Annotated in this window: 49 protein-coding genes, 5 tRNA genes, 2 pseudogenes and 1 riboswitch; of the genes and pseudogenes, 19 read left to right on the top strand and 37 right to left on the bottom strand. The window is 61.8% G+C overall.

Translation table 11 applies throughout. From position 1 onward, the window contains the following. The 6 genes and pseudogenes from HMPREF3044_RS08125 to HMPREF3044_RS08100 all read right to left on the bottom strand — a co-directional run. A pseudogene (locus HMPREF3044_RS08125) lies at positions 1-2,602 on the bottom strand (hypothetical protein); the annotation flags it as partial. 373 nt (positions 2,603-2,975) lie between these two features. Further along, positions 2,976-4,211 carry a tRNA guanosine(34) transglycosylase Tgt gene (gene tgt / locus HMPREF3044_RS08120; protein WP_070740692.1) on the bottom strand — a complete coding sequence of 412 codons (1,236 nt, stop codon included), beginning with the start codon at positions 4,209-4,211 and terminating at the stop codon, positions 2,976-2,978. Beyond that, positions 4,195-6,543: an MMPL family transporter gene (locus HMPREF3044_RS08115; protein WP_210400538.1), complete on the bottom strand. Its 2,349-nt coding sequence runs from the start codon at positions 6,541-6,543 to the stop codon at positions 4,195-4,197. Before HMPREF3044_RS08115 ends, tgt begins: the two co-directional genes overlap by 17 nt. A 73-nt stretch (positions 6,544-6,616) precedes the next feature. Continuing rightward, positions 6,617-6,707 (bottom strand) — tRNA-Ser (locus HMPREF3044_RS08110). A 59-nt stretch (positions 6,708-6,766) separates the two neighbouring features. Further along, entirely contained in the window at positions 6,767-6,985 is a 219-nt protein-coding gene (locus tag HMPREF3044_RS08105; RefSeq protein ID WP_005390972.1) for a CsbD family protein, read from the bottom strand. 121 nt (positions 6,986-7,106) lie between these two features. Next, a complete protein-coding gene (locus HMPREF3044_RS08100) occupies positions 7,107-7,592 on the bottom strand; it encodes a nucleoside deaminase (RefSeq protein ID WP_005390974.1) in 486 nt (161 codons plus the stop codon). A 28-nt stretch (positions 7,593-7,620) separates the two neighbouring features. On the opposite strand from HMPREF3044_RS08100, the gene HMPREF3044_RS08095 reads away from it, so the two are divergent. After that, entirely contained in the window at positions 7,621-8,598 is a 978-nt protein-coding gene (locus HMPREF3044_RS08095) for a prephenate dehydrogenase (protein ID WP_005392737.1), read from the top strand. Here the strand turns inward: HMPREF3044_RS08095 and HMPREF3044_RS08090 are convergent. The 6 genes from HMPREF3044_RS08090 to HMPREF3044_RS08065 form a co-directional block, all read right to left on the bottom strand. After that, positions 8,595-9,323, bottom strand: a complete 729-nt coding sequence (locus HMPREF3044_RS08090) for a hypothetical protein (RefSeq protein WP_070740690.1) — start codon at positions 9,321-9,323, stop codon at positions 8,595-8,597. The genes HMPREF3044_RS08095 and HMPREF3044_RS08090 overlap by 4 nt on opposite strands. A 96-nt stretch (positions 9,324-9,419) precedes the next feature. Continuing rightward, positions 9,420-9,492, bottom strand: a tRNA-Arg gene (locus tag HMPREF3044_RS08085). Between the two features lie 75 nt (positions 9,493-9,567). Continuing rightward, positions 9,568-10,770, bottom strand: coding sequence for an amidohydrolase (locus HMPREF3044_RS08080; RefSeq protein WP_070740687.1), 1,203 nt, complete (start codon positions 10,768-10,770; stop codon positions 9,568-9,570). A 178-nt stretch (positions 10,771-10,948) separates the two neighbouring features. Beyond that, complete coding sequence (locus HMPREF3044_RS08075; protein WP_005390982.1) at positions 10,949-11,293, bottom strand: hypothetical protein; 345 nt, start codon at positions 11,291-11,293, stop codon at positions 10,949-10,951. A 165-nt stretch (positions 11,294-11,458) separates the two neighbouring features. Next, positions 11,459-11,531: transfer RNA gene (locus HMPREF3044_RS08070), tRNA-Arg, on the bottom strand. Between the two features lie 32 nt (positions 11,532-11,563). After that, positions 11,564-11,652, bottom strand: a tRNA-Ser gene (locus HMPREF3044_RS08065). 66 nt (positions 11,653-11,718) lie between these two features. Here HMPREF3044_RS08065 and hisC point away from each other — a divergent pair. Beyond that, the gene (gene hisC, locus HMPREF3044_RS08060) at positions 11,719-12,687 is read left to right on the top strand and encodes a histidinol-phosphate transaminase (protein ID WP_005390984.1); all 969 of its coding nucleotides are present in this window, start codon (positions 11,719-11,721) and stop codon (positions 12,685-12,687) included. A 246-nt stretch (positions 12,688-12,933) separates the two neighbouring features. Here hisC and HMPREF3044_RS08055 read toward each other — a convergent pair. Then, a tRNA-Ser gene (locus HMPREF3044_RS08055) sits at positions 12,934-13,018 on the bottom strand. Between the two features lie 29 nt (positions 13,019-13,047). Between HMPREF3044_RS08055 and HMPREF3044_RS08050 the strand changes: the two genes are divergently transcribed. After that, the gene (locus HMPREF3044_RS08050) at positions 13,048-13,956 is read left to right on the top strand and encodes an NAD(P)H-quinone oxidoreductase (RefSeq protein ID WP_070740683.1); all 909 of its coding nucleotides are present in this window, start codon (positions 13,048-13,050) and stop codon (positions 13,954-13,956) included. Between the two features lie 380 nt (positions 13,957-14,336). Further along, a complete protein-coding gene (locus tag HMPREF3044_RS08045; RefSeq protein WP_246820964.1) occupies positions 14,337-16,118 on the top strand; it encodes an ATP-binding cassette domain-containing protein in 1,782 nt (593 codons plus the stop codon). Positions 16,119-16,303: 185 nt separating this feature from the next. Here the strand turns inward: HMPREF3044_RS08045 and HMPREF3044_RS08040 are convergent, their stop codons facing one another. The 3 genes from HMPREF3044_RS08040 to thiM all read right to left on the bottom strand — a co-directional run bounded on the left by HMPREF3044_RS08040 (position 16,304) and on the right by thiM (position 19,301). Next, a complete protein-coding gene (locus HMPREF3044_RS08040) occupies positions 16,304-17,836 on the bottom strand; it encodes a bifunctional hydroxymethylpyrimidine kinase/phosphomethylpyrimidine kinase (RefSeq protein WP_070740678.1) in 1,533 nt (510 codons plus the stop codon). Next, entirely contained in the window at positions 17,836-18,489 is a 654-nt protein-coding gene (thiE, locus tag HMPREF3044_RS08035; protein WP_070740675.1) for a thiamine phosphate synthase, read from the bottom strand. Before thiE ends, HMPREF3044_RS08040 begins: the two co-directional genes overlap by 1 nt. After that, entirely contained in the window at positions 18,489-19,301 is an 813-nt protein-coding gene (gene thiM / locus HMPREF3044_RS08030; RefSeq protein ID WP_070740672.1) for a hydroxyethylthiazole kinase, read from the bottom strand. Before thiM ends, thiE begins: the two co-directional genes overlap by 1 nt. Continuing rightward, a riboswitch (TPP riboswitch) is annotated at positions 19,290-19,391 on the bottom strand. Its footprint overlaps the gene before it by 12 nt. A gap of 158 nt (positions 19,392-19,549) precedes the next feature. On the opposite strand from thiM, the gene HMPREF3044_RS08025 reads away from it, so the two are divergent. Beyond that, positions 19,550-20,797 carry an ATP-binding protein gene (locus tag HMPREF3044_RS08025; RefSeq protein ID WP_070740669.1) on the top strand — a complete coding sequence of 416 codons (1,248 nt, stop codon included), beginning with the start codon at positions 19,550-19,552 and terminating at the stop codon, positions 20,795-20,797. A gap of 188 nt (positions 20,798-20,985) precedes the next feature. Here the strand turns inward: HMPREF3044_RS08025 and HMPREF3044_RS08020 are convergent, their stop codons facing one another. Together HMPREF3044_RS08020 and HMPREF3044_RS08015 are read right to left on the bottom strand one after the other, a co-directional pair. Further along, on the bottom strand, positions 20,986-21,309 hold the full coding sequence (locus tag HMPREF3044_RS08020) for a hypothetical protein (protein WP_070740666.1): 324 nt from the start codon (positions 21,307-21,309) through the stop codon (positions 20,986-20,988). A gap of 564 nt (positions 21,310-21,873) precedes the next feature. Beyond that, positions 21,874-23,055, bottom strand: a complete 1,182-nt coding sequence (locus tag HMPREF3044_RS08015) for an aminotransferase class V-fold PLP-dependent enzyme (RefSeq protein WP_070740665.1) — start codon at positions 23,053-23,055, stop codon at positions 21,874-21,876. A 67-nt stretch (positions 23,056-23,122) separates the two neighbouring features. Between HMPREF3044_RS08015 and HMPREF3044_RS08010 the strand changes: the two genes are divergently transcribed. The 3 genes from HMPREF3044_RS08010 (at position 23,123) to HMPREF3044_RS08000 (ending at position 25,987) form a co-directional block, all read left to right on the top strand. Further along, positions 23,123-24,007, top strand: a complete 885-nt coding sequence (locus tag HMPREF3044_RS08010) for a galactan export ABC transporter permease subunit Wzm/RfbD (protein WP_005391009.1) — start codon at positions 23,123-23,125, stop codon at positions 24,005-24,007. Between the two features lie 9 nt (positions 24,008-24,016). Beyond that, complete coding sequence (locus HMPREF3044_RS08005; RefSeq protein WP_005391011.1) at positions 24,017-24,802, top strand: galactan export ABC transporter ATP-binding subunit Wzt/RfbE; 786 nt, start codon at positions 24,017-24,019, stop codon at positions 24,800-24,802. A gap of 294 nt (positions 24,803-25,096) precedes the next feature. Further along, entirely contained in the window at positions 25,097-25,987 is an 891-nt protein-coding gene (locus HMPREF3044_RS08000; protein ID WP_141759659.1) for a galactofuranosyltransferase GlfT1, read from the top strand. 3 nt (positions 25,988-25,990) lie between these two features. On the opposite strand, the gene HMPREF3044_RS07995 is transcribed toward HMPREF3044_RS08000, so the two are convergent. Genes HMPREF3044_RS07995 through HMPREF3044_RS07985 form a run of 3 tightly spaced genes read right to left on the bottom strand, consistent with a single transcriptional unit; the run spans position 25,991 to position 27,122 of the window. After that, positions 25,991-26,404, bottom strand: a complete 414-nt coding sequence (locus tag HMPREF3044_RS07995) for a GtrA family protein (protein ID WP_005391016.1) — start codon at positions 26,402-26,404, stop codon at positions 25,991-25,993. Positions 26,405-26,424: 20 nt separating this feature from the next. After that, positions 26,425-26,787, bottom strand: coding sequence for a hypothetical protein (locus HMPREF3044_RS07990; RefSeq protein ID WP_005391018.1), 363 nt, complete (start codon positions 26,785-26,787; stop codon positions 26,425-26,427). Then, on the bottom strand, positions 26,784-27,122 hold the full coding sequence (locus tag HMPREF3044_RS07985; RefSeq protein ID WP_005391020.1) for a hypothetical protein: 339 nt from the start codon (positions 27,120-27,122) through the stop codon (positions 26,784-26,786). The genes HMPREF3044_RS07990 and HMPREF3044_RS07985 overlap by 4 nt, the downstream gene beginning before the upstream one ends. Positions 27,123-27,148: 26 nt before the next feature. Here HMPREF3044_RS07985 and HMPREF3044_RS07980 point away from each other — a divergent pair, with 26 nt between their 5' ends. The 5 genes from HMPREF3044_RS07980 to HMPREF3044_RS07960 are packed head-to-tail and all read left to right on the top strand — an operon-like array spanning position 27,149 to position 34,729. Continuing rightward, on the top strand, positions 27,149-27,394 hold the full coding sequence (locus HMPREF3044_RS07980; protein ID WP_005391021.1) for a hypothetical protein: 246 nt from the start codon (positions 27,149-27,151) through the stop codon (positions 27,392-27,394). A gap of 21 nt (positions 27,395-27,415) precedes the next feature. Beyond that, the gene (locus tag HMPREF3044_RS07975; protein WP_005391023.1) at positions 27,416-28,849 is read left to right on the top strand and encodes a decaprenylphosphoryl-beta-D-ribose oxidase; all 1,434 of its coding nucleotides are present in this window, start codon (positions 27,416-27,418) and stop codon (positions 28,847-28,849) included. A gap of 13 nt (positions 28,850-28,862) precedes the next feature. Next, positions 28,863-29,615, top strand: a complete 753-nt coding sequence (locus HMPREF3044_RS07970; protein ID WP_005391025.1) for a decaprenylphospho-beta-D-erythro-pentofuranosid-2-ulose 2-reductase — start codon at positions 28,863-28,865, stop codon at positions 29,613-29,615. Between the two features lie 2 nt (positions 29,616-29,617). Continuing rightward, on the top strand, positions 29,618-31,495 hold the full coding sequence (locus HMPREF3044_RS07965) for a galactan 5-O-arabinofuranosyltransferase (RefSeq protein WP_070740659.1): 1,878 nt from the start codon (positions 29,618-29,620) through the stop codon (positions 31,493-31,495). A 6-nt stretch (positions 31,496-31,501) separates the two neighbouring features. Then, a complete protein-coding gene (locus HMPREF3044_RS07960; protein WP_070740656.1) occupies positions 31,502-34,729 on the top strand; it encodes an arabinosyltransferase domain-containing protein in 3,228 nt (1,075 codons plus the stop codon). On the opposite strand, the gene HMPREF3044_RS07955 is transcribed toward HMPREF3044_RS07960, so the two are convergent. The 4 genes from HMPREF3044_RS07955 to HMPREF3044_RS07940 are packed head-to-tail and all read right to left on the bottom strand — an operon-like array spanning position 34,680 to position 38,180. Next, on the bottom strand, positions 34,680-35,837 hold the full coding sequence (locus HMPREF3044_RS07955; RefSeq protein WP_141759658.1) for a hypothetical protein: 1,158 nt from the start codon (positions 35,835-35,837) through the stop codon (positions 34,680-34,682). The genes HMPREF3044_RS07960 and HMPREF3044_RS07955 overlap by 50 nt on opposite strands. 35 nt (positions 35,838-35,872) lie before the next feature. Then, on the bottom strand, positions 35,873-36,871 hold the full coding sequence (locus tag HMPREF3044_RS07950; RefSeq protein WP_070740652.1) for a glycoside hydrolase family 25 protein: 999 nt from the start codon (positions 36,869-36,871) through the stop codon (positions 35,873-35,875). 31 nt (positions 36,872-36,902) lie between these two features. Then, the gene (locus HMPREF3044_RS07945) at positions 36,903-37,718 is read right to left on the bottom strand and encodes a PrsW family intramembrane metalloprotease (protein WP_070740649.1); all 816 of its coding nucleotides are present in this window, start codon (positions 37,716-37,718) and stop codon (positions 36,903-36,905) included. Next, positions 37,719-38,180 (bottom strand): hypothetical protein, encoded by a 462-nt coding sequence (locus HMPREF3044_RS07940; RefSeq protein WP_070740646.1) that lies wholly within the window; start codon positions 38,178-38,180, stop codon positions 37,719-37,721. 26 nt (positions 38,181-38,206) lie between these two features. Between HMPREF3044_RS07940 and HMPREF3044_RS07935 the strand changes: the two genes are divergently transcribed. After that, the gene (locus HMPREF3044_RS07935; protein WP_070740644.1) at positions 38,207-39,994 is read left to right on the top strand and encodes a M13 family metallopeptidase; all 1,788 of its coding nucleotides are present in this window, start codon (positions 38,207-38,209) and stop codon (positions 39,992-39,994) included. A gap of 4 nt (positions 39,995-39,998) precedes the next feature. Here the strand turns inward: HMPREF3044_RS07935 and HMPREF3044_RS07930 are convergent, their stop codons facing one another. The 3 genes from HMPREF3044_RS07930 to HMPREF3044_RS07920 form a co-directional block, all read right to left on the bottom strand. After that, positions 39,999-41,414 carry a purple acid phosphatase family protein gene (locus HMPREF3044_RS07930; RefSeq protein ID WP_070740641.1) on the bottom strand — a complete coding sequence of 472 codons (1,416 nt, stop codon included), beginning with the start codon at positions 41,412-41,414 and terminating at the stop codon, positions 39,999-40,001. A gap of 74 nt (positions 41,415-41,488) precedes the next feature. Continuing rightward, a complete protein-coding gene (locus HMPREF3044_RS07925; protein ID WP_070740639.1) occupies positions 41,489-43,021 on the bottom strand; it encodes a metallophosphoesterase in 1,533 nt (510 codons plus the stop codon). A gap of 6 nt (positions 43,022-43,027) precedes the next feature. After that, positions 43,028-44,578: a purple acid phosphatase family protein gene (locus tag HMPREF3044_RS07920; RefSeq protein WP_236589168.1), complete on the bottom strand. Its 1,551-nt coding sequence runs from the start codon at positions 44,576-44,578 to the stop codon at positions 43,028-43,030. A gap of 256 nt (positions 44,579-44,834) precedes the next feature. Between HMPREF3044_RS07920 and HMPREF3044_RS07915 the strand changes: the two genes are divergently transcribed. Continuing rightward, positions 44,835-46,493 carry an alkaline phosphatase D family protein gene (locus HMPREF3044_RS07915; protein ID WP_070740695.1) on the top strand — a complete coding sequence of 553 codons (1,659 nt, stop codon included), beginning with the start codon at positions 44,835-44,837 and terminating at the stop codon, positions 46,491-46,493. On the opposite strand, the gene HMPREF3044_RS07910 is transcribed toward HMPREF3044_RS07915, so the two are convergent. The 7 genes from HMPREF3044_RS07910 to HMPREF3044_RS07885 are packed head-to-tail and all read right to left on the bottom strand — an operon-like array spanning position 46,490 to position 50,256. Next, complete coding sequence (locus HMPREF3044_RS07910) at positions 46,490-47,218, bottom strand: VOC family protein (RefSeq protein WP_070740636.1); 729 nt, start codon at positions 47,216-47,218, stop codon at positions 46,490-46,492. The genes HMPREF3044_RS07915 and HMPREF3044_RS07910 overlap by 4 nt on opposite strands. Next, a complete protein-coding gene (locus HMPREF3044_RS07905; RefSeq protein WP_005392794.1) occupies positions 47,218-47,484 on the bottom strand; it encodes an RNA-binding S4 domain-containing protein in 267 nt (88 codons plus the stop codon). The genes HMPREF3044_RS07910 and HMPREF3044_RS07905 overlap by 1 nt, the downstream gene beginning before the upstream one ends. A 57-nt stretch (positions 47,485-47,541) precedes the next feature. After that, positions 47,542-47,679 (bottom strand): beta-class phenol-soluble modulin, encoded by a 138-nt coding sequence (locus tag HMPREF3044_RS12940; protein ID WP_005392796.1) that lies wholly within the window; start codon positions 47,677-47,679, stop codon positions 47,542-47,544. 55 nt (positions 47,680-47,734) lie between these two features. Beyond that, entirely contained in the window at positions 47,735-48,367 is a 633-nt protein-coding gene (locus tag HMPREF3044_RS07900) for a LysE family translocator (protein WP_070740633.1), read from the bottom strand. Positions 48,368-48,370: 3 nt separating this feature from the next. Then, positions 48,371-49,066 (bottom strand): SDR family NAD(P)-dependent oxidoreductase, encoded by a 696-nt coding sequence (locus HMPREF3044_RS07895; protein WP_070740630.1) that lies wholly within the window; start codon positions 49,064-49,066, stop codon positions 48,371-48,373. A gap of 4 nt (positions 49,067-49,070) precedes the next feature. After that, positions 49,071-49,763: an alpha/beta hydrolase family protein gene (locus HMPREF3044_RS07890; protein WP_070740626.1), complete on the bottom strand. Its 693-nt coding sequence runs from the start codon at positions 49,761-49,763 to the stop codon at positions 49,071-49,073. Then, positions 49,756-50,256: a DNA-3-methyladenine glycosylase I gene (locus tag HMPREF3044_RS07885; protein WP_070740622.1), complete on the bottom strand. Its 501-nt coding sequence runs from the start codon at positions 50,254-50,256 to the stop codon at positions 49,756-49,758. Before HMPREF3044_RS07885 ends, HMPREF3044_RS07890 begins: the two co-directional genes overlap by 8 nt. Before the next feature lie 87 nt (positions 50,257-50,343). Between HMPREF3044_RS07885 and HMPREF3044_RS07880 the strand changes: the two genes are divergently transcribed. Genes HMPREF3044_RS07880 through HMPREF3044_RS07865 form a run of 4 tightly spaced genes read left to right on the top strand, consistent with a single transcriptional unit; the run spans position 50,344 to position 55,745 of the window. Then, positions 50,344-50,841, top strand: a complete 498-nt coding sequence (locus HMPREF3044_RS07880; RefSeq protein WP_070740619.1) for a PadR family transcriptional regulator — start codon at positions 50,344-50,346, stop codon at positions 50,839-50,841. Further along, positions 50,834-51,493, top strand: a complete 660-nt coding sequence (locus HMPREF3044_RS07875; RefSeq protein WP_005392804.1) for an ABC transporter ATP-binding protein — start codon at positions 50,834-50,836, stop codon at positions 51,491-51,493. The genes HMPREF3044_RS07880 and HMPREF3044_RS07875 overlap by 8 nt, the downstream gene beginning before the upstream one ends. Next, positions 51,486-53,645: an FtsX-like permease family protein gene (locus HMPREF3044_RS07870; RefSeq protein ID WP_070740616.1), complete on the top strand. Its 2,160-nt coding sequence runs from the start codon at positions 51,486-51,488 to the stop codon at positions 53,643-53,645. The genes HMPREF3044_RS07875 and HMPREF3044_RS07870 overlap by 8 nt, the downstream gene beginning before the upstream one ends. A gap of 6 nt (positions 53,646-53,651) precedes the next feature. Then, entirely contained in the window at positions 53,652-55,745 is a 2,094-nt protein-coding gene (locus tag HMPREF3044_RS07865; RefSeq protein ID WP_070740613.1) for an ATP-dependent helicase C-terminal domain-containing protein, read from the top strand. On the opposite strand, the gene HMPREF3044_RS07860 is transcribed toward HMPREF3044_RS07865, so the two are convergent. Next, on the bottom strand, positions 55,742-56,080 hold the full coding sequence (locus HMPREF3044_RS07860) for a hypothetical protein (RefSeq protein WP_005391078.1): 339 nt from the start codon (positions 56,078-56,080) through the stop codon (positions 55,742-55,744). The two genes, HMPREF3044_RS07865 and HMPREF3044_RS07860, sit on opposite strands and share 4 nt — an antisense overlap. A gap of 168 nt (positions 56,081-56,248) precedes the next feature. Next, positions 56,249-56,500 (bottom strand): annotated as a pseudogene (locus HMPREF3044_RS07855) (HNH endonuclease); the annotation flags it as partial.

The raw sequence follows: 56,500 nt of genomic DNA, 5'->3' as shown, positions 1-56,500 counted from the left end.
CGGCGATCTCGTCGTTGTTGTTCACACCGTCGCCATCAGCATCCGGATCTTCGGAGTTCGGGATCTTGTCATCGTCGAGGTCACCATCGATGAGATCAGCGATCTTGTTGTTGTTCTTATCGGTGATCGGAACCTTGGCAGTGCCATCGGGGTTCACGCCATCGGGCTGAACATCGGTGTCGGACTCGTCAGAGTTCTTCTTCTTGTCCTTATCAAGGTCAAGGTCACCATCATTGACCGGGTTACCGTTCTCATCGGCGGTGGAGGTCGGGTTCAGCGGGTTCAGGCCAGCGGCGATCTCGTCGTTGTTGTTCACACCGTCGTTATCGGCATCCGGATCGAGGTAATCCGGAACCTTGTCGCCGTCGGTGTCCAAAGCCTCGATGAGGTCAGCAACACCGTTCGGGCCCTGCTTGCCGTCAACCAGCTTGCCGGTCTTATCGGTGATACCCGGGTTAGCCAGGCCGTCGCCATCCGTATCCGGAACGGCGCCGTTAGGAACGTCGGACTCCTCGGCGTTGGTCAGGCCATCCTTGTCGATGTCGCCTTCGCCATCCTTGATTTTCTTGCCGTTCTTGTCGGTGTACCCACCGGAGTAGGGATCCAGCGGGTCAAGGCCAGCGGCGATCTCGTCGTCGTTGTTGATTCCGTCGTTATCAGCGTCCGGATCAATGGAATCCGGAATCTTGTCATTGTCGGAGTCCTTGCCCTCGATGAGGTCAGCGACATCGTTCTTGTTCTTGTCCGTGATTCCGGGGTTGCCGAGGCCGTCGCCGTCGGTGTCCTTGACGGGCTTATCCTTGCCGTTTTCCTGCGGAACGTCAGACTCTTCCTTGTTGGTGGCCTTGTCACCGTCGGAGTCGAAGTCGCCGTCGGAAACCGGCTTGCCATCCTTGTCCTTGGTTCCGTTAGAGAACGGATCCAGCGGATCAAGACCAGCTGCGATCTCGTCATCGTTGTTCACGCCGTCGCCATCAGCATCCGGGTCAAAGCGGTTCGGGATACCGTCTTTGTCCTTGTCCGGAAGCTCGGAGGTCACGAGCGCGGAGTCAGCAGCAATGATGTTCGGGCCGGAAATCAGGGTTGCGGTGTAGAGGTCCTTGCCCTTGAAGTCCTTCGGGATCTCCAGGGAGCACTTATCTGCGTCCTTGAGTTCCTTGATCTCACAGGTCTTCAAAACCGTGCCTTTACTGTCGGTCCACACAATCTTGTTGGGGAAGATCGGCAGCGTGCCGTCCAGCTTCACCTCAAGGGTGTCACCGCCGGTGGCCGGGTTATCCGTCACGTTGTAGTAGGGAATATCAAGGGTGATCGCCTTGTAATCCGAGATGGCAAAGTGAACGTTGAACCAGCCAGGCCCATCCGGAGAAGCGATAGCCGCCGGTACGACAGAGCCGAGGCGGTTCGGGCGGTCGAACACCGGGGTGGTGTAGGAGCTGTATGTCTGAACGATCTCACCGGCGGGGTTCTTCACCGCGCCGTAGATAGCGTACTTGTCGGTACCAGCCGGAAGACGCAGCTCATACCAGCCGTCAGCACCCGTCTTGGTGGTCGAGGTGCCGGTGACGTACTCCGGGTGAGCCTTGATGATCTCCTCAGTCTTGGTGACGTACTCGTCACGGCTGAGCCCCTTGGTGGCAGCCTCAATGGCCTTAGAGCCTGCCTCGTTCAGGCCGGTGAAGACGACCTCATAACCGTCTGCCGGAACATCCTTTTCCTTACCTGCATTGAAAATCGGGCCGGTGGAAAGGTTAGCGTCACCGACTTCGTGCCACACGCGACCCTTAATCCGGGGGCCAGAGGTATCGACGTTGACCTTCTTGGAGAACATGTGCTCGCCGGGGAACTCGTACATGAAGATGCCGACGTTCTGGAGATTGTTCTTGTCCATGTTGAACGTAGAGCCAGCCACACGCTTATTGGCCGGACTGAAGCTCGGGTACCAGCCCGGAGCGGTGCGCATCATTTCCAGCTTGTTGCCACGCTCGTTGGTGAACGGTTCAATCCAGAACTTAATCTGGTCGCCCTTGCCGGGGTTGAACTCGTGGTGTTCCCCGAGGGCATCCTCGTACGGCGGAAGGGAGACGGCGAAGGTACCCTTGCCACCCTGGGTGCCATTGCCCCAGGTGAGGTCATGAGTTTCCGTGTAGTAAATAGGCGATACGGCGCCACCCTTGCCGTCGATCCACTGTGCGTAGACCTTCGTGCCCTCAGGCACGCGGGTGTTCGCTGTGACATCGTTCACGCCACCAAAGGAGGCCGTGGTGGAGTCGAGTGTATAAGCGTGACCGGAAGCAACAAACGTTCCCAATTGCATGTCGTAGACGCTGCTGATCTGGCCGTTAGCAATCGCATCGGACTTGATAGCCGTTTCCATGGAGGTGCCCGGAGCGGGCTTCTTCGTATTGGCGGGCTTGGCCGGGGCGGAAACTGCGGTTTCCTGTGCGCTCGCTGCCGGAGCGTTGTCGACGGCGTAGACACCCGAGACGGTGAGCGCGGTGGCTACACCGAGAGCGGTAATGGTCCGGAACATACTCGATGCTCCCAGACCGGACATGGCAGAGCCGGACACGCTCCACCGAGAATTCTTGCGTATTTTCATCGCCTGGTCCTTCTTTATCGAATTTCTTGATGTTTGCGTCAGGGCCCGACCGTCATGAGGTGAACGAAACCCTTTGCTCAGACTTTACTCAGTTTCTTTTAAGGAGCAACGGAACCAACCCCCACCTTTGCTCGCCTTCAGAGCTTTTACCTGCTACTTTCGAGCATTTGGGCGCACACCTCCCCGCAATCTTCCCCTATAAAAAGGCAGGCTTTCACCGAATTCCTGCAGCTCATTCCCTACTTTTAAGCTGCTAACTGTGTGAAACTCAAAGGCTTCTTTCTTAAATTATATTTTTTTCTCAGGCTAGCCCTTTTGGGGGGTAAACCAAAAGGCTAGATGTCTTATTTGCAAGACATCTAGCCTGGTTCCCTTACTTCTTGTACCTTCCCGTGGCGTAGTAGCGCGACATGAACTCGTCGCGATACTCCTCGAACGTGCCGTTTTCCAGGTGATACCGGATGTTATCCACGAGTTTCACCACGAATAGCAGGTTGTGCATGGTGCACAGGGTGCCCGCTAAGAATTCCTTAGCTTTCAGGAGATGGTGAATATAGGCGCGCGTGTAGTTCTCGCTCACGTACCCGCCGAGCTCCGCATCGATGGGAGTGAAATCCCGCTTGAAACGGGCAGCCTTGAGGTTGAGGCGCCCGTCGAGAGTGTAGACGCCACCTCGCCTGCCCAGGCGGGTCGGTGCCACGCAGTCAAAGGTGTCCGCACCTGCCGCAACAGCGGCGAAGATGTCGTCCGGCTCGCTGATCCCCAGCAGGTGCCGGGGCTTATCCTCCGGCAGCTCCTCGGTCACCCAGCCGACGATGGTGCCCAGCTGGTTCTTCTCCAGGGCACCGCCGATGCCGAAGCCATCGAAGCCACGGCGCCCCTCGTCGCGGGCCTCGCGGTCGAGCTCCATGAGGCCCCGGGTGGCCTGGCGGCGCAGGTCCTCGTACTGCGCGCCCTGCACCACGCCCCACAGCTGCTGCTCCGGGCGGTGAGAGCGCTCGTTGGACAGTTTTTCGTGTGCCTCCAGGCAGCGCTTTGCCCAGCGATGTGTGCGGGCGACGGAGGCCTCCTGGTACTGGCGGGTATCCACGAGCGTGGTCAGCTCGTCGAAAGCAAAGATGATGTCCGCGCCGAGCTGGTGCTGGATCTCCATCGACTTTTCCGGGGTGAAGCGGTGCTTGGAGCCGTCGATAACTGAGCGGAAGTCCACGCCGTCCTCGTCGACGCGGGCCATGCGGTCCTTCTTGGCGGCGCGGATGTCCTGCTCCGTCAGGTTTGCAGTATCCATGGCGAGAACCTTCTTGAAGCCCACGCCGAGACTCATCACCTGGAAGCCGCCGGAATCCGTGTAGGTGGGGCCGTGCCAGTTTTCGAAGGCAGCCACTCCCCCAGCCTCGTCCACGATGTCCGGGCCGGGCTGCAGGTAGAGGTGGTAGGCGTTGGACAAGATCGCCTGCGCACCCGTCGTGCGGATCTGCTCCGGCGTCAGTGTCTTCACCGTTGCCTTCGTGGCCACGGGAATGAACGCCGGGGTCTGGATCTCGCCGTGTGGCGTGGAGATCACGCCCGTGCGGGCGGCACCGTCACTGTGGTTAATGTGAAAGCTCATATTCCTTTTCCAGTTCCTCACCCTCGATATCGATGGTGGGAAGAATTTTATCCAGCCACTTCGGCATGTACCATGTTGCCCTCCCCAGCAGGAACATAGCCGCAGGGACTAAAGCCATGCGCACGAAAAAGGCGTCGAAAAGCACTCCGAAGGCAAGGGCGAACCCGAAGACCTGAACGAACGGGAGGGGCTGGTCGATGGCGGCAATGAAGACCGCGATCATGATGAGCGCAGCGGCGGTGACCACGCGCGCGCCGAGTGTGAAGCCCTCGACCACGGAGGCCTCCGTCGGCGTGTAGGCGCCGTGACTTTCGTCGCGGTGCTTGACAAAGTGCTCACGCATGCGGGTGACGAGGAACACCTGGTAGTCCATTGCCAGACCGAAGCAGATGCCGATGAGGAAGATCGGCATGAAGCTGATGAGCGGGCCGGGTGTGCCCACCAGACCCCACAGGCCCTCCTGCCAGACGAGGATGGTGACGCCGAACGCCGCGCCAACCGAGAGCAGGAAGCCGAGGCCGGCGATGACCGGCACCGCGATGGAGCGGAAGACGATGAGCAACAAGACGATCGCCAGCCCCACGACGACCAGCAGATAGATCGGCATTGCCTTCTCCAGCTGGGTGGTGATGTCCTGCATGATCGGGGTGAGTCCCGTGACACCCATCTTCAGGCCGGTGGTCTCCTCGATCCCCTGCTGCTGGCTGCGGATCGACTCCAACAACCGCGTCGTCGCCTCGTCTGCGGGGCCGGTGCGCGGGCTGAGGAGGAGCTGGGCACCCGTGCCGTCCTCGTTCATGCCGGCGATCTGCACGTGCTTGACCTCCGGGTGCGTCTTCAGCTGCTGCACGACGTACATGTATGCGGCCTCGCGCGGAACCTCACCGTCGACGTTGAACGGCTGCAGGGCGGGGGCGGAGGTGTCCACGTCGTGCGCGTCGACGACGACGAGGAACGGCGCATCGATGCCCGGGCCGAAGGCCTCTTGCATGAGGTCGGAGGCCTGGCGCTGCGTGGTCTCCTGGTTCGCCACAGCGTCGACAGGCAAAGAGAGCTGGAGGTTGAGCACCGGCGTGGTGAGAAGCCCCAGGATGACGACGACCCCGGCGAGGATGAGACCCGGCGCGCGGTGCACCGTCTCCACCCAGCGGCGGCCGACGGTGCGTGCCTCCGGATCCTGCAGGTGCTCCTGGCGGCGACGAAGGAACGCTGGCTGCCAGCCGAACACCTTGGAGCCGAACAGCCCCATGATGGCGGGCAGCAGAGTGAGCGCCACGAGGACGGCGACGAGCACCGTGAACGCGGCGGAGATACCCATCCAGCTGAGGAACGGGATGCCGACGAGCGTCAGGGCGATCAGCGCGACGAACACGGTCGTGCCGGCGAAGACAATGGAACTGCCGGCGGTGCCCACGGCCATGCCGGCGGCCTCATCCCACGGCATTCGTCGCTTCTCGGCGCGGAAGCGGGCGAGGATGAACAGCGCGTAATCGATGCCGACGGCGAGCCCGATCATCATGGCCAGCACGGGGGTGGTGTTGTTGAGGCTGACGAAGCGGGTGGCCAGGAGGATGGCGCCCATGCCCAGACCGACACCCGGCAGCGCCGTGAGGATCGGGATGCCGGCGGCGATGAAGGAGCCGAAGGTGACGATGAGGACGAGGAGGGCGACGACGACGCCGATGGCCTCAGAGGTAGTCTTAATCTTGATCGGGTCGGCGAAACCGGGGCCGTTGGCCTCCACCCGGATGCCCGCGTCCTCGCCGAGGCGGATCGCCTCGTTGATCACCGCGCGGTGTTCGTTGGTGACATCACCGGTGGAGGGCACGTCAATGTTGAAGCTGGTGTAGGCGATGGTCTTGTCTACAGAGACGCGCCCGAGGTTCGCCGCATCCTCCTGGGCGGTCTCTTCGGGCAGGCCGGCGGCGACCATGCCATCGACAACGCGCTGCTTCATCAGCGGGTCGAAGGTGATCGGGTTGGCGAACATCTCCGTGCCCGAGATGGGGGTGAGGTTGTCCTTGACGTAGTTAATGGTTTTATCCATCGCCGCCATGTTTTGTGGCTCGTCCAGGGTTTCCCCCTCGGGAGCCTGGAAGACGAGGTTTACCGAGGATGCCGCCACCGGGTTCGGTTGCCCCGGCCACAGGTCTTCGAGCATCATCGCCGCGTTGTACGACGGTGTGCCGGGGATGCTGAACTCGTTGGAGAAGCCCTTTTGGAACACGCCTGCGCTACCCAGCACGGCGGCGAGGATCAGTGTCCAGGCGGCGATCACCCACCACTTCTTGCGGTAGGACCAGCGCCCCACCTTAAACAGGAACTTAGCCAAACCCTTCAGTCTCCCATCGAACAATCGGCGAAAAATAAAAAAGGCCTCGATGCGCGCATCGAGGCCTTTTGACTGGCGGTGGCGAGGGGATTTGAACCCCTGGTTGGGGATTACCCAACACTCGCTTTCGAGGCGAGCACCTTCGGCCGCTCGGACACGCCACCGTTTACTGAGGGTAATTGACGGGTGCCCGATCGACCAAATCGCACGCTAAAAAGGCGAGTTACTTCTTCTCGTCCTGGAAAGCGCCGAGGATCTTGTCGCCGGCTTCCTTAACCTTGTCGCCGAGCTCCTCAATGCCCTGCTTAATGTCGGCCTTGGTCTGATCGGCCTTGCCCTCAGCCTCGAGCTTCTCGTTATCGGTTACGTTGCCGAGGCCTTCCTTAGCCTTGCCGCCGAACTCTTCTGCTTTGTTCTTGATGTCGTCCTGGATGTCACCCATGACAGGTACCTTTCCTTTCTGTTTTAATTCTCGTCTTAATATGTAAAACGAGTCTACGCGAATTCGCCCCCACACGCCGTGGCCGATCCTATGACGTGTCTACGACGTTTCTATGACGTGTCTACGACATGTCTATGACGTGCCGTTTATCGCGGAAGAACGCGCGCAGCGGTGCCGCGCAGTCGTCCGCCAGCACGCCGCCGACAACCTCCACTCGGTTCGGCAGCGCCGGTTCCCGCACGACGTCGATGACGGAACCCACCGCGCCGGTCTTCTCCTCGAAGGCACCGAAGACGAGCGACGGGATGCGCGCGGCTAGGAACGCGCCCGCACACATCGTGCACGGCTCGAGGGTGACCACCAGCTCCGTGTTTTCCAGGATGTAGTCCCTGCGGGCGCGGGCAGCCATGCGGATCGCCTGCACCTCGGCGTGCGCCGTCGGGTCGGAGGTGGCTTTGCGCTCGTTAGTCCCCCAGCCGATCATCGTCCCCTCCGCGTCGAACACGGCGGCGGCAACGGGGACATCCGTAAACGGCGGGGTGAGCAGGTCAAGCACCGCGCGCATCCGTTGCTCGCGGCGCTCGCGGGGGAGATTGACAAGCACCATAACCCCTAACTGTGCCACACTTACCCCCATGAACGTTCACACAGTCTCTCGTCCCATTTGCATCATCGGCCTCGGGCTCATCGGCGGATCACTCCTTAGGGATCTGCACGCCGCCGGGCACCCCGTTTTTGGCTATAACCGCACCACGTCCCGCGCCGAGGAGGCCCGCGAGGAGGGCTTCGATGTCTCCAGCTCGCTCACCGAGACGCTGGCGCGCGCCGAAAAGGAGGGCGCGCTCATCGTCATCGCCGTTCCCGTCCCCGGCTTCCCCACCATCCTCGATCGCATCGCAAACGAGGCCCCCAGCTGTGGCTTCACCGATGTCGCCTCCGTTAAGAGCGCGATCCTCACGGCCGTGAAGGAGCGTGGCCTGGCGGGGCGCTACGTGGGCAGCCACCCGATGGCGGGTACCGCCGATTCCGGCTGGAAGGCCTCAAAGTCCGGCCTGTTTAACGGCGGTGCCTGGGTTATCTGCTACGACCAGCTGGAGGCCGGCGAGGTAGATGACTCGTGGGCCGCGCTGTGGGCCGATGTTGCCCACATGGCCGGGCTCGTCGGCGCGGAGGTCATCCCCACCCTCGCCGATTCCCACGACGCTGCGGTTGCCCGCATTTCGCATCTGCCCCACGTGCTCGCGGAGGCGCTCAGCGTTGTCGGCGACAACGGTGGTGCGCTCGCCCTGTCGCTTGCCGCCGGTAGCTACACGGATGCCACGCGCGTCGCGGGTTCCAAGGCGTCCCTCGTGCGCGCCATGTGCGAGACCAACGCCCCCAAGCTCGTCGAGGCCCTCGACGAGGCCCTCGAGCTCCTCACGCAGGCCCGCAACGATCTTTCCGGTGACCAGCCCTCCATCGAGGAGCTTGTCGACGCCGGGTATCGGTCCCGCATCCGTTTCGACGCACGTTCCGGTCTCCGCCCGGTCCTCCGCCTCCACCCCGGTGCCGACGGTTGGCTCTCCATCTTGCACCAGGCCGAGGCTATCGGCAGCCGCGTCGAGGTGTTCTAGCTCCAGATGGCGTTTGGATTGGGGATCGCCTTGCCCTTCACCTTTTTCACCGGCGGCTCCATGACGATGTAGTAGCACAGCAGCGCCGTCGCCGCCGGTGTGATGACGCTGTGCAGCATCGAGGCAATGTCCGAATTGATGAGGTTCAGCGCGCCGGTGAGGAACATGATGATCTGCGCGGTGATGAGCACGGGGAACTTCCGCGCCACGATGAACACAGTGGCGAGGAACACCGAGGACAGCACCGCGTGGATGATCGGGATCCATTCCATCAGGTCGAAGTGAATCCTGCCCAGCCAGGCGTTCTCCCCCATCGCCGTGGTGAGGGTGCCGAGGATAACCACGATCTTGTACTGCAGGACAACGCTCAGCATCCCGCTTGTGGGTGCGGGCCGCCGCCGCGGTGTGAGGAAAGCACCGGCGAGGCCGACAATAAAGAGCGTGGCCAGGTCGTGAACCACGAGGCAGAGGAGAGACCCCGGGGCATCCATGACCACGAGTGTCAGCATGATGGCCTTCAACAGAGAGAAGACGATCATATGGCGGGCGAGGTTGCGCTCGATCCCCACACTGTGTGCGGCCATGATGCCACTGAGGACGACGCACGCTACGCAGACGACAAGTGTGACCCACAACATGGTGGAGATACCCATGGTTCTCCGCATGCAGTTGGCCAATGCGCTCAACGAAATTAGAGCGATCACCGCGAAGGCGAGCTTCCTCATAGCTATTACTTTAACCGCATGAAGCTAGAATCCGCAGATACTTAAGAAACAAAAAATACCCCCTTGCATATATAAGCAAGGAGGCATTTTCTATCGTGCGCCCGAAGGGATTCGAACCCCCAACCTTCTGATCCGTAGTCAGATGCTCTATCCGTTGAGCCACGGGCGCAACGAAGAAAGAGTTTACTCAAAGTTCAGAATTTGGCAAATCCCCTGCTCCCACCTGCAAAATGCGGGAGCCTGCCTACTGGTTCGCAAGCCACGCGCCGGCTGCGGCGATCGCCGCCTCGGCACCCCGGTCGAGCGTTGGCTGCAGATCCGGGGCGAAGGCCGGGTTGTGGTTGCCCGGCGCGTTTTCCTGATCCGCAAAGCCACCAAAAGCCCAGTACACATAGGGGGTATCTACCGCATCGGGGACGTAGGAGAAGTCCTCGGAGGCCGACTGCGGGGTGATGTCGATGGACTCGTCGCCGAAGACCTCATCGAAAGCGGCGCGCACTTTGGCGGTGAGCTCCTCGTCGTTGATGGTGAGCGGGTAGACGTCGTAGTACTCGATCTCCGGCCCCTTCGGGCTGCCCGCCGCTTCGCACTCCGCCTTGACGATGCGCTCGATGGCGGCGTGAACCTTCTTTTCCACGTCGTTGTCGTAGGCGCGCGTGTTGATGAGGAGGGTGGCCTTATCAGGGATGATGTTGGACTTCGAGCCCGCCTGCAGGGAACCGACGGTGACCACGGCCGTATCACTCGGCCCGATCTCGCGGGACACGATCGTCTGCAGGCGCATGACGATGCTGGAGGCCAAGACCACCGGGTCCACACCCAGCTGCGGCATCGAGCCGTGGGACCCCTTGCCAAACACTGTGATCCGGATGGATGCTGCCGATGTGAGAAACACGCCCGGTTTGGTGCCCACGTGGGCCCCCGGGAGGGAGCTCAACACGTGCTGGCCGAGGAACACGTCCAGCTTAGGAAGTTTTTCTGCAATGCCGTTTTCCACCATATCTTTGGCGCCCTGGGCTGTCTCTTCGCCAGGCTGGAACACGCCGACGTAGGTGCCGGACCAGGCATCCTTGTGGGCATTGAATGCCTGCAATGCCGTCAAAAGGCTCATGATGTGGAAATCGTGCCCGCACGCGTGGCTTTTGCCTTCCTCTTCGGAGGCGTAGTCCTTGCCCGATTCCTCCGGCACGGGCAGCGCGTCGATATCCGCGCGCATGGCCACAGCCGGCCCCTCGCCGTTTTCAATCGTCGCTACGATTCCCGTGTCCCCCACGTACTCGTAGGAAATTCCCGCCTTGTCTAACTCCCCCGCGATTCGCTTGGCTGTCTCCGTCTCTTCCATGGACAGCTCCGGGTGTATGTGGAACTCCTTGTACAGTTCCTCCCGTTCGCCCCTGTTTTCTTGCAGATCCTTGGCTACCGCGCTAACGAAGCCCTTTACTGACATTGCGATCCTTTCTCCAACACGAGATGTGTTACTCACGCAATGGTAATATCGTCACACTCACTACGTTTGGTAGCACGATTGTCACCGCACAGTTGGAAGCTGAGGCTTGAACAGTCCGATTGTCCGGGGACCACATAGGCCATTGCAGGAAAAACGGACTGGTCACGCGTATCGGGATCTAGTTCTCGAACTCGATATCAGTTTCCATCGGCTCCGTTTCCCTCAGCGGAGCCCTCACGTACCTCTCCACTATTATGTCCAGCGCCTGCTGCCCCGCCTGCTGCCCCGCCGCCATTACCTGCTGCGTGTTCATCGGGTGTCCGTTCGCTGCCTGAAAGCTCCGTTGGCGGCTGTTGAGGATCTTCCACCGCAGTTCCCCGAACTCCTCCAGCATTTCCTGTCCCCTCGCTCGGATTGTTTCCTTGTCCGTTGGCAGGCCGAGCGCCTTGTTCACCTCCATGAGGGTGTTGGCCGTTGGTAGAAGTTTCGTTATTGGTTGGATTACCCTGTTCATTTCGGTCATTACTGGCATCCTCTAACTGCTTTTCATCGCCATTCAAACTGCCGATTAGTGGTAGTGATAATTGTCCCATAGCCTGTTGAATTTTCGCTACTTAACCCCGAAATTCTTGTAGGTGCGCGGCGACAAGAAAAACCCCAGCTAGTGTTCCTAGCTGGGGTTTAATTGTGCGCCCGAAGGGATTCGAACCCCCAACCTTCTGATCCGTAGTCAGATGCTCTATCCGTTGAGCCACGGGCGCGGCGCTGCCCCAAAACCACTAAAGGGCAGCTGCGGAGACGAGAGGATTTGAACCTCCGGCCCTCGATAAAGAGGGCAACTCATTAGCAGTGAGCCCCATTCGGCCGCTCTGGCACGTCTCCTTGGTCACCTATCGTACCGGTAACCGCGCTTCCCACCAAAATAGCAGGTGAGAGTAAACTGTCCACATGCTACGAGAAGATCTTACCAATATCCCCAGCTACGTTCCCGGAAAGAAGATCGAGGGGGCGATCAAGCTTTCCTCCAACGAGTTGGCGCACGACGCCCTCCCCAGCGTGAAACAGGCCCTGGACAAGGTCGAGGTGAACCGCTACCCCGATATGTTCGCCGTAGAGCTCCGCGAGACGCTTGCTTCCACCTTCGGCCTCAGCTTTGAGCAGGTCGCCGTCGGCTGTGGCTCCTCCGCCCTGTGCCAGCAGCTCGTGCAGATTACGTGCCTCAACCGCGAGGATGAGGTCATCTACCCCTGGCGCTCGTTTGAGGCGTACCCCATCTTCGTCGACGTGTGCGGCGCGACGAAGGTGCCGATCCCGCTGGACAAGAAAGAGGCCGTTGACCTCGACGGCATCGCCGAGGCCGTGACGGAAAACACGAAGCTTATTTTCCTCTGCAACCCGAACAACCCCTCCGGCACCGCCTTCACCGGCGCAGAGTTCGACGCGTTCATGAAGCGCGTGCCCACGGACGTAGTCGTCGCCCTCGACGAGGCCTACATCGAGTTCGCCGACGTGGAGTCCGGTGTGGGCAAGCTCGCCGACCACCCGAACCTCGTCGTTTTGCGCACGTTCTCGAAGGCCTACGGTCTCGCCGCCCTCCGCATCGGCTATGCCCTCGGTTCTTCCGAGCTTATCGACGCCCTCATCAAGGTCGCCATTCCCTTCGCCGTCTCCGCTCCCGCCCAGGCTGCTGCGCTCGCCAGCCTGGCGGCTGGCGATGAGCTCGCCGCACGAGTCGCCGAGGTGAAAAAGCAGCGCGCCCGCGCCCAGGAAGCTCTCGGCGCCGTCCCTAGCCAGGCAAACTTCATTTGGCTGCCCGGCCAGAAGTTTGAGAAGGAGGGCGTCATCGTCCGCCACTTCCCCGAAGGCACGCGCATCACCGTCACCACGGAGGAAGAAACGGACGCGCTGCTGAAGTAGGTGCCTTAAGGTTTTGCAGCAGATCCCGAACACCGGCTTCCCTCGCATTTCCGCAGGTCGCCCGAATCCAGGCTCGATATCTGCTGCGATAACCGAACTGCCTCTCCGGCCACCCCACCCTTTTTACTTTTCGCAGCAGATTCCGAAAGGCCCCGTGCATTTACGCAGGTCGGCAGAATCCGCCCCCCAAATCTGCGACAAAAAGTAAAAACCCCTGGTCACACGCACCAGGGGTTTTCTTACCTGCGGAGACAGAGGGATTTGAACCCCCGGTCCGGTTAGGGACGCTCGCTTTCAAGGCGAGTGCATTCGGCCGCTCTGCCATGTCTCCAATGGGAAAAATACTATAGCCTGGTGTGCATGAAAGCAATTTCCCAGGAGCTAGAAGTAATTGATGCACCAACCCCCGAACTAGGCGAGGGCGAGAAGCTCATGAAGGTGGCCGCGGCCGGTGTTAACCGTGGCGATATCCTGCAGAACCAGGGCCACTACCCGCCGCCGAAGGGTGTCACCAGCATCCTCGGACTAGAAGCTGCAGGATACGTTGATGACGAGCCCGCCATTGCACTTTTGGCCGGTGGTGGCTACGCCGAGTACGTGGCCGTTCCCGAAGGCCAACTCATGCCCGTGCCAAAGGGGCTGACCATGCCCGAGGCCGCCACCATCGCTGAGGTGACCTGCACCGTCTGGTCCAACGTGTTCATGCTTGCTGGCCTGCAGAAGGGCCAGCGCATCCTCATCCACGGCGGTGCCGGTGGCATCGGTACCTGCGCCATCCAGCTGGCCAAGCACTTTGGTGCGGAGGTCGCTGTGACCGCCGGTTCGCAGCGCAAGCTCGACCACTGCAAGGAGCTCGGCGCGGATATCCTCATCAACTACAAGGAGCAGGACTTCGCCGAGGAGCTGAAGAACTCCTGCGATGTCATCCTCGACATCATCGGTGCCAAGTATTTGGACCAAAACGTCCGGGCGCTGGCTTACGACGGGCACCAGGTGACCATCGGCATGCAGGGTGGCGTCAAGGGTGAACTGAATATCGGCAGGCTGCTGTCCAAGCGTGGCTCCATTTCCGCCACGGCACTGCGCGCCCGCGACACCGAGGACAAGGCGCGGATTGTCGCCTCCACCGTCGAGCACGTCTGGCCGATGATTGAAGCCGGCGAGTTCACCACGCAGGTCTCCACGGTGCTCCCCCTAGAGGAGGCTGCCGAGGCCCACCGCCTGATCAAGGACGGCGAAATTACCGGCAAGATCGCGCTCGAGGTCTAACAAACCCGCATTCTGGGTGAAGAGTCAGGGCTCGGCGCGCTCCCGCGCCGAGCCCTTTTTCACCGCACGTTTTACAGCCCATCTACACGCCCGCCGCCAGTGCAGCCCCTACCGCCACCCCGAATCCACTATTTTCCACGCGGCACAAGATATTCCGCTTCGCAATTCACTCGCATCAAATACACCAGGCCGACTGCGTCGACACGTTTCCCGCTCATATATACGTGTGATCTATAACACGCAGAGTTTCGTAGTAGGGTACATCACCTGCAGATAAAATAAGTGTGAAAAGCACGCGGCACCGGATGCTGAAGTTGGTTTCCACCCGGTAACTTCCACGTTGAATTTTGAAAATGACAGGTTAAGAAATGGATGTAGGCATGAGTAATAACCCGTCCTTTTACGGAAAGGGGACGTATCGAGCGTGTAGATTTGCTTTGCGGTTTGCACGCCGCACGGCATCTAAAACGCTCATCCTGCTCCTCGTCATCCAAATTATCCTCGCAGCGTTTCCTGCTGTGCAGGCGTGGCTCATCTCCCTTCTGGGCACATCGCTGCAGGAAGAGCCTGGCAATAAAACTGTTTTTCTGATTCTTTTGGTCGCTTTACTACTCGCAGGCTTCGTTTCTTTGCAAGATGTGTGTGGACGATTGGGGGATATTCTTCGTCTCACAATTGCGTGGCAAGGCCGACTCGCAGTAGACCAAAAAGTTTCACGGATTGACCCTAAACAGCTTCGGCAGCCAGAGGTAAACAAAAGGACACGGCAAGCCTTGGAGGTGGTCTCCAACGGGAATCTTTCAGTACAAGCCACCGCGGTGACAAGCGTTATATTCGCCGTATTTGTATGTATTTTTCTTTTCCTCTCCCTTTTCAGGTTCAGCACTTTAGGTGCCGTGCTTCTTTTGCTTTCGCTCATACCGAGCCTCCTCACTAATTTTTACTGCTCAAAGAAGCTGGCCGAACAATGGGAACGGAATAACGACTACCACCGCCATGCCAACTATTTCTTCGAACAGATGATGTACCAGTCACCGGGAACAGAGCTGGCACTGTTGGACGGCAGAGAATGGTTTCGCAGTCAAGCCGGACGCTATCGCAATAAGGCTGCAGCACTAGATCGAAGCGTCCACGCGATGTACATCAAGGCGGAAATTATCAATGGCCTTGTCACGGTGGTAATTTTTGCCTTCTGTTTACTTGCGTTCCTATTGCACGGCAATGCCAGTCCTGTCGAAGCCACCGCAGCTCTCGTTGGTATTTCGAGTGGGTTGTTTGCCATTCACAATGTCGGTTGGTCCGTCGGAATGCTCATGCAGGAAACGAAACCATTGCTCATGCTTGAAGAATTTCTTGCCTTGCCTGAGATGACACCACCGCTGCCCGTCGTTCATCAGGTTGCTGCTTTGAACGCGAAGGACATTGATGTGACGATCGGGGACCGAACAATTGTGTCCCATGCTTGTCTTCATGCGCACTGTGGCGAGGTCGTTGCATTGGTCGGGGCAAACGGTGCCGGAAAAACATCACTGCTTTCTGCTCTCGTTGGGCTATACGACGTGTCCGACGGATCAATTCTCGTATCCACGGATTCGTCAGACCACCGTGAGCTTAATGAGCAAGACTTTGCGGAACGCCATCGCTATTTCGGGATGCTGGCGCAGGATTACTCGCGTTTCGAGCTAACCGTTCGCGAAAACCTCTGCTTGGGGCTTGCCCCGTCCCGTTGGCCTTCGGATGAGAAGTTATGGGAGGCGCTGCGAATGGTAGGCGCGCAAACGTTTGTCACGAGCCTGGATATGCAACTGGGAGAGCAATGGAAAGGCACAGGGCTTTCAGGCGGACAATGGCAACGCCTAGCTCTGGCACGGTTGTATATCCGTGATGCAGGAATTTGGATCCTCGATGAGCCAACAAGTTCGATCGATGCACGTGGGGAGGCTGAGATCTTTTCTTGCTTGAGGGCTTTGAGCAGTAGGAAAGTAGTCATTGTCGTTACTCACCGCGCGTCTACGCTGCAGAATTTGGATCGGATCTACTACATGGAGGGCGGCCGCGTAGAGGAGTCAGGAACCTTCACCGAACTTGTGTCTAGGGATTCAGGTTTTCGACGTTTGTTCGCTTCCCAACTTCAAGACACAAATATTGACGAGGCCATCTAGGCTTCACACGTTAGGCGAAGTTAGGCGAAGTTTTCTGCGTATCAGCCTCCCAGGCAATTTCGTCACTTCCCCTCATCCCACATAGTTCCAGGTAGCGCATATTCAGAAGCCGATTATTCGGACCCGAACCACGCTCCTGAAACATCAGCTGGTGGGATGCGTCCTTCCCTTTCTTCTGAGTTTTTTTATTCTTGCTTCAAATAATCCCACCACGGGGTGCGTAGCCCTTGCCCGAAGAACTCGCGCTCCCAGTAGGAGGCGTAGAGGAAGAACTTCGTCGCCTCCTCGCGGTCGGCGGGGCCTGCGTCCTCGAGGGCGCGCTCCACGCGCTCGATGGCGGCGCGGGTGCAGTCGACAAACTCGCCGTCGGCGTAAGCGGACAGCCACGGGTGGAAGGGGTGGTCGGGGGTGTCCTGCTCGCCGAGGCGAAGGGCGATGTCAGCGTAGAGCCAGTAGCACGGGAGAACGGCGGTGGCGGCCACGGCGTAGCCCTTCGTCGTCGCTGCGGTGAGCAGGCTCGTGTAACCCAGGGTGACGTACGAGGGGTCGCATTGGGTGGCATCCTCGGCTCCGCCGAGGATTGCGTCGTGGAGTTTTGCCTTTTCCTCCATCGTGCCTTGCGCATCGCGCGCCCAAGCGATCATGTCGTCAGGGGTGGGGGCAAGCGCTGCCACACCGGCGAGAGCCTTGCCGTATTCACCGAGGTAGTAGGCATCCTGGAGGAGGTAGGTTGCGAACGCTCGGTGCGGGAGGGAGCCGTCGGCAAGCATGGTGAGGAAACCGTCACTTAAGGTGGCGGTGACCAGCGGGGACACCAGATCCCAGAGGGCGTGTGTGTGGGGGCCGGCGGGTGCGACGAGCGGATCGACCGCGGGACCTATGGGAGCCTCCCACGGTGTCGTGTCCGCGGCCTGGCGATACATGCGGTTCCAGGCTGCGTGGTCGACCGGGCCGTGGCCGTGGCCGACGTTCAGGTCGTCGGCGGCGCGGATGGCGGCGGTGAGCCACAGGGTTGCCCACTGCGCGGCATCGTCGATGCTCTGACCTGCAGCCAGGCGCGTGGCGAGGCTCGAGGAGAGCGAACAGCCCGTGCCGTGCGTGTTCTTCGTGTCGATGCGGGCGTTGGGGATGGCGAACGTGTCGCCGGAGGGGTGGACGACGACGTTGTCGGCGCGCCCACCCGTGAGGTGACCGCCCTTGACCAGCACCGCAGTGCCAAGATCGTGCGCGAGAGCCTGCCCCTGGGCGATGGCTTCCGCGTGCGTCGTCGCGGGCTGCGTGCCGGCGAGAACCGCGAGCTCATCGATGTTGGGGGTGATGATAGTGGCGCGGGTGCACAGATCACGAAGGGCGTCCTCGGCGGCCGTGTCGAGGAGCCGATCACCGCTGGTAGCGACCATGACCGGGTCGACGACGAGGTGCGTGACCGGGTGCGCGTCGAGGTACTCGGTGATGGTGTGGGTGATCTCCGCCGAGCCGAGCATACCGATCTTGACGGCATCGACCTGGACATCGTCGAAAACGGCATCAAGCTGCGCGCGGAGGAACTCGACCGGCGGGGTGTGAACCTCACGGACACCGCACGTGTTCTGCGCAACGAGCGCCGTTGTCACCGAGAGCGGGAAACCTCCGGCCTCGTTAATGGACTTGATATCGGCCTGGAGGCCGGCGCCACCGGTCGGATCGGTGCCGGCGATGGTAAGGACTCGGGGCAGCACTACTTCCTCCCATTCTCAAAGGCCGCTCGCAGCTCGCGGGCTGCTTCCTCCGGGTCCGCTGCTTTCATGATGGCGGAGACCACGCAGATCCCCGCGCCGTCTGTTCCACCGAGCTCACTCGCGTTGGTGAGATTCACCCCACCGATCGCCACGGCCGGCACGCCGAGGCCTTTGGCGCGCGTGGCGATCTCAGCAAACGCCTGCACACCGATCCCCGCCGGCGCATCCTTCTTGGTGGTGGTGTCTGCGACAGGCCCCACGCCGATGACGTCCGGGCGAAGCGCCGGATCCATCCTCTCCACCTCGTCCAGCTCCCGGTGGTTGCCCACCGAGAGGCCCAGCATGAGGTTCCCCGGCAGTTTTTCACGGGCCTCGAGGTAGTCCACGTCATTCTGCCCGATGTGCAGGTTAAGGCCCAGCTCACAGGCAACATCAAGGCGATCATCCACAAACAGCGGCACGCCCGTGGGCTCCATGAGCTCCTTCAACTTGATGGCCCGCGCGAGGAACTCCGCCTCGGTTGCATCCTTGTCGCGCAGCTGCACAACGCTCACCCCTCCCTTTATTGCCTTGTCGACGATCGGTGCTACGTTTTCCGGTCCCCCTCCCTGTTGCGGGTCGGTGACGAGGTAAAGACTCCAGTTGGTAGCCATTACAGGGATTCCTCCTCAAAGGTTGTGTATTGTTCCAGCTCATCTGCGGTGAGGGTGTAGAGCGCGTCGAGCCACGCCACCTTGAAGCTGCCCGGCGCGCTCGCGGTCTTCGCCGCCTTGGCACCGGCTGCCGAGTGGTGGGCGTGCGCGGCCACCACGGCATTGTGCGGGTCCGCCCCCACGGACAGGTACGCGGCTACGACGGCTCCGAGGGAGCACCCGGTGCCGATCACCTTCTGCATGAGCGGATCCCCGCCGGTGATACGCGTAATGCGGCCCTCCGAGACGACGATATCGGTGGCGCCGGAAATCCCCACCACCCCACCGGTGCGCGCAGCCAATACGCGGGCTGCGGGGATCGCCGCATCCGTGGCATCGGCCGAATCAACGCCGCGGCCTCCGGCGGCGTTCTCATCAAGATTGGCAAGCGCAATGATTTCCGAGGCGTTGCCGCGGATGGCGTGTGGCTTGTCTGCGATGAGAGATCTCTGGAAACGGGTGCGCTCCTTCAGCCCGCCGCAGGCCACCGGGTCGAGCACCCAGGGGGTTCCCGCCTCGTTTGCCCCGGCGACGGCTGCCCGCATGCCCGCGTACTGCTCGTTCGTCGGGGTTCCCGCGTTGATGAGGACGCCGGAGGCGATCTGTGCGAAGTCCCCTGCTTCCGTTGGCGTATCGCACATGGCAGGTGATGCCCCAATGGCGAGGATGACGTTGGCGGTGATGTCCATGACAACACCGTTAGTAAGACATTGGATGAGCGGTTCTTGATCCCGTACCGCGTGCATGATTTCTGGGTAGGCTAACTGAGCCATTGCAATTCCCTTCGCTAGAACGACCTAGATCAGGTTCGACGGGTGTTTTCTCAGCGCCCCTTGTGGCGGGACGCACCCCGTTGCCTGGTTATGCCCACATTAGCAGCCCCACCCAACCGCTGTGCCCGGGGGTAACCTCCCCTCCGCCCAGCTCGGGGATGACCGGCAGTGCAGGAAAAATGCGTTTGGTGCCCTAGGATTCGTGCGTTTGGGTACCTAGGATTGATGCGTTTGGTGCCCTAGGAACCATGACATTCCTGCCCCGCGCTCTCGACCTGCAGCTTAACGAGCTACTCCCCTATGTCGGCGCGATTGCTATCGATGGACCCAAGGGCTTCGGAAAGACGAGTACGGCGGAAAAGCGTGCGACAACAGCGCTGCACTTAGACCGTGAGCAGGATCGCATCATTCTTCGTGCCAATCCCGCTTTCGACCACTTTCCTGATGGCTCAATCCTCATCGACGAGTTGCAACGGGCACCAGAAGTGTGGGACATTGTGCGTCGGGCGGTGGACGACGGGTGCGATCCAGCCCGCTTCCTACTTACTGGTTCAGCTACTCCCATTGCAGGCACCACGACACACAGTGGCGCTGGACGCGTGTTGTCTTTGCGTATGCGCCCGATGGCCGTCTTTGAGCGTGACTCGCGGCAAGATCTCATCTCCCTCAAAGAAATTCTTGCCGGTTCCGCCACCATCACAGGCCAGACCGATCAAACCTCCGTCGACTACGCGCATAGCATTGCGACGACAGGACTGCCCGGGCTGCGGGATCTTCCCCCGCTCGTACAAAAGCAGCACATCGCTTCGTACATCGACCGGATCCTTGACCGCGATTTACCCGACCAGGGTTATACGACGCGCAATAAGGCAGCACTCCTCGCCTGGATGCGCGCCTATGCCGCAGCAACAGCAACACAGGCAAGCTATTCAGAAATCCTAGATTCTGCGACACCTGGCGAGTCCAACAAGCCATCAAAAAAGTCATCTGCGACATACCGGGACAAACTCAGCGAGATTTGGATTCTCGACCCATTACCTGCCTGGAATTTTGCCTCCGCCCCGTTCCCACGTGTTTCCCAACAGGCGACACATTTCCTTGCCGATCCCGGTCTTGCGCTGCACCTACTTGGATTGACCGAAAGGTCCCTTCAAGCTCCTCGGAACGCCCATATCTTTGGCTGCCTGTTTGAGGCTCTTGCGGTGCTGAGCATCCGCGTTGCCGCCGAGGCGAACTTCACCACCGTCGGCCATTTCCGCACACGCAATGGCGACCATGAAATCGATGCCGTTATTGAAAGTGCCGAAGGCGGCATCATTCCCGTCGAGGTAAAACTCACACACACTCCCTCACCCGAAGACGGGAAACATCTCCTATGGCTACGGGATAGCCTTCCCGACGAGGTCATCGACATGATCATCATCACAACCGGGGATCGGGCTTATCGCCGAGAAGATAGCATCGCGTGTATCCCGCTTGCTTTGTTCGGAGTTTAGAAACCTGGAAAATTTTACCGAAGGTTCCCCTTTTTCGAGGCCCTCTCCGTCCAGGTTTTCGCGGCGTTACAACCCAGGGGTTTTCAGGCGTCCACGTGAAAGCTCCGGAAAAATTCACGTTCTACCCGTACCAACTGGGCGTACTGAAAGCCTGATTCGGGTCGAGCTATTGAAAATGAGGGAACAGGTTACGTTTCCGAATGGCGTGACTGAATTTTCCGGGCTTGAGTTGAGAACTTGATTGCTTCCGCTCTAACGAACTGTTGAAGGCCACTTTGCGTAAACTCCACGTTCCACCGATGACGCTTGCTGTCATAGCTCATGGTGACGATACCGCGCTTCTGCAGGTTTTCGGAGGCCCCGATCACATCGTCAGGGTCGGCGTTAATCCTCTTCGCGAGCGTCTTTACCTTCATTCGCGAGCTACCGAAGATCGTCTGGTTTCTGAGCGCGTACAGGATCTCATACTCTATTTCGGAGGTATAGGGAAGCTCTGGTGACTGTTCGTTCATAACTCTTTTGATCCTATTCTGGGTGGGAGGGAAATTCTGCCAGCGTCGGAGAGCAAGCCAAGGGGAAGAGTCCCGACTTAGGTCATTTTAGTGCGTACGTGGTGGGTGGAGGGTGTAGTCGGGTCTCGCTCGCCCGATCCTCGCCTTATTGCAATAGGACCGGATTTTCCGGGCACGCTATCCTCTTAAGGTTTTGCGAACTGGGAAAAAGGCAGGGGGACTTCTGTAGAAAGCCCGATTTTTCCCGGATCCTTACATAGACCTCGACCGGCGGGCTTGCCTTAGGCTTCCTGAGTTGGCTCACTATAGTGCGATGGTGCGCACTAGCTGTCGAACGATCGATCAGCGCGGACGAAAACAGTTGAGATAGCAATGGGGATTTCTTTGATCTGCCTCAAGGGTGATCCTCATCATCCACACGTGACCTACGTCAGGCAATAACAATTCCCCCAGGACCCAAGAGCACTTTTGCGGGGCTGTGCGGTCCTCAGATCGGAGATGCTAACGACACCAAAAACCGGCATCGGCAACGTAGTTTCGCAGCCGTTCCCTGTCACCGGCCCCCTACCCCAGCGATGCGAGCACGCGGGTGAGGTGGTCGATGTCGGCGTAGGTGTTGAACGGGGCGAGGCCGATGGAGAGCGCACCACCAGCCTCAAAAACACCCATGTTTGCCAACAGGGGGTCCTGGGGGGCCAGGGAGGTGACCAGGGAGTTCGAGAAGAGGCGCTGCTGCACCGTCGCGGCGTCGATGCCACGGACCACGAAGGTAAGCCGCGGGATGCGGTCGATGGCGGCCATGCCGTAGCCGGCAGCCTCGCCGGTGATGCCCACGAGGTGCACGCCGCTCAAGCCCCGCAGCGACTCGATGGCGTGGCGGAGCAAGCCCGAGAGGTAGACGTCGAGGCTGGCCATGGATTCGCGGAGGCGACGGGAGCGCTGGCCCTCAACATCTTCGACGAGGCCAGCGTAGTGGTCGATAAGCGGGGCGACACCACCGAGGAGGCCACTGGAAAGCTGGCCGACCTCGAGGGGGTGATCGAAGCGGGGGAACATCGAGGTGTCGCGGAATACGAGCGCCGACAGTTGGGGGCCACCGAGGGCAGCGAGGTCGACGAGGACGATGTCCACACCGTAGGAGTCGATGTCGATGAGGCGGTAAGGGGCGAGCGCCGTAGCGTCGAGAAGCACCCACGCGCGGGAGGAGGAGTGGGTGATGTCGGCAATTTCCTCCACCGGGGTGGCGGTGCCGACGTAGGGTTGGGCGCCGGGGACGATGACGAGGCGCGTGGAACCGTCGATAAGACTGCGGTACTGCCAGGAGGGGATCTCCCCCGTGCCGAGGTCGGGCTCCGCAATGGTCAGGTTGTAGCGAGAAAAGGCCGAGTTGAGGGCGTGATCGCGGGCCCCGACGACACCCGAGCGGGCCAGCCGGCCGGACATGGAGTGGGCCAGCGCGCGGGCGAGGACGAAGCTGGAGGGGCCGAGGACGACGTGGTCACTGCGGACGGAGAAGAGGTCGGCGACGGCGCGGGTGGCCGAGGCCATGTGGGTGGACCCGAAATGGGTGTTGGAGGAGTGCCGGGAACCCGGCTCGGGGGCAACGACCAGGGGTGCCGTGCGGAATGACGTGGCGACGCCGGAGGCGACCTTCTCCGGGATCTGGGGGCATTCCCCCGCATTGAGGTAGATCCAGCCCTCGCCGAGAGAGGTGTAGAGACCTCTCACCCGTGCGGCATCGTACATGCTGCGTATCCCCTTTCTTTGAACCTGCTCTCCATCATCCTACTTCACACCGTTTAAGCTAGACTGCGTGCACACTGACAACTCTGGTAAGGACCTCGCGCGGATTACCGCCACCGAGGTGCGAGACATTCCGCCGAGCAAGTCGCGGACGTTGAGCGCCGCGTGGGCGGACCTCGTCCGCGGACTGAAACAGTACGAGCTGTGGCTGCAGCTGGGCTGGCAGGACATCAAGCAGCGGTACCGCCGCAGTGTCCTCGGCCCCCTGTGGATCACCATCGCCACCGGCGTCATGGCCCTGGCGCTGGGACTGTTGTACTCACTGCTGTTCAAGATTCCCCTGGAGACGTTCCTGCCGCACGTGACGGTGGGCCTCATCATGTGGAACTTCATCTCCGGCTGCATCAAGGAGGGCTCGGATATCTTCATCGATAACGAGGGCCTCATCAAGCAGCTGCCGAGCGCACTGAGTGTCCACGTGTACCGGCTGGTGTGGAAGCAGCTCCTGTTCCTGGGGCACAACCTCGTCATCTGGGCGATCCTCATGCTTATCTTCCCACGGCCGCTGGGGTGGGACATTCTCCTCATCTTCCCGGCGCTGGCGCTGCTCATTGTCAACGGCGCGTGGGTGGCCATGTTCTTCGGCATCGTCGCCACGCGCTACCGCGATTTCTCCCCACTGCTGGAGGCGCTGACGCAGCTGCTGTTCTATGTCACCCCCATCGTGTGGATGACTGATACCCTCACCGAGCAGGGCCCGGAGGTCGCAGGGCGCGCGAAGCTGGCGCTTCTGAACCCGCTGTACCACTACATGGAGGTCGTCCGCGCACCGCTCATCGGTGCCCCGATCCACGCGTACAACTGGTGGGTGGTCCTGGCTTGCACCGTCATCGGTGTTGGCCTGGCCCTCATGGCGATGAAAAAATGGCGCTTCCGCGTCAGCTACTGGGTGTAAGGAGTTTCCATGGTTTCTATCGATACGTATAACGCGTGCGTCGACTTCCCCATTTTTGACGCCAAGTCCCGCTCCATGAAGAAGGCGTTCCTCGGCGCCGCCGGTGGTGTCATCGGCAAGACCGCCGACAATGTCATCGTCGTCGAGGCGCTGAAAGACATCAACCTACACCTGCGGGAGGGCGACCGCGTGGGACTCGTCGGCCACAACGGCGCCGGCAAGTCCACCCTGTTGCGCCTGCTCAGCGGCATCTATGAGCCCACCCGTGGCGCGGCGGACGTGCGCGGCCGGGTGGCCCCCGTGTTCGACCTCGGCGTGGGCATGGATCCGGAGATCTCCGGCTACGAGAACATCATCATCCGTGGGCTGTTCCTCGGGCAGTCGCGCCGTCAAATGAAGAAGAAGATGGATGAGATCGCCGAGTTCACCGAGCTGGGCGACTACCTCAACATGCCGCTGCGCACCTACTCCTCCGGTATGCGCATCCGACTCGCCCTCGGTGTGGTCACCTCCATCGAGCCGGAGATTTTGCTTCTCGACGAGGGCATCGGTGCCGTCGACGCGGCGTTTATGGCCAAGGCCCGCGCCCGCCTCTCGGAGCTGGTTAAACGCTCCGGCATCCTCGTCTTTGCCTCGCACTCCAACGACTTCTTGGCACAGCTGTGCACCACCGCCCTGTGGGTGGACCACGGCCAGATCCGGAAAGCTGGGACGGTTCCGGACATCGTCGAATCCTACGAGGGCAAGGAGGCCGCCGACCACGTGCGTCGTCTCCTGAAGAACATGGACGAGTAACCCATGTTTCATGTTCTCGCCCACCTCGACGAGGAGGTCGCCGCTTCTCCCGGCGACACCGTTCTTGTGCTTTTCGACGCTTCGTCCTCGCGGCAGGAGGGCGACGAACTGTTTGCTCGCTTCTCCCGCCGCATGTGGGCCCTCGGGGTCACCGACTACTGCCAGGCCGGTTTTCCCAACCGCAATGACCCTTCGCTTTACCCCGCGATCCGCAGGACCGTCGACGAAAAGCAGCCACCAGGCGCGACACGGAAACTGTCGCCTCACCCCTGGGTGCAGGCGGCGCTGAATAAGATGGTGTCCATGGATATCGCTGCCGTCATCGTCACGCACAACCGCGTCGAACTGCTCCGCAACTCGCTCGAGGTGGTCTGCAACCAGAGTTACCCCGTGCGGTGGGTGATCGTTGTGGACAACGGCGACCAGGAGGACGTCGAAAAGCTCGTAAAAGAAGTAGCTGGGGCGCGGGCCGTGTACTGCCCGAGTAAGACGAACCTCGGCGGGGGCGGCGGGTTCGCGTACGGGTTCCTGACGGCGCTGGCGCTGGGTGCCGATGCCGTGTGGTGCGCCGACGACGATGGGCGGCCGGAAGACTCTTCCGTTTTGGAAACGCTCGTGACATGCATGGACGAGCGGGGGCTGGACGAGGTCTCCCCCGTCGTGCTGAACCTCAACGAGCCCGAGAAGCTCGCGTTCCCTCTGCGACGCGGGCTCACCTGGCGGCGCAAGCGCTCCGAACTGGGGCGAGGTTTCCTGCCCGGCATCGCCAGCCTCTTCAACGGTGCCCTCATCACCGCGCACGCGATGGAAGCCATCGGCGTGCCCGACTACCGCCTGTTCATCCGCGGCGACGAGGTGGAATACCACCGGCGACTCGTGCGCAGTGGGATGAAATTTGGCACCTGCCTCGACACCGCCTACCTGCACCCCGATGGCAGCGACGAGTTCAAACCGATCCTCGGCGGGCGGATGCACACGCAATACCCCGACAGCGACTTCAAGCGCTTCTTCACCTACCGCAACAGGGGTTACCTCATGAATCAGCCGGGGATGCGCAAGCTGTTGCCGCAGGAATACGCCCGCTTCGCCTGGTTCTTCCTCGTGCAAGAAAAAGACCCGGCCGGTTTCCGCGAATGGTTGCGGCTCCACCGGCTCGGGCGCCAGGAAAAGTTCGAACGACCCTAGGGCTTAGGAATTGCCGTTGCGGTTCTTGTTAAAAATGAACCAGCGCTGCACAAAGAAGTTGATGACCGTGGCGACCCCCTGCGCGACGACGAACGCCGCCGTGGCCGCCACGTACTGGTTGACGAAGTTATCCAGGAAGTGGAACCCGTAATCGTAGATCAGGGTGTTGAGGAAGTAGCTCATCCCATACAGCAGCCACACCTGCATGAACCGCTTGGTGGACGCGCCCATCCCGAACGTCCAGCGGCGGTTGATCATGTACGCCACCAGCGTGCCGACGATGAAACCGATGGTGCGCGCGTAGAACGGCGCCCACCCGAAACCGAATTGGAACAGGTAGGTCAGGCCGATATCGAATACTGCAGAAATGCACCCGGAGACGATAAACCGGTAGCCCTGCTTGCCTAGAGAATCCACGCAGGGCAGTATAGCGACATTTATTTATACAGTGGGAGAGGTCTCGGTTTATCGCCGTGTTCCTCGCGGCCCTTCTTCGTGCGGATCCGGCGGGCCTCCTTCTCCTCCCAGAAAGCCGCGATATCCTGCACCACCTTGGCGTGGCACCAGCAGTTTTTCCCCACCGGATCGCCGGTGTAGACCGCAGCAAACTCCTGCGGATCCTTCGCCTTCGTGCCGACGTTTTTTGCCAGCTCATCGGCGCGCCAATCCCGCGTATCCATGAGGAAGGAGCCCGTTTTCACATGGCTTGGAGCATCCACCCACGCCGAGACGAGCTGCGCCCCGTCTAGCTGCCAGACCACTTCGTGATCCGCCGACTTGTCGACGATACAGATCGTCATGCGACAAGCCCCACGATAAGCCCCGCTGCGGCCCCGATGACCGTATGCGGGCATTTCACCGGCAGCTTGTCCGCCAACCAGTGGCGGGTGACATGATCCAACCAGGCGGTGGCCGCCAGCGCCGCCACCGCTGCCGGCAGTGCGTAGCTGGGAAGATCCCGCACTGGCTCGTCTTTTGGCACCGGGTGTGGCTCATCGTGGGCGATGTAGACGGCGCACGCCGTGGCGAGCGCCGCGTCGACGGCCAGCCGGGCCGGGAGGTTTTCCACGTAATCGGGAAGCGCGTAGACAGCGAACACGGTGGCGCCAAGTGCGACCTTTTCGTCTGTTTTCATGGGTTCAGTATAGGCTTAGGGTCACTATGACGTGGTTGAGTAGATTGTTGAAGCGGGGTTCTGACGAACCCACAACGAAGGAACACATCGCGGCCTCCCGCACCAACGTGCCGCTCGATGATCACATGACGCTGCTGTTCGCCCAGGAACTTCCGTTCCACCCGGCGGAGGAGCGGGCCATAATAGAAAAGATTCTGAAAGAATACGAGGGTCCCACGATCACGAGCCAGGATATGCTGCCTCAGCAAATTCGGGACCTCATGGATTTGTGAAGCGAGTAATCTATTAACGAAATGACTACTGAGACTGGCGCAACTTCTTCCGCAGCTTCGGGCGGAAAAGGAGCCTACACCACAGAAGCACGTACCCTCACCGGCTGGGGACGTACCGCCCCTACCACGGCAAACGTCCTGTACGCACACGGCGTTGACGAGATCGTCGCCGCCGTGAAGGACGCCGCCGACCACTCCGCCGCCGGCGACCACCGTGGCATCATCGCCCGCGGCATGGGCCGCTCCTACGGCGACCCCGCACAAAACGCCGGTGGCATCGTCGTCGACATGACGGGACTGAACACCATCCACTCCATCGACACCGCCACCGGCATCGTCGACGTGGATGCGGGTGTCACCCTTGACCAGCTAATGAAGGCCGCACTGCCCTATGGCCTGTGGGTTCCGGTTCTCCCGGGCACCCGCCAGGTGACCATCGGCGGTGCCATCGGACCCGATATTCACGGCAAGAACCACCACTCGGCTGGTTCCTTCGGCAACCACGTCGTAAGCATGGAATTGCTCACAGCAGACGGTGAGATCCGTCACCTCGAGCCGGACTCTGACATCTTCTGGGCCACCGTCGGCGGCATGGGGCTCACCGGCATCATCCTCCGCGCCCGCATCCAGATGACGCGCACGGAAACCGCCTACTTCCTGTCCGACACGGTCCGCACCAACAACCTCGACGAGACTATCGCCGAGCACTCCAACGGCGCCGAGGCGAACTACACGTACTCCTCCGCCTGGTTCGACTGCATCAACCCCGAGCCGAAACTCGGCCGCGCCACCATTTCCCGTGGCAGCCTGGCCACCCTCGCCCAGCTGGAGGAATTCGCCCCCAAGCTGGCCAAGGACCCGCTGAAGTTCAACGCCCCGCAGCTGATGACGGTGCCGGACATCTTCCCCTCGTGGACGATGAACAAGCTCACCCTCAACACCATCGGCGAGCTGTACTACGCCATGGGCAAGGACTCCACAAACGACATCAAGAACCTGACGCAGTTCTACCAGCCGCTGGACCTCATCGGTGAGTGGAACCGCGGCTACGGCAAGGCCGGTTTCCTCCAGTACCAGTTCGTCGTGCCCACCGAGGCCGTCGAGCCGTTCAAGGAGATCATCAAGGACATCCAGGCCTCCGGCCACTACTCGGCACTCAACGTGTTCAAGCTGTTCGGCGAAGGCAACAAGGCACCGCTGTCCTACCCGATGAAGGGCTGGAACGTGTGCGTCGACTTCCCCATCCGCAAGGGCCTCGGCACCTTCCTCGACAACCTCGACGAGCGCGTCATGGAGTTCGGCGGCCGCCTCTACCTGGCCAAGGAATCCCGCACCAGCGCCGAGAACTTCCACAAGATGTACCCGGGCCTGGAAGGCTGGCTGAAGCTCCGCAACGAGCTCGACCCGCACGGCGTCTTCGCCTCCGACATGTCCCGCCGCCTCGAACTGAAGTAAGGAGAAATCACCCATGCTCAACGCAGTAGGAGAAGCACAAAACATCCTCCTCTTAGGAGGCACCAGCGAGATCGGGCTGGCAATTGTCAAGGAATTCCTGCCCGCCCACGTCACCCTCGCCATCCGCCCCGGCTCCAGCCACGCCGAGCAGGCTAAGGCAGAGATCGAATCCGCCGGTGCGCGCAGCGTCCGGGTTATCGACTTCGATGCGCTCGACTTCGCCTCCCACCCGGCTGTTATTGACGAGGCATTTGAGGGCCATGATTTCGATGTTGCAATCGTTGCCTTCGGGATCCTCGGCGACAACGAAGAACAGTGGCAGAACCAGGCCAAGGCCGTCGAGGCCGTGCAGACCAACTACACCGCCGCCGTCTCCGTCGGCGTCCTGTTGGGCCAGAAGTTCAAGGCCCAGGGCCACGGCACCATCGTGGCGATGAGCTCCGTTGCCGGCATGAAGGTGCGCCGCTCCAACTTCGTCTACGGCTCCGCCAAGGCGGGCCTCGACGGCTTCTACGAGCAGCTCGGTGAGGCACTGCGCGAGGATGGCGTCCACGTCCTCCTCGTCCGCCCTGGCCAGGTTCGCACCCGCATGTCCGCAGGAGTCAAGGAAGCGCCCCTCACCGTCAACCGTGAGGATGTAGCAAAAGCGGTCCACGAGGCCGTCGTCAAGCGTGACGATACCGTGTGGGTACACCCGGCGTTCAAGTACGTCTCCCTCGTGCTGAACCACATCCCGAAGCCCATCTTCCGGAAGCTTCCCTTCTAACGATGGGCAACGAGTACGCACCTGACCGCCTCCCACTCGCCACAACGCTCGCAGCCATCGCTGCAGCGGGCGTGGGAGGCGGCCTCGCGACGTTCTTAGTCTGGTTCACCCTCCGCCACACAAACCTCCCGGCCTTCACAAGCTCGAACCTCACCACCGCCGTCGCCACCGCCGGCACGGTCATCGTCTGCCTTGCCACAGCCGCCGCCGTGTGGTGCTGGTTCCACGGCCCGACGAAACTTCGGCCACTTGTGTACCTTGTGTGCTATCTAGCACCAGCCGGGATTGTGTGTACCACCACCGCCGTGCCCCTCTCGACCAGCAAACTCTGGCTCGACGGCATCACCGGTGACCAGGAATTCCGCACGCAATTCCTCACCCGCCTCACCGACAGCTGGCACATCTCGGACATGAACTACATCGACATGCCGAGCTACTACCCCGGCAGCTGGTTCTGGCTCGGCGGGCGCGTTGCCAACATCCTCGGACTACCCGGCTGGGAAGTGTTCCAACCCTGGGCACTCGTCTCCATCGCCGGTGCCGTGAGCGTCCTCACCCCCGTCTGGCAACGCCTCATCGGCTCCCTGCCCGTCGCCACGGCAATCACGCTCGTCACCACCTGCGTCGTACTCGTTATCTCCGCCGCCGAACCCTACGCGGCGATCATCGCCGCCGGCAGCTCCGCCGCCATGGTGCTCGCCGGCCGGGCGCTGCGCGGCCACCTCTGGTCACTCATCGGCATCATCGTCTTCCTCGGCATCTCCGCGACGATGTACACCCTGTACACCTCCGTCCTCGCCGGCACCCTCATCCTCGGCTCCGCCATCGTCGCCGCACTCGTCGAACAATCCATCAAGCCCCTCCTGCGGATGATCCTCATCGGCATCTGCTCCGGCCTCATCGCCCTCACAGTCTGGGGCCCCTACCTGTGGGCCGTCCTCTCCGGACGCCCCCGCTCCGGCGCCACCAGCCAGCACTACCTGCCCTACTCCGGTGCCCAAGTTCCCCTGCCCATGTTCAGCTTCACCGTCATCGGGCTCCTGTGCCTGGTCGGACTCATCTACATGGTGCTGAACATCCTCGAACCCGACATCATGTCGCTCGGCATCACCGTCATCGTCACCTACGGCTGGATCATCGCCTCCATGGTCGCCTCCCTCGGCGGCACGACGCTCCTCGGCTTCCGCCTCGATGCCGTCCTCACCGTGTGCCTGGCCACCCTCGGTGTCCTCGGGCTTGCGCAGGCGCACCTGTCATACTTGCCGACGAAGCCCCGCATCACCGCGGCTGTTGCTATTGTGATTGCGCTCGCCGGAATCTACTACGCCCAGGAAATCCCCGCCCGCAACACCAACGCCATCGACCGCGCGCACACCGACACCGACGGCGAAGGCAGGCGCGCCGATAGGTTCGCGCCCGGGTCTGCGACGTTCTACGAGGCTATCGACGCGGAGTTGCGGACGCACACCACCTCCCCGGCTGATACTGTTGTGCTTACTGATGAACGAACCTTCCTCGCCTACTACCCCTACCGCGGGTTCCAAGCCATGACGAGCCACTACGCCAACCCCCTCGGCCAGTTCGACCTCCGCAACACGCTCATTGAGCACTGGGCCAACGCCTCCTGGAATGAACTCAAAGACCCCGATGCGTTCAAGGATGCCCTCGACGCATCTCCCTGGGCTCCTCCGCAGGCCTTCATCTTCCGCGGCAACGCAGACGACATGGACACCGGCTGGACGTATGACCTCGCTGAGGACATCTACCCCAACAACCCCAACGTCCGCTTCCGTGGGATCTTTTTCAACCCCGCAGTATTTTCCGCCCCATACTGGGATGTGGCCCAAGTTGGCCCCTTCGTAGTAGTGACCTTAGACTGATGTGCCGTGCTGACCCTCGACAAGATTAAAAAGCTGGCGATCGCCTCTGGCATCGTCGGCTTCCTCCTGTTCATCCTGACGCCATTCCTCCCCGTCAACCAGACGCAGTCGACTGTGCACTGGCCCCAGGGAGACCTCCAGTCCATCACCGCGCCGCTCATGAGCTACGCGCCGGAGAAGCTCGAAGCAACCATCCCCGTTGATGCGTTTGATGAGCTTCACGACGGTCAAAACCTGCTCCTTGGAACCCTCCCCCAGGACTCCAAGGACGCCACGCAGCGCGGCCTCTTCATCCGCCTAGGCGAAAACGGCCTCGACGCCGTGGTGAAGGACAAGGTGATCTTCGCACTGAGCCGGGAGGACGTCGACAAGCTACAGCCCACAGACGAGCTGAAGCTAGTCAGCGACGCCGAGGGGACGACCATCACCCTCGGCAGCCACGAGGGCTCGACTGACGAAGACACCAGACCGCAAGTCACAGGACTATACACAGAACTCAACCGGGAGGCGAACGTACCTGGCCTTAGCGCCGACATCACCATCAACTCCCGCTTCACCTCCTCGCCAAGCCTGATCAAATACCTCGCCATGTGGGGCGGCATCGCCTGCCTCCTCCTGTCACTGTTCAGCCTCTGGAAATTCGACCAACTCGCGGGCAACCACCAGCCCGAATACACCCCCCGGTGGAAAACCATCACCCCCCTCGACGGCATCGTCGGCGCCATCCTCCTGTTCTGGTACTTCATCGGCGCCAACACTTCCGACGACGGATTCATCCTCACCATGGCCCGGCAATCGCACGCCGCCGACTACATGGCCAACTACTACCGCTGGTTCGGTGTCCCCGAATCACCCTTCGGCGCGCCCTACTACGACCTGCTGGGCTTGATGACGTATGTGTCCACGTCGTCGATCTGGGTCCGCCTCCCCCAGCTGATGGCAGCGGTGCTGACGTGGCTGCTGTTGTCGCGTGAGGTCCTCCCCCGGTTGGGGCAGAAGATAGCAGATAGAAGAGTTGCGCACTGGACCGCCGCCTTCGTCTTCCTCTCCTTCTGGCTGCCGTACAACAACGGCATCCGCCCCGAGCCGATCATCGCCGCACTCTCGCTGCTTACGTGGGTGCTCGTGGAGAAATGCTTTGCGACGAACAGGCTCCTCTACGGCGCCTCGGCTGTTATTGTTGCGACAATTGCGCTCGGCGCCGGCCCGACCGGGCTCATGGCCGTCGGCGCGCTGCTCGCCGGGATTCCGGCATTCATCCGCATGCTGCACCGTCGCAGGGACCTCGGAGTCATCGCACAACTCGTGCCGTTCCTGCCCGCCGGCTTCGCCATCCTCATGGCGGTGTTCGGCGACCAGACGCTGCGCACCGTCACCGAGGCCGTGCACGTCCGCTCCGCGAAGGGGCCGTCGCTGCCGTGGTACCTCGAGTGGGTGCGCTATGAGACGCTCATGGGCAACAACGTGGACGGGTCGTTTACCCGTAGGTTCGCGGTACTACTCATGTTCGCGGCTGTTGCTCTTGTGATTGCCTCCACCCTGCGCCACGGCGGGGTCGTCGGCGCGGCCAAGGCACCGACCTTCCGGCTCGTCATGATGTTCGCGCTCACCTTATTCGCGTTCTGCTTCACGCCCACCAAGTGGTCCCACCACTTCGGTGTTTTCGCCGGGCTTGGTGCCGCCCTTGCTGCCCTGGCGGCGATCGTCTGCTCGCAAATCGCGCTGCGCTCCGTGCGGAACAGGCTGCTTGTCATCGGCGGGTTCCTGTTCCTGCTCGCCTTCTGCCTCGCTGGGCAGAACGCGTGGTGGTACATCTCGTCGTTTGGCGTGCCGTGGTTCGACAAGTCGATTCAGTTCAAGGGGATCGAGTCCTCCACCGTCATGCTCGTCATCGCGCTGCTTGTTTTGTTGGCGGGAGTCATCAGCGGGTTCCTCGACGAAGTGCGGGAGGTGCGAGGAGACGGTGCCAGAAAGGATCGTCGACTAGCAAAATTCGACGGACTCTTCGCCGCGCCGATAGCCGTGCTCAGCGCCCTCGTCGTCGTGTTCAGCTGCCTCAGCCTGGGCAAAGGGTTCGTGTCGCAATACCCGGCGTACTCCGTCGGGCTCGGCAACCTGCGCGCACTGACCGGAAACAGCTGCAACCTCGCACAGGACGCGCTGCTCGAAACCGACACCAACGACGCGTTCCTCACCCCCATCGAAGGAACCCTCGCCGAATCGCTTGACGACGGCGACGGTGTCGGCTTCGGCCCCAACAACATCCCCGAAACCATCGTCGGTGGCGGTGTCGACACCTCAGCGCGATCAGCCGGAACCGTGGCTGGTGCCAGTGATGCAGAAGCAGACACCGCCAGCGGCGACTCCGCCGGATCCAGCACCAGCACGCAGGGCGCCCGAGAAGAACAAGGCGCCAACGGATCCAATATCCGGCTGCCGTTCGGCATCGACTACACCAAGGTCCCCGTCGTCGGCTCGCACCGGTATGGGGCCCAGTTCGGGTCGAGGGTGCAGACGCAGTGGTACGAGCTGCCGGAGACGGAGAACCCGCTGCTTGTCATCTCCGCGGCTGGTAAAATTGCGCACCATGATATCAATGGGGTGAAACAGCCGGGGCAGAAACTCCTGGTGGAATACGGAAAGCGCAACGGGGGGAGCGTCGAAAAGCTAGGAAGCGTGGAACCGATGGATATCGGACCCGCCCCCCAGTGGAGGAACCTGAGGGTGCCGCTCGACAGCCTGCCTGCCGAGGCCGACGCCGTGCGAATCACAGCAGTGGACACAAACCTCAGCGGGGAGGAGTGGGTGGCTTTCACCCCACCGCGCGTCCCCACCCTCGCGCCCCTCAACGACGTCATCGGCTCCGAGAAGCCGGGGCTTTTGGACTGGGCCGTCGCACTCCAGTTCCCGTGCCAGCGGTCCTTCGACCACTACGCGGGTGTGGCGGAAGTGCCGGAATACCGCATTTCGCCGGACCACCCGGGCAAGGTGACGCTGTCGCCGTTCCAGGATTACAACGGCGGTGGCGTGATGGGGATTGCGGAGGCCGCCAACAAGGGTCGCGAAATCCCCGGGTACCTGAAGGACGATTGGCAGCGGGACTGGGGCTCCATCGAAGAGTACTCGTTGCGCACCAATTCGCGCGGTGAGGAGCCGAAGCCCGCCGCGGTTGATACGGAAGTGATTACCCGGTCGGGTCTGTGGTATCCGGGTCCGATGGCGACCGACGAGTAGCCCTCATTTGTAGGACCTTTCGTACAAGGTTGTAGCCGCACCATTTATTTTCCGGCTGGTTGTTGTAGACAAGCGGGCCACCTCCGGGTGGCCGCCAGCCAACTCGCCCCTCAGCGTCGCGCTCTAAGTGCCCGTTGAGGGGCCTATCTCTTCGGTCATCGTTTTGCGCGTTGTGGGAGTGGCAACAGCCGGTGAGCGTGTCGGAGTCGGTTTTTCCGCCGAGGCAAAAGGGCCACGTGTGGTGGGCTGCGCCGTCTCTGACGAGTTCGTGGCAGCCGGGCCAGGGGCAGATGATCTGCATGATTTCGTTGGCGGCGCGCTGGTTTTTGTTGGCGAAGCGGCGGCGCTCTATTTCGTAGTTGCCGATGACGTGGGCTTCCTTGTCGACGATGGTGAGCCAGCCGGTGTCGGCAAGCGCTAGTTCGGCGAGCTCGTCCAGGTCATACGTTTCGCCGGTCGTGGTCTGAACCTTGGCCTCCTCGCCGGCGTAGAACATATCGTCGAGAACAAGGATGAGCGCCGGCTTGTACTCGGTCGGCTTGAGCTCGCCGCCTTCGGAGAAAGCGAGATCGGCGAAGGCTTTGCCCTTGCCGCGGCACAGGTCCATGGTTTTGGGGGCGAGCTCGGCCAGGCGTGCGTTGATGCGGTTGATGACATCCTCGCTGTCGCGGAGGATGAGTTGCTTGTTGCCCTGGGCGTCGGCTTTCTTGGACACAAACACCCCCCGGTTGGTGCTGAAGGTGTCTTTGTTGAGTTCCTTGACTATGGTCGTCGCAAAGCTCTGGAGTTCGTCGCAGGTCATGCTTGTCGACGCTTCGATCAACTGCCCGCGTACGGTATCCATCTCCTCCCGGTTGGTGGCATTGAGGGAATTACAGGCGCGCGAAATGATACTCAAACGCGTCAACGAAAAATCCGCCGCCTTCTTACGCTGCTCGGCCGGGGCTTTAGCCCAGGCGTTGGCGCAGGTAACAAGGGGGCGGATGTCTTTGGGGAGGCAGTCTGCGGCGAGCGCGAGTTCCTCAATTTCGTGCTTACGCAGCCCACTAAACCCCTCGAGGATAGCTATCCCCGAGGAGCGCGTGGCAAGGAACTCGTGTGGTGTCATACCCATTAGACGTGACACACACGCCACTTGGTTCCCTACCGGGAAGAATTATCCAAAAGGATGAGGAGATCGCCGAGGGAGTACTTGCCGCTGGCGGCCATCGTCTTCAAGTCCTCGACGGGGAGCTTGTTCTGTGCACCCAGCTCGACCAGGACACGAGCCAAGCTGAAGGCCTTAGGAAGGTCGATACCAGCCTTCGTGGCGGCGTCGACAAGCTCAGCAGAAGCAAGGACATTGCCCTCCGCAATGCCGAGGATGGCGTGCGCGAGGGGCTGGGAGGGGCCGCCGAAGTCCGGACCACCGAAGTTGTCCGTGGGCTGGAGGAGATTCCCGATGCCGAGCGCGTGGCCGGCGGCGAAGGCGTCCAACTGGTCGCGAGTGCCGTTGAAAAGGTTGAGATCAACCTCGCTGAGGATGCCAGAGACCCGACCGTGAGCCGAGCGCTGCCAGAACGTCATGTAACTCCAGCCACCAGGAACCTCAGCCGGGGGAGTGTTTTGCCACGCAGCCAACCACAGCGGATACTGCGAGAACTCCTTCGTATTGCCCATCTGCTCTGCCCAGAAATAGCGGTAGGTGTAAATCATCGGTGTCTTGCCCGTCAGGCGCTGCGTTTCAGAAAGGAAGTCGCGCGTCCAATTCTGCAGAGCCGTTACACCGAGGCCGTCGGTCTCCTCGAGGTCGAGAACCGGGGGGAGGGTGGCGTCGGCCTGCTTGATCGTCTCGGCGAAGTAGGCGGCCTGGGCCTTGGCGTCGGTGCCGGGGCGGGCGTAGTGGTAGGCGCCGACGTGCAATCCTGCCCCACGGGCATCTTTAACATCAGCCGGGAAGTGGGTATTGGTGAAGCCCACGCCCTCCGTCGCCTTAATAAACGCAAAATCCTGGGAGGAGTTGGCTACCTGGTGCCAGTCGATGGCGGAGCCGCCCGGGTGTTGGTGGCCGGCGATGTCGATGCCGGAGGAGAGGAGAGGAACCGCCCCCGCCGTTGGTACAGCAGTTGCTAAAACGGTGACCAGTGCAATAACTCGCTTCATGGGGCGAATGTTACCACATTAGTCACATGAGTCACACGTGTAACAGGAGGGTGGGCGTGTCGAAGAGGGAGGTGTCGGCACGCGCGGCGCGCACCGCATGGACTACTACCGCGATGAAGACGGCGTACATGACAACTGCGCAGGCGATGATAGAGGCGATTTGGACGGGCTCGGAGGAGGGTTGAAGGTTCCACCAGAAGTGGAAGAGCGTCGACAAGCCCCAAGAAGCGACGGCGACGCGCCAGGTGTGGGAGGTGAAGAGCCACAGGCCGAGGCCATAGGCGAGGATCCCGGTGAAGACCATGTGGAGGCCGGGGCCGGCGACCGTGCGCATGCCCCACATTTCGAGCATGCCGAGCATGTCCGAGGACGGGTGGTAGAGGGCACCGACGGTGCCGTAGCCGAAGTTTTCCACCGACTCGAAGCCGAGACCGACGAGGAGTCCGATAGCGAGGGCATGGTAGGGGCGGGTGACGCGCGGGCAGAGATAGATGATGAAGAACGCGCCGAGGCCCTTGGCCACCTCCTCGGGAAGCGCGCCGGCGAAGGAGGCCATGGTCAGCTCACTGCCGGCCAGGCGCGTGGCCTCCATGTAGCCGCCACTGCCGGCCATCACCAGCAACAGGGATGTACCCCCGCCCCAGGCGAGGGCTGCGGCAACCCATTTTTTCTCCAGCCCCACCGGCCACAGCCGGGAGGTGGCGATCAACCACGTGAACAACGCCATCCACCCGCAGCAAAACACGAGCGAAATGAGGCCGGCGCCCGGCGCGACGATGAGGTTGGCGAGGTTGATGAGGATGCCACCGACCGAGAGCACGAGACCGATTCTGAAGAGGAGTTTCATTTATACGTTCACCGCCTGGAGGGCGTTGAGGGTGGGGTCGATAAGAATGCCGGAGGCGATGGCGACGGTGTAGACGCCGTCTTTGTCGCCGGTGGGGGCGAGGAGGACGGCGGTGTCGCCGTCGCGAAGCATGGTTACGTTACCTTCCGTGACGGGTTCCGCCTCGGTGGGGAGCAACATTTCTGCTTCCCACATGCGGCGGGCGGCGAGCTTCGGGTCTTTGACCTCTCCGATTTCCTCGGAGCGGACGAAGTCGGGGCCGCACTTGTACCCGGTGAGCAGGCCCGTGCCGAAGTCGAGTTCGCACGAGGGGCTGTCGGGCAGGGCGATATCATCGCCGATGGTGACAGGCTCGCGGTACGGTTCGTCGAAAAGTTTCGGGAGTAACGCGGGGGCGAAGAGGTACACCAATGCCGCCACGATGCCGAAGACACCTACGGTAGGTTGTAACTTGTATTGCACGCCACCCGATTGTAGGAGAAAATCACGTGAAGGACTTATTCGAGATTGTCAACGGGGATTGGTACCGCGAGACGGACATCCCCGCCGAGTACGCGTCGTGGGGCACGTTCCAGGAGCTGCGGCTCGACTCCCTGAAGCAGTGTAAGGAGCTCGCGGAGGGCGACGACGGGCTGGTGGGCACCGCCTACCGCTCGTTTATGAACCACCGCGGATCGGTTGATGACCTGCCGTTCGACCTCTTGGACAAGCCGCTGCCGGAGGCTCTCGGCGAGCTGGACACAATCGGGATCACGGCACCCGCGTCGTTTTTCGTGGAGAAGTCGGCCGACAGTGACATGGCCGTCGCCTACATCGTCCAGGCGGGACTCGGGCTTCCCGACGAGGCGTACTACCACGCGCCGGAACACGCTGCGACGCTGTCCGCGTACGAGAAGCACGTGGAGCGGATGCTGGGGTTGGCGGGGCGCAGCGAGTCGGCCACCGATGTGCTTGAGGTTGAGCACTACCTCGCCCGCGGGCACTGGGACAACGTTGCCTGCCGCGATGCGGTGAAGACGTTCAACCCGGTGGAGCTGTCGTCGTTGGGCACCAACGTGCAGCAGATGCTGCGCACCATGGGGCTTGAGGACCAGACGGTCATCGCCTGCCAGCCGAGCTACCTCACCCACCTCGAAGAGGCTTTTTCGGAGCTTCCGGAGGCGAAGTGGCACGCGTGGGCCGTCTGGCACATCATCTCCTCGTGCGCTGGAATGCTTTCCGACGAGCTGTCGGCCGCAAACTTCGACTTCTACGGTCGCGTCCTCGCCGGCTCGGAGAAGCAGCGCGACAGGTGGCAGCGCGCCCTCGGGTTCGTCGAATCGGGGCTCGGCTTCGAACTGGGCAAACTGTACGCCGCCCGGTACTTCCCGGAGTCCAGCAAGAAGGACATGCTCGAACTCGTCGACTACCTGCTCGCCGCCTACCGGGAGCGCATCTCGGGCCTGCCATGGATGACGTCGGCTACGCGGGAGAAAGCTTTGACCAAGCTGGAGCAGTTTACGGCGAAGATCGGCTACCCCGACACGTGGCGTGAATACGATGTTTCTTTGCAGGAAGACGACGTGCTGGGCAACGCCCGCGCGCTCGCCCTCAACTCCCACAACTACCACCTGTCCAAGCTGGGCAAGCCGTACGATCGCGGCGAGTGGGTCATGACGCCGCAGACCGTCAACGCCTGCTACAACCCGACCGTCAACGACATCACCTTCCCCGGCGCGATTTTGCAGGCGCCGTTCTACTCCCCTTCTCACACCCCGGCTGAGAATTTTGGGGGAATTGGTGCGGTCATCGGTCACGAGATCGGTCATGGCTTCGACGACCAGGGCTCGCGTTACGACGGCCACGGCAACCTCAACGTGTGGTGGACCGACGAGGACCGCGCCGCGTTTGAGGAGCTGACGGCCAAGCTCGTTGGCCAGTTCCAGGGGCTCGTGCCGATCGCTTTGGGGGGCACGGAGACCCCGGGCGTCAACGGTGAGCTCACCCTCGGCGAGAACATCGGCGACCTCGGTGGCCTCGGCATTGCGCTCGTGGCGTACAAGAAGTGGGCCGCCGACAACAATGAGGACATCGACCTGAAGAGCTTCTTCCGCTCATGGGCGATGTCCTGGCGCCAGAAGACGCGCCCGCAGATGGCGGCGCAGCTCCTGGCCATTGACCCGCACTCCCCCTCCGAGTTCCGCTGCAGCGTCATCCCCAAGAACATCGACGAGTTCTACGAGGCGTTCGACGTGGAAGACGGGTTCGCCCCGGAGGAGCGAGTGACGATCTGGTAGCGACCTAGACTGGGAGACCCCAGGCGCGCAGTTGCGCACGGATCGGCTCGATGAACTGAGCGATGAGCGCACCCAATCCAGCGAGAACGGCGAGGAGCGGGACGACGATGGCCGCGGCGAGCTCGGCGTCGGAAAGCCCCGTGGAGGCCTTGTTGAGCGTGACCTCATCGACAACCGAATTGTCATCGACGTTGCGGGTGATGACCTTGAGGGAGGTGGGGGTCACCTGCACGTCGGTGTAGTCCGGCGTGTAATCCTGGTTCCAGTAGGCGGTGCCGTGGCCGAGCATGTTCTTGGCCACGGAATCCTCGAACGTGAGATTCGGGTGCTGCTCATCGATCGCGGTGGAGAAATCGTAGAACTTGGAACCGGTGGCGGAGTTGGCGGTGATGTAGAGGACCTCACCGTCGGCGGGGGTGAACGTGTCGCCGGGAGCCGCCTGCTTATCCTGCTTGACCGGGGTGTTTCCCTTCATCAGGTGGGAGCGGCCGTAGATGTGCTCGTGGCCGGACAGCACGAGATCAACACCGTTTTCGGAGAGGACGGGGGTGAGCTCGTCGCGCAGCCACGTGGTCTTGTCCTCGTAGGCGTGGTAGCTCTGGGCGTACGGGGGCTGGTGGAAGGTGGCGATGACCCAGTCCGTGTTGGGGTGAGCGGCGATGGCCTTCTTGATGAACTCGGTGTGCAGCGCCGTGTCCTCAATGTTCGTATCGAGGGAGATGACGAGGGCGTTGTTGTAGGTGAAGTAGTAGTTCTGATCCTCCGCGTTGGGGAGGTTGTAGTGGGTGTGGAAGGCGTCGAGGGAGCGCTTGTCGTGGTTGCCGTCCTGCACCGCGGTGCGCAGCTGGCGCATCGCAGCGGGGGCAAAGAAGGCGTCGTACTCCGCCTCCTTCTGCTCCTCGGTGGCGGAGCGGTCGGCGTTGACCTGGTCGCCGGCGGTGAGGAGGAAATCGGTGCCGGGGTTATTCTTCACCGTCGTGTCCACCGTGTGCTTCCACAGGGCCGGATCGTCCTTCTTCCTCTTGGAAGCGCCGATCTGTGGATCGCCGTAGAAGAGGAAGTTCCAGTTGGTGCTCTCCGCCTCGGGGGTGAACGTGTACCAGTCGGACCAGCCGGCGGTGTCGGAGCCGACCCGGTAGGAGTAGGCCTTGCCCGGGGTGAGGCCGGTCAGCTCGGCATCGACACCGTACATGCCGTTAAAGGCGGTGGTATCGGTCTTCGCGGCGACGGTCTCGCCGTCCTTCACCTCAACGACCTGGTCGGTCGCGGGTGTGGTGGAGGTCCAGGAAATGTTAGCGGAAGTGTTCGTGGTGCCGATGCCGAGGAACACGTCGTCGATGCCCTTATCGGCGGCGTAAGCCGGGGCGGTGACGAGTGCCGCGGTCGTTGCAACGGTGGTGGCTAGTGCGAGAAAACGCATGGTGTACAGCCTTTTTGGGGTGGAAAATGGGGACGAACCAAGCGTAGAATTCCACGCTTTCTAGCAGGTGAATTTTACAGACCTAACAGGTGAATAATCTGGTCGCGCTGCGTCCACGCCACCGACCCGAGGATGGCGAGGATCGAGATGATCGGGGTGATGATCGCCGCCAGCTGCAGAGGTGTCTGCTCGGCGTCGGGGGTGATGGTCTCCGTCTTGATGACCGTTTCGTTTTCCGTCTCGACCTTGGTTTCCGTCTTCACGACGGTTTCCGTTTCCACCTTGGTCTCGTGGTCCACCGGAGGCGTGGGGGCCGGGTCCTCGGGAAGCTCGGTCATCGAACCCGGGTTTTCCGGCAGTGGCGGAAGCACGGTCTTGTTCAGGGTGACCGTGTCGACGACGGAGCCGTCGTCAACGTTGTAGGTGGTCAGCGTGAGCTTCGTGGGCGTGACCTCGACGTTGGTGTAATCCGGCGTGCCGTCCTGGTTCCAGTAGGCAACCTCGGGGCGGACGAGGCCCTCAGCAACGGACTGCTCGAAGGTCATGCCCGGGTGGCGAGCGGTGCCGGAGGAGGCGAAGTCGTAGAACTTGGAGCCGGAGGAGCTGTTGGCCGTGTAGTACAGGACCTCGTTGCCGCGCGGGGTGAGATTGGTGGAATCGGTGGGGCGCGCCGTCGTACCGCTCATCAGGTGGGAGCGGGTGTGCATGTGCTCGTGGCCGTTGAGGACGAGGTCCACGCCGAGGTCGCTGAGGACGGGGCCGAGGTTTTGGGCGAGTTCCTTCGGCTTCGCCTCGAAGGCGTGCCAGCTGTGGGCGTAGGGCGGGTGGTGGAAGGTGACGATGATCCAGTCCTTGCCACCGCCGGCGTTGGCCACGGCCGTGCGCAGGAAGTTCGCCATCCCGTTGTAATCGATGCTGTTGGAATCCAGCGCGACGATCAGCGCATTGTTGTATTCGTAGTAGTAGTTGTAGCCGCTGGCGTTGGGCAGGTTGAAGTGGCGGGCAAAGGCGACAATGTCGTTGTCGTGGTTGCCGCTTTGTACCGCCAGGCGGTAGGTGCGCAGCTGGTCAGGGGCGAAGAAGGCCTCGTATTGGTCCTGGGCGAGGGCGTAGTTGACCTGGTCACCCGCGGTGACGAGGAAGGCCGTGTCGGGGTGCGCGGCGGTGGAGGTGGCGAGCGTTTTCTTCCAGCCCTCGGCGTCCGTGGCGAGGTTGCCCGCGCCGATCTGGGGGTCGCCGTAGAAGAGGAAGTTCCAGCTGTCGGTTTGGGGGCGCACGGTGAGGTCGTACCACGGTGTCCACCCGTCCTCGTCGGAACCCACGCGGTAGGAGTAACCCGGCGCGAGCCCCGTGAGCGTCGCCTTAGCGGCGTATTCGGCGTTCGTACTCGTCAGGGTAACTTCGCTGGGGTCGACGGTGGTCACCTTTCCCGCAGCGTCTTTGACCTGCACCTTTTGCTGCTGCTTGGAAGGCATGTACCAGTTCAGGTTGGCGCTGGTTTCGTCGGATCCAACGCCGAGGAAGAGGTCTGTCGTCTCGGCGTACGCCGGGGTGGTGACAAGGAGACTGAGGGTCAGGCCCGCGGCCGCAATCGTGCGCAATGACATGCTGTTTTACCTTCCTAGATACTGGTTGATGGCGGCACCGAGCAGGGCACCGATGATGCCGAGGGCGCTGATGACGATGGAGGCGATCGCGGCACCCTCGGAGGATCCCACGGCCTGCGGTTCTTCGGTGCGGGTTGTCGTGCTTGTCGACGTGTTGGTGGTCGTCGATGTCTTGGTGTTGGTGCTCGTCGTGGCCGGGGTGGAGGTGGTCTTGTCCGGCTTGGGGGCATCGTTGTTGACGATGGTCACCTTGTCGATGACGTAGGGCTGATCCGCATCGTACGTGGTGAACGTCAGCTCCTGCGGGGTGACCTGCACCTTCAGGTAATCCGGGTCGTAGTCCTGACGCCAGTAGGCGGTCCAGTCGTAGGCCGGGTGGTTGAAAACATCGACGTGCTCCATGCGGGCGTTCGGAACGGAGGCACCGTTTTTATCGTGGTAATCGTAGTACTTGCCCGCACCTGTCGAGGTGGAGGTGATGTAGAGGACCTGGTTATCGGTGGGCTCAAGGCGGTCACCGCGACGCGGAGGAGTAGCAGAAAGCACCGGCTTATCGCCCTCCATGAGGTGGGAGCGCGTGTAGATGTGATCGTGGCCGGAGAGGACGGCATCGACGCCAAGCTCGGAGAACACGGGGGCTAGGACCGTGCGGACACCCGTGACATCGTTGTCGCTCACGTGCGAACCCTGGGAGAACGGCGCGTGGTGCAGCATGACGACGATCCAGTCGTTGGCATCGCCGTGCGCACCGATCGTCTCGCGGAGGAAGTCCTCGTGGCGCGGCCAGTTCGTGTTGTTCGTATCGAGGCCGATAAACAGGACGTTGTTCTTCTCGTAGTAGTAGTCCTGGATGTCCTCTTCCTGGTTCGGGTGGCTGAAGAAGGACTTGTAAAACTCCATCGCGCCGGAGTACGTCTCGTGGTTACCGGGGATGGTGGACAGGGGCAGCCCGGTCACCTGCGGCGCCTCGAGAAGCAGGCGGTGCTGGTCCAGCGGAGATCCCCACCCCTCGACCTGATCGCCGACGGAAACAAGAAGGGAAGCATCGGGCACATCGGCGGTGGCGGAATCGACGGTGGCCAGCCAGTTTTTCTGCGTCCTCTCCAGCTCCAGGTTGGTGCCGATCTGCGGGTCACCGAAGACGAGGAAGTTCCAGTTCCCATCGCCGTCGTCGGTGGTGAACGAGTACTCGTCGCTCCAGCCCGTCTCGTCGGATCCGACCTGGTACGTGTACTGCGTGCCGGGCTCCAGCCCGGTCACCGTGGCGGTGCGGGGCTGGGTGAGGATCTGCGCATTGGCCGGGATGGAAGCGTCGACAAGCATGGTGGTGGGGCCAGTGACCTTGACCTTTTCGGGGGCCGACCCCACAGTCTGCCAGTTGATGATCACCTCGGAGCCGTTCGCGCCCGGCTGGAGAACCACCGAGGTCTGCGGGCCGGTGCCGACGCGGGTGGCAGGCGTGGGCTCGGAACCCTCCGGCTGCGCGAGGACATACGTGCCGGTCAACGCCAAAGAGACGGCGGCGACCGATGCAGAAACCAGACGAAAAATAGACACAGCACACCTTTTTTAATACGTTTCACAGTTCGCATACAGCCTAGGAACAGTACATGGCCAGACCATGACCCCCGTGTGACCAGCCAGTGAACTTTACGTTCCACTACCCCCGTTAAACGCCGTATAAAACACCAGGCGCTCCCCCCGCTACATGAAACCCAGGTGAATTTTTGGCTAACGAGCGGGGAGACGCGCGCGGGAGGTCCTAGGGTCAAAAAATATGTCGAGCGAAAATACTCTGTCGCGCCGCCGCTTCATGGCGTACTCCGCGCTTATCACCGCAGGCACCGCCGTTGCCTCCACCGCCGTCGCACAACACGGCCCCTCCGAACAGTCCATCGCCCCGCTAGACCTCTACAACCAAGCCTCGCGCGCCGGACTGCCCTTCCTCCACTCCGTCGCCAGCGGCGACCCGCTGCCCGACTCCATCATCCTGTGGACCCGCGTCACCCCCGACCGCGACAGCCTCCCCGGCTCCGGCCTCGGCCCCGACGTGACCGTACGCTGGGACATCGCCACGGACACCGCCTTCACCTACACCATCGGCACCGGCACCGCCATCGCCACCGCCGAGCACGACCACACCGTCCACATCGACGTGAAGGGGCTGCGCCCCGAGACGATTTACTACTACCGCTTCATCGTCCTCGACGGCGACCACCGCGGGGCAACGTCCCCGATTGGCCGCACCAAAACCGCCCCCGCCTACGACTCCTCCCCCGAGGAGATCACCTTCGCCACCGCCTCCTGCGCGAACTGGGAATGCGGCTACTTCTCCGCCTACCGCGACATGGCGCAACGCGGCTACAACGGGGAGCTCGACCTCGTCGTCTTCCTCGGCGACTACATCTACGAATACGCCACCGGCGAATACGCCGGCAAGTCCGGGATCAGCCGCGTCCACCACCCGCAATGGGAAATCACCACGCTCGAGGACTACCGCATCCGCTACGGCACCTACCGCACCGACCCCTTCCTGCAGGCCGCCCACGCCTCCACACCGTGGGTTGTGACCTGGGACGACCACGAGACAGCCAACAACTCGTGGAGCGCCGGCGCGGAAAACCACACCGACGACCCTGCTGAAGGCAAGTGGACCACCCGGCGCGACAACGCACAACAGGCCTACTTCGAATGGCTGCCCGTCCGCGTCACCATGGACAGCCCCGAACGGCACATCTACCGCAGCTTCCAATACGGCGACCTCATGGAACTGACCATGATGGACCTGCGCAGCTACCGCGACGCCGAGACCGACGCTGCCAACTTCGCCAACCCCGAGCGCACGATGCTCGGCAGCGAACAGTTCAACTGGCTCAAGAACGTGCTGGAGACCTCCACCGCCGCGTGGAACGTGCTCGGCAACTCCGTCATGCTCAGCCCCATGAAGATCCTCACCGTCGAAGGCGACCCCGCCGCCAACGCCGCGCTGAACTTCGTCGACCAGCGCACCACCGGCATGGCCGTCAACTCCGATCAGTGGGACGGCTACGCCGCCGACCGCGACCGGCTGCTCGAACTCCTCTCCCACACGTCCGCCAACACCTTCGTCGTCACCGGCGACATCCACTCCGAGTGGGCAAACTCCGTCATCTGGAACGACAAGGAGATCGGCGCCGAGATGGTGTGCACCTCCATCTCCGCACCGAACGTCGACGAGATCCTCACCAGCTACCTCGGCAGCTACCACCCTGAGAACAACTCCACGAGTCTCCTCGTCGAAGACGTGCTCACCGGCGCGAACCCGTGGGTCAAGCACCTCGACTTCGACGCCCACGGCTACTGCATTGCGCACCTGAGCCGCGAGCAGGTCGTCATGGACTATGTCCGCGTCGCCGACGTGGAGACCAACAACGCCGCCACGAACATTGCAGTGACGAAGACGTGGCGGCCGGGAGAGGGGTTCGTCGACTAGCTTTCGTCGCCGCCGAACACGTCGTCGGACTCGCGGATATTCTCCTCCTCGATATCCGCGTAGGGAACCTGCGCGAGGCAGACGGTCAGGCCTGCAGGGGTGCGCACGACCGCCGTGGGGCCGAGGAAGGATTCCTGCGGCTCCTGGAGGACGAGGTCCGCGTCGACCTTGGCAAGCGTATCCTGCAGGTTCTCCACACCGAAGTAGACGACCCAGTTGTTCGCCGGCTCCGAGGGGATCTCCCAGAACCAGCCGATGGCGCCGCCTTCTTTGTAGGCGACGCGGATGACCTCATTCGGACCGTCGATGACCCAGCCGAAAAGCGCGGCAAAGAAGTCAATCTCCGGGGTGGGGCCGGCGTATTCGAACCAGACCGGGGTGCCCGGCTCACCGACGGCGAAAAAGTGCTCGCCCGTGACCACGGAAAACGGCACGCCCGCCGGGTCCAGGCACTGCGAATCGGAAAGCACCGTGCCGCCCTCGCGCTCGATCTGCTCGTGGGCGTCCTGTGCGTTGTCCACGGTGAAGCCCACAGACCACACGTCGAAATCGGCGGGAACGAGGGTGGCGATCGGGATGGACTCGAGGGTGAGGAAGGTGCCCTCCTCCCGCTCGTCGAGGCCGTATCCCATGACCCGGGAGAAGAAAGCTGCGGTTGCGTCCTTGTCGGTGGTGTAGAGGGTCAGGCCGCTGGGGACGCCCTCCGGCATGGTCAGTACGGGCATTAGAGGTTCTCCCACTTCGAAGGGTCAAAATCGGCATCGTCATCGTCTGCGACGTTGGTGACGAGCACGGCCTCACCGGCCGGGGCGGTTACGACGTCGCCCTCGCGCAGGACTTTCCCCCGGCGCGTGTCTACCTCGCCGTTGACGCGGATCTGCCCCTCAGCAATGAGATTTTTCGCCTCGCCACCGGTTTCGGCAAGGTTCGCCAGCTTCAGGAACTGGCCGAGTTTGATGGAGTCGTCTCTGATTTCCACTTCAAAGGTCATGCCCCCATCATGCCAACAATGTGGCACGAAGGGGGCATGAGGGCACCTATTCAGAGCTCAAAAGGAACTCAGGGCACCATCGTCCTTGCTGATAAGGCCCAGCGCCTTGAGAATTGTCCCCAGAATGCCATCCGTCACCTGGCCCCAGTCCTCATTCACTGCGCCTTCAACAATATCTGTAATCGCGCCGCCCATAGACACTCAACTCCTTTCGTAGGTAAAAATAACTCTAACCTAGGAGTTGTACCCCTCAAGCAGTTGACAGAAGTTGCCACAGACCCACTACATTGCCAATCATTCCGATTGCAACAAGGGAGAAGATGACGGCGGCGAGGACATCGATCACCAACATGTAGCGGGCAATCCTCTCCCCCGCCACGCCGGCAAGATACCCCAGACCACAGTAGAAGATGAGGCCGAAGCCGAGCATGAAGGCGGGCATGAAGATGGCGAAGCCGAGGCTCATGTCCGGGGTGATGAACTGGCTGAACAGCGCGCCGTAGAAGATGAGGGCCTTTGGGTTGGAGAGGTTGGTGAAAAGACCTGCGCGCAGGGCCGTCGAGGGTGAATCGAGGCCGCGTGTTGCCGGCGTTGTGTGGTTGATGCCGCGCTGGGCGACCAATCCCCGGACGAGGGTGAACACCATGTACAGGAGGTAGGCGGAGCCGGCAAGCGCCAGCACGTCCATGACCACGGGATAGGTTTTCACCAGGGCGGACAGCCCCAGCAGGCTGGCGACGCCCCAGATGAGGTTGCCGATGGTCGTGCCGAGCCCGCACACCGCGCCGAGCTTTCTCGACGCGGAGCCGATGCGGATGATCTGCATCGTGTCCGGCCCGGGGAGCATGATCGCCGAGGCGGTGATGAGGATAAAAGCCTCCACCGGCTAGCCCTGGTCAGCGGGCTTGATCACCAGCCGGTCGATGTTGACGTGGGCGGGCAGGGAGGCGACCCAGCGGATAGCCTCGGCGATGTCTTCGGCGACGAGGTTCTGGTGGCCGGCGTAGACGGCGTCGGCGCGCTCCTTGTCGCCCTTGAAGCGGATGAGAGAGAAGTCCGTCTTCACGCGGCCGGGGTTGATTTCGCAGACGCGCAGCGGGCGGTCGAGGGTCTCCAGGCGGAGGACGCGAGTCAGCGCTGCGACGCCGAACTTGGCGGCGTTGTAGCCTGCGCCGCCGACGTAGGGGGTGATGCCGGCGATGGAGCCGACATTGACGATCTGGGCACCGCTGGCAAGCTTGGGCAGCAGCGCCTTGGTGACGCGGACGGTGCCGAGGACGTTGGTCTCGTACATCCACTTCCAGTCATCGATGTCGGCATCTGCGACCGAGTCGAGGCCCTTGGCGCCGCCGGCGTTGTTGACCAGCAGGTCAAGACTGTCGATCTGTTCAACGAGGCGGGCAACCGAATCCTCATCCGTCACATCGAGGGCGATCGCCTCCCCACCGATCTCCTCGGCCACCGCCTGCAGCTTATCCTTCCGACGCGCCGCGACGATGACGTGCCAGCCGTCTTTGGCCAGCGCGCGTGCTGTGGCCGCGCCGATTCCTGATGATCCACCTGTTACGAGAGCTGTTTTCATAGATCTAGCCTAACCACGTGGTTATCGTTTGCGCGAGGGTTTTCGGCAGATTTCTGTCCGTGATCATGTGATCCACCCCGTGCAGGTCGACGGGAGTGGCGTGGGCGAGACGTGAACGCAGCGCGCGCGCCTCGGAGAAGGCGACGACCTCGTCGGTATCGGAGTGGATGGATAGGACAGGTACGCCGGGATCGGCAATCTCGCGCTGCAGGGAGGCGATCATGGCCGGGCCCACGTGTAGCTCTTTTCCGCCAATGACCTGGTGACCGGCGGCGACAAGGCCGAGGACGTGCGCGGGCTGGGAGGGGGTGCCGATGGTGACGACGGGGACGCCGGCACCGGCAAGGACGGCGAGGCCGCCGAGGGAATGGCCGATGCGGGCGGTTTCCGCGAGGCCGAGGCTGCGGAGGTACGAGCTGGCCGCAACGACGTTTGCCACGTCGAGGTCGAAGGTGTTGTCGGCGAAGTCGCCACGGGTATCGCCGAGGCCATAGAAGTCGAAGCGCAGCACCCCGTAGCCCAGCCGCACAAGCTCTTTGGCCAGGCGGTGGAGGTGGGGCGCGTTTTTCGTGCAGCCGAAGCAGTGCGCCATGAGGATCATCCCGCGCCGGTTGGCGGGAACATCGAGGATGCCGGCGATCATGGCGGTGGAATTGGTGGGGCCTACTCCGTCGAAGGTAACCAGCTTCTTAGTCATGAATCCGATTATCCACCAATCCGCACGCCTCCATGAGCGCGAAGCACGTGGTGGGGCCGACGAAGGTGAAGCCGCGTTTCTTTAGCGCCTTGGCAAGCCCTGCCGCCTCGGGCGCTGATTCACAGGGGGAATGAGGCGGCTGGTAGCTCCAGATGAGGTCCGGGAGGCCCTCGCCCTCCCGGAGATCGATGGTCGCCCGGGCGTTGGTGATGCACGCGCGGATCTTCTGCTTGTTCTTGATCACGCCGGGCGCGGCGAGGATGCGCTCGACATCGGCATTAGTGTAGCGGGCGACCACGTCCGGGTCGAAGCCGTCGAAGGCGTCTTGTAGGGCGGAGCGGCGGGCGAGGATGAGCGCCCAGCTCAGCCCCACTTGGAAGGCCTCGAGGCAGATGCGCTCATAAAGGCCCTGCTCGGTGCGGACGGGTCTGCCCCATTCGTTGTCGTAGTAGTCGCGCAGTTGGTCGGTGTTAGCCCACGAAGGATATGCCATACACATACTTGTACAGCAGGGGTGACACGCGGGGGTTGCGCACTCTTTGGTTACCCGGTAAGTTACTCAGTAATCAAGGAGGAAGTTATGTCTATTCCGAACGCGCTACTGAGTCTCCTCACGGAAGGCCCGCAGGCGGCATCCCAGGTACAAAGCACGTTTCAGGCGCGCACGGACAACGCGTGGCCGCTCAACATCGGGCAGGTCACGCAAACGCTCGGGCGCCTGGAGCGCGACGGGCTCATCGAATCTGCCGGCAAACAACGCCTGGAATCCGGGCGCCTCAGCATCACCTACGAGGCGACCGCAACGGGGAAGGAAGCCGCAACAACGTGGATGGAATCCCCCGTCGACAAGCCAAAAACGGAACGAGATGAGCTCACCATCAAGATTGCGCTGGCGGACCCGAACGAGATAGACACCATCATTTTTACACAGCGAGCATACGTAATGGAGGAATTACGGGCGCTGACCAGGGGACTTGCTGGCGCAACGCCCGTGGAGAAATTGGTGGCCAAACGGAGAATATTCGAGTGCGAGGCGGAGCTTCGCTTCCTGGACTATGTGGAGGAAACCCATGCTTAAGCTCACAAATGTTAATAAGACGCACGAGACTGGGGCGCGGGCGGTGGTCGCGCTGCGGGACGTGTCACTGAGCGTCTCGCCGGGCGAATTCGTGGCGATTATGGGGCCTTCAGGGTCCGGGAAATCGACATTGCTGAACCTTGCGGGACTGCTCGATCGGCCGACGTCAGGGGAGGTTTTTATTGACGGGCGGGAAACCTCGCGTTTGAGTGAGACGGAGCGGGCGGCGATTCGGCGACGGGATGTGGGGTTCGTCTTCCAGAGTTACAACCTGATTCCAAGCCTGACGGTGCTCGAAAACGTGGCGCTGCCTTTGTCTTTCGACGGGAACAAGTCTGCGCGGGAGCTTGCCTCGCAGGCGCTTGTGGACGTGGGGATTGACAACCTCGCCGACACCTACCCGGGGCTTATTTCCGGTGGTGAGGCCCAGCGCGTAGCCATTGCGCGGGCGCTTGCGGGGCCACGACGGCTGCTGCTTGCCGACGAACCGACCGGCGCGCTCGACACCGCCACCGGCGACCAGGTGATGGAGCTCCTGCGGTCGCGAATTACCGGCGACGTGGCGGGGCTCCTCATCACCCATGAACCGCGGTTCGCAGCCTGGGCCGACCGAACCATCTACCTGCGCGATGGGATGATCCACGATGTCTAAACTCACGTTTACGCTGGCCTGGCGCGACCTGCGGGCGCACCCCGGGAGGTTCGTTTTAGCGTTATTCATGTTCGCCCTGCCACTGTTCATCATCATGGGCGGCGCGACGATGGCGACCAACTCCAACAGCGACTACTTCGACGTTTTCGGAATCTCTGAACCGGACAAAGACACGGTCGTCGCGCTGCAGACCGCGGATATGATCGCAAGCGGGCCGTCCGGCTTGGTCGCAACCAGACTGAACAGCATGGGCCCGACGGACGAACACCCGCTGGAGCCGTTCACATCGCAGGAGGTTGCGCCGGCGCTAGTGGAAGGCTCCGCCGAACTCACGCCTGGCGGCATCCTCCTCAACAAGAACTTCGCTCGTGCTGCTGGTGTGGGCGTGGGCGATACCTTGCACGTCACCGCCCTCGACCGGGATGCGGTGGACCTGACGCTTACGGTCACCGGAATTGTCAAAGGCGCGGGTGCCGCGGTGCTGAAAGGCAGCGTGCCACCACTCACAGGCGACCAGGTGTGGTGGGAAACCCCCATTCCAGCGCAGCGCTTTCTGGTGATGGACGGCAGCACGTCCACGGACATGTTCCCGTGGATCATGCTCATGCTTGTCCTGGCTGTCGCGCTTACCGCACCTGTGTTCTGCATCGGCGTGGAACAGCTGCGACATGCCCTGGCTACCGCTGCCATTAACGGCGCATACCCCAGGCAGCTGCGAAGCATCGCTATCTGGCAGGGTCTTATCTGCTCCGCCCTTGGATGCCTCATTGGCTCCGTGTTAGCTATCGCCGTTGTCGCAATCTGGCTTTACGCTGAAGAAGGCCACGGGCTGTACGGATTCCCGCTCGACGTGATGGTTGTGTTCTCGCTTCTCGTCATCGCCTCCGGGGTGTGCTCAGCCTGGCTACAATCGCTTCGATTCGATTCCACGGAAAAGTTGCTTCACCCACAAGCGCACGACTCCCATGTGAAAATGCGCTGGTGGTGGTTTGTCGGCCCAGTACTGTGTGTCATTGGCGCTATCGCGGGCATCTTTTACTTTTTCTCCATTGTGATCGGAGTGATCCTCAGCGGCCCACTCATGCTGTACGTGCTCACCCGTCTCCCGCTGCCATTCATCGCGCGTCTTTCTACTGCCATCACCCCGCGTTCAGGTCTTGCCGCAGGTGGAGTCGCCGGACTGATCCTGCTCAGTATCTTTGGCAATTCCATGGAGCATAACGTGGACAATATGACTTTTGAGCTGGGCGCTCCATCGGAGATCGTCCGGGTTTATCCCGACATCACGACGACGAATGACCAGTCCCTAGCTGTAGGTGCACACGAACTCATCAGCCGTGCCAATCCGGAAAAGGTCGCGGACCTCTATTCGGTGTTCTCAGCACCCATCGACGGAGAAAGCACCTGGTTCTTCTACAGGGTGGGCTCGCACTACCTTGTCGCTTCCCCAGAAGCCACGGACATTCTCCAGTTCTCCGATGAGGCGAAAGAGGCCATATCTTCAGGCATGGCCGTGCAATTCGGCAGCGGCACAGGTGAAACCACCCTCCACGTCTCCACGCCAACGGGACCTTCGGTGGCGCTACCAGCCGTCATCCTTGAGGACAGACGATTCTTTGGAACGGTCGTCATCCCGCTGGACACCGCCCGCGAGGCGGGACTGCCCCTCGCCTACGAGGGAACCGTCGGCAGCAAGCAGGGGAATCTCACACCCAAGGAATATCGCGACTTCGTGGTCAACAACTCATCGGATGATGGCCTAACGACGGAAACGATTACCGAAAGTGGATTCTCCTTCCCCCTCCTCGTGCCATTCTTGGGCTTCGCCCTCATATCCACAGTATTCATGGTGGTCCTGCTCGTTGCCCTATCGGCATCGCACACGCTCCGGGACCGCAAACTACTTGTCTCGCTTGGTGCACCGCCGCGATTTGTCCGCCGGTTCGGCGCCTTCCAGGGTCTCATGGTTTCCACCGCAGGCGCACTGCTCGCCGCCATCGGCGGAACCGTCCTGGAGTGGAGGATGCTGGCATGGGGACATTCATGGCTCGTGGTTGTCGCCGTACCGATCATCGGCGCGGCCACCGGCTGGCTGGCGAGCCGACCGGTTAATCCAGCACTTTCGCGAAGGACGGAGGAGGTCGTACACTAGTCCATCGTGTTTAACCTTGAAGAAATCGCCGTTGGTCTCCCCATTGATCCCGCGGCGATTTCTTCTGCGTTGGAGGACAACCGTCTCCTCGTGGTGGAGGCGCCACCCGGCACGGGTAAGACGACGCTCGTCCCGCCGGCCTTGGCTAATATCCTGGCCGGAAAGGTCATCGTCACCAGCCCGCGCCGCGTCACGGCACGGGCTGCCGCCCGGCGGTTGCGGCACCTGTCGGGGGATCCGCACGCCGTCGGTCACCGCGTGAAAGGCGATTCGCAGGCCGGCCGCGACGTGGAGTTCGTCACGCCGCGCGTGCTCATCAACGCGCTGCTGCGCGACCCGGAGCTGCCCGGCATCGGTGGGGTCATCATCGATGAGGTACACGAACGGCACGTGGACACCGATGTGTTGCTGGGCATGCTGATTGAGCTCAGCCAGTTGCGCGAGGACCTGCACGTGGTGGCGATGAGTGCGACGGCGGACGCGCAGCGCTTCGCGGAACTCATGGGCGCGGGTGTGGCGAGCTACGAGGCGCCGATGTTTCCGCTGACCACGGTGTACAAGCCGCACCCGGATCGGATCCAGCTCACCGATGACTATCTGCGCCATGTGGCGAGCTTCGCCGAAGGACGGGCACTGATTTTCGTCCCGCGGATTCGGGACGTGGAGCGCCTCACAAATATGATTCCCGGGGCACTGCCGCTGCACGGCGGGCTCAGCGCGAAGGAGCAGGATCGGGCACTGACCCGCAGCGATGCGACCGTGGTGGCGACACCCATCGCCGAGTCGTCGTTGACGGTGCCGGGGGTGTCGCTCGTCATCGACACGGGGCTGGAGCGCCAACCCAAGCGAGACGCATTGCGCGGAGTGACGGGACTAGTCACACAGACGATCTCCCAATCGTCGGCAAGCCAAAGGGCGGGACGAGCGGTGCGTGAGGCATCGGGGACGGTGATTCGGTGCTATCGGGAGGCGGATCTGACGCGGCCGTACCCCACGCCGGAGATTGCGTCGGCGGACCTCACCGAGGCCGTTTTGACCGCGCTGGCCTGGGGTTCTGATGATCTACCGATGCTCGATCCGTTCCCCGAGAAGGCGTACGCGGATGCCCTAGCCACCCTCCGCTCTTTGGGGCTTGTCGACGGTTCCATCACCGAGCTGGGCCGGAAAGCTGCCACCGTTCCGACGGATCCGCGGGCCGCCGCTACCTTGCTGAAGTTGGGGTCCGGTGCCGCGAAGACGTTGGCCAAGCTTACCGACGACGACCCGCGACGCCTCGCCCGCCTCACCCACCGCTCGCAACCGGTCGACCCGGGAACTGTAGCCGCGACGATGCGGCCCGAGTGGATTGCGCGGCGGCAGGGCGACACGTACCTGACGGCGGCGGGGTTCCGGGCGCAACTGAAAGACGTGCCACTCCGTGGCACGTGGATTGTGGCGACGGATGTGACGCGGTCGCCGCGGGGGTATGTCATCCACCACGCGGAGGTGCTCGGGGATACTCCCGAGACAGAAGTCACGAGGAAGACGCAGGTTGTCGAGGGAAAGTTGCAGGCGCGCTTGGTGGAGCACGTCGGCGCGATCGTCGTCAAGGAAACGCCCGTGCAGCCGACGGCGGAGGAATTGCACCGATTTGAGGCATCGAAGCCGAAGCACATGAGCGCCCGGGCGCGCAATTTGTACGAGCGGCTGGTATTTGCGCATGAATTTGCGGACTGGCCGGAGCCTGTGCCTGGCGATTATAAAGCTTTGATGGGGCAGGTTCCGTGGGACAAGTTCGATTCCATCCCACCGGAGACATGGACGTCCCCCGCCGACAACAACCATCGGATCGACTACACCGAACACGGGCCGGAAGTCGCCTGCAAACTACAGGAATGCTTCGGACTGACGGAAACACCGACGATCCTCGGCGTACCGATCATCTTTGAACTCCTCTCCCCCGCCGGCCGGTCGCTTGCGCGCACGGGGGACCTCGCGAGCTTCTGGGCGGGACCGTACGCCGGCGTCCGCGCCGACATGCGCGGACGCTACCCCAAGCACCCCTGGCCTGAGGATCCGCTCACCGCGACGCCGACGGCGCGGACGAAGAAGCGGCGCTAGGCGCGAACGTTCCGCCTGCGCTTGGCATCCGAGTACATCGCCACGAAGCCGATGAGAACCATGAGGATCCACGCCCACATGTCTGCGGTCAGCCCAAGGCCGACCATGCAGGCGAGGAAGATGAGCTTGGAAATGAATACCGCTCGCGAGTCATTTTGAAGATAAAGCATCCAAACAACAACGGCAAGCAGAACCGCCCACTCGACTGCGACGGAAGTGCCTCCCTCGTCGAGGAAGCCCTGGTTCTGCTCGACAAGGATGGCGATGGGGAAGCCGGCGGCCAGGATGACGGGGATGGTGGTTTTTTCACACATCTTGCGGAAGCTATCCAACATAGGGAACCTTTCGATTTTCGGGAAGATACGGTCATAGGTTACCCATTAATAGGCTGTCATACCGGTCGCCCCCCTCTGGGGGCATTCCCCATGAGGCACGGAGGGCCTCGCGCTTTTATTTTGGGGACGCCAAATGGGGCCCGAAGGCCCTATTTGAGCTGCGGTTTCTTACCCTGGTGGTGATGGGTCGATGGGCATGCCGAGTTGCATCCGGGCAAGCCGGACGGCACCACCCTGGGCGCACGGGTTCATGTTCAACTTCAGCGGCCCACCAAAGGCAGGCTGCCAGTATTCCAGGCCATCGATTCGCACCATGTGACCATGCTTCGGCTTATCCAGATCATCATCGTTGATGCCGTTGTGGTAGTCACACAACACCATCAGGTTCTCCGACACCGTCTTCCCACCATGCTTCACCGG

It is taken from the genome of Corynebacterium sp. HMSC073D01 (assembly GCF_001815555.1).
Classification (GTDB): Bacteria; Actinomycetota; Actinomycetes; order Mycobacteriales; family Mycobacteriaceae; genus Corynebacterium; species Corynebacterium glucuronolyticum.
This window is presented reverse-complemented; position numbering and strand designations above follow the sequence as displayed.

Coding starts and splice junctions, on each gene's coding strand:
- tgt (WP_070740692.1), bottom strand. CDS start 4,211: ATGAGCTTTCACATTAACCACAGTGACGGTGCCGCCCGCACGGGCGTG.
- HMPREF3044_RS08105 (WP_005390972.1), bottom strand. CDS start 6,985: ATGGGTGACATCCAGGACGACATCAAGAACAAAGCAGAAGAGTTCGGC.
- HMPREF3044_RS08100 (WP_005390974.1), bottom strand. CDS start 7,592: ATGGTGCTTGTCAATCTCCCCCGCGAGCGCCGCGAGCAACGGATGCGC.
- HMPREF3044_RS08095 (WP_005392737.1), top strand. CDS start 7,621: ATGAACGTTCACACAGTCTCTCGTCCCATTTGCATCATCGGCCTCGGG.
- HMPREF3044_RS08090 (WP_070740690.1), bottom strand. CDS start 9,323: ATGAGGAAGCTCGCCTTCGCGGTGATCGCTCTAATTTCGTTGAGCGCA.
- HMPREF3044_RS08080 (WP_070740687.1), bottom strand. CDS start 10,770: ATGTCAGTAAAGGGCTTCGTTAGCGCGGTAGCCAAGGATCTGCAAGAA.
- HMPREF3044_RS08075 (WP_005390982.1), bottom strand. CDS start 11,293: ATGACCGAAATGAACAGGGTAATCCAACCAATAACGAAACTTCTACCA.
- hisC (WP_005390984.1), top strand. CDS start 11,719: ATGCTACGAGAAGATCTTACCAATATCCCCAGCTACGTTCCCGGAAAG.
- HMPREF3044_RS08050 (WP_070740683.1), top strand. CDS start 13,048: ATGAAAGCAATTTCCCAGGAGCTAGAAGTAATTGATGCACCAACCCCC.
- HMPREF3044_RS08045 (WP_246820964.1), top strand. CDS start 14,337: ATGAGTAATAACCCGTCCTTTTACGGAAAGGGGACGTATCGAGCGTGT.
- thiE (WP_070740675.1), bottom strand. CDS start 18,489: ATGGCTACCAACTGGAGTCTTTACCTCGTCACCGACCCGCAACAGGGA.
- thiM (WP_070740672.1), bottom strand. CDS start 19,301: ATGGCTCAGTTAGCCTACCCAGAAATCATGCACGCGGTACGGGATCAA.
- HMPREF3044_RS08025 (WP_070740669.1), top strand. CDS start 19,550: ATGACATTCCTGCCCCGCGCTCTCGACCTGCAGCTTAACGAGCTACTC.
- HMPREF3044_RS08020 (WP_070740666.1), bottom strand. CDS start 21,309: ATGAACGAACAGTCACCAGAGCTTCCCTATACCTCCGAAATAGAGTAT.
- HMPREF3044_RS08015 (WP_070740665.1), bottom strand. CDS start 23,055: ATGTACGATGCCGCACGGGTGAGAGGTCTCTACACCTCTCTCGGCGAG.
- HMPREF3044_RS08005 (WP_005391011.1), top strand. CDS start 24,017: ATGGTTTCTATCGATACGTATAACGCGTGCGTCGACTTCCCCATTTTT.
- HMPREF3044_RS08000 (WP_141759659.1), top strand. CDS start 25,097: ATGGTGTCCATGGATATCGCTGCCGTCATCGTCACGCACAACCGCGTC.
- HMPREF3044_RS07990 (WP_005391018.1), bottom strand. CDS start 26,787: ATGACGATCTGTATCGTCGACAAGTCGGCGGATCACGAAGTGGTCTGG.
- HMPREF3044_RS07985 (WP_005391020.1), bottom strand. CDS start 27,122: ATGAAAACAGACGAAAAGGTCGCACTTGGCGCCACCGTGTTCGCTGTC.
- HMPREF3044_RS07980 (WP_005391021.1), top strand. CDS start 27,149: ATGACGTGGTTGAGTAGATTGTTGAAGCGGGGTTCTGACGAACCCACA.
- HMPREF3044_RS07975 (WP_005391023.1), top strand. CDS start 27,416: ATGACTACTGAGACTGGCGCAACTTCTTCCGCAGCTTCGGGCGGAAAA.
- HMPREF3044_RS07970 (WP_005391025.1), top strand. CDS start 28,863: ATGCTCAACGCAGTAGGAGAAGCACAAAACATCCTCCTCTTAGGAGGC.
- HMPREF3044_RS07965 (WP_070740659.1), top strand. CDS start 29,618: ATGGGCAACGAGTACGCACCTGACCGCCTCCCACTCGCCACAACGCTC.
- HMPREF3044_RS07955 (WP_141759658.1), bottom strand. CDS start 35,837: ATGACACCACACGAGTTCCTTGCCACGCGCTCCTCGGGGATAGCTATC.
- HMPREF3044_RS07950 (WP_070740652.1), bottom strand. CDS start 36,871: ATGAAGCGAGTTATTGCACTGGTCACCGTTTTAGCAACTGCTGTACCA.
- HMPREF3044_RS07945 (WP_070740649.1), bottom strand. CDS start 37,718: ATGAAACTCCTCTTCAGAATCGGTCTCGTGCTCTCGGTCGGTGGCATC.
- HMPREF3044_RS07930 (WP_070740641.1), bottom strand. CDS start 41,414: ATGCGTTTTCTCGCACTAGCCACCACCGTTGCAACGACCGCGGCACTC.
- HMPREF3044_RS07925 (WP_070740639.1), bottom strand. CDS start 43,021: ATGTCATTGCGCACGATTGCGGCCGCGGGCCTGACCCTCAGTCTCCTT.
- HMPREF3044_RS07915 (WP_070740695.1), top strand. CDS start 44,835: ATGGCGTACTCCGCGCTTATCACCGCAGGCACCGCCGTTGCCTCCACC.
- HMPREF3044_RS07910 (WP_070740636.1), bottom strand. CDS start 47,218: ATGCCCGTACTGACCATGCCGGAGGGCGTCCCCAGCGGCCTGACCCTC.
- HMPREF3044_RS07905 (WP_005392794.1), bottom strand. CDS start 47,484: ATGACCTTTGAAGTGGAAATCAGAGACGACTCCATCAAACTCGGCCAG.
- HMPREF3044_RS12940 (WP_005392796.1), bottom strand. CDS start 47,679: ATGGGCGGCGCGATTACAGATATTGTTGAAGGCGCAGTGAATGAGGAC.
- HMPREF3044_RS07895 (WP_070740630.1), bottom strand. CDS start 49,066: ATGAAAACAGCTCTCGTAACAGGTGGATCATCAGGAATCGGCGCGGCC.
- HMPREF3044_RS07890 (WP_070740626.1), bottom strand. CDS start 49,763: ATGACTAAGAAGCTGGTTACCTTCGACGGAGTAGGCCCCACCAATTCC.
- HMPREF3044_RS07885 (WP_070740622.1), bottom strand. CDS start 50,256: ATGGCATATCCTTCGTGGGCTAACACCGACCAACTGCGCGACTACTAC.
- HMPREF3044_RS07880 (WP_070740619.1), top strand. CDS start 50,344: ATGTCTATTCCGAACGCGCTACTGAGTCTCCTCACGGAAGGCCCGCAG.
- HMPREF3044_RS07875 (WP_005392804.1), top strand. CDS start 50,834: ATGCTTAAGCTCACAAATGTTAATAAGACGCACGAGACTGGGGCGCGG.
- HMPREF3044_RS07870 (WP_070740616.1), top strand. CDS start 51,486: ATGTCTAAACTCACGTTTACGCTGGCCTGGCGCGACCTGCGGGCGCAC.
- HMPREF3044_RS07860 (WP_005391078.1), bottom strand. CDS start 56,080: ATGTTGGATAGCTTCCGCAAGATGTGTGAAAAAACCACCATCCCCGTC.